Source organism: Romboutsia timonensis (genome assembly GCF_900106845.1).
GTDB lineage: Bacteria > Bacillota > Clostridia > Peptostreptococcales > Peptostreptococcaceae > Romboutsia > Romboutsia timonensis.
The window spans coordinates 466,153-523,823 of the sequence record NZ_LT629850.1; the positions used below are offsets into that span (position 1 = coordinate 466,153).

The following is a 57,671-nucleotide window of genomic DNA, read 5'->3' on the forward strand; positions in this document are numbered from 1 at the left end:
GGCATATTATAGGAAATGGAAAAGTTTTAAATAAAATTATAGAAAATAAATCTATTCCTAATATGATATTATATGGACCACCAGGTACAGGTAAGACTACTTTAGCAAATATAATAGCAAATACTACAGGAAAAAAATATGTAAAATTAAATGCTGTTAATTGTGGAGTAAAAGAGATAAAGGAAATAATAGATGAAAATAAAAGAGATTTATTTTCGTATAATGGTATAGTTCTTATGCTTGACGAGATTCAAGCTTTAAATAAAAAACAACAGCAATCTTTACTTGAAGTTATAGAGGATGGTTCTGTGACGCTAATAGCAAGTACAGCAGATAATCCATATTTTGTAATATATAAAGCTATATTAAGTCGAAGTTCTATATTTGAATTTAAGCAAATAAATAAAGAAGATATACTTATTGGACTTAAAAGAGCTATTGATAAACTTAGAGAAGAGAATAGATATGAGAATATTAATGTTGAAGAGGAAGCTTTAGAATTTATAGCAGAGACTTGTAATGGGGATATGAGAAGTGCACTAAATAAATTGGAGTTAGCTTTTAATACCGGTATAGATATAGGTTCAAATTCTGTTAATATAACTATAGATACTATTGTAGAGTGCTCTAGCTCGAAAGTGTTAAGTTATGATAGAAGTGGAGATGATGGATATTCAATATTATCTGCATTTCACAAATCATTAAGAGGGTCTGATGCCGACGCATCTATACACTATCTTGCAAGGCTTATTAAAGCTGGAGATATTCAAAATATAACTAGAAGACTGTTATGTGTTGCAAGTGAAGATGTAGGGCTTGCTGTTCCTCAAGCAATAACTATTACAGAAGCCTGTGTTCAATCAGCATTTCAATTAGGGTTACCAGAAGCTAGGATACCACTTGCACAAGCAACTATATACTTAGCCCAGTGCCCAAAATCAGATTCTGTTATAAATGCAATAGATAAGGCATTATATGACTTAGATAATATAAATGTAGGAGATATTCCTATTCATTTAAAGGATGCTCATTATGCTGGAGCTAAAAATTTAGGAAGAGGAGTAGATTATAAGTATCCACATGATTATCAAAACAATTATATTAAACAGCAATACTTACCAGACGAAATAAAGCATAAAAAATATTATATACCAGGTAAGAATAAAAATGAAATAGCATTTGATAATTATTGGGAAAATATAAAAAAAAATAAATAATAAGAAATTTAATATAGGCTACTAAGTATTTGGAAAATACATTATAGCCTATTTTTAATCTAAGAATAGATGTTAGTTAATATTATTATAATAAAATTTTATGTGTTATTTTTTTTAGCAGTAGCATCTATTATAATATATAGAGATTAAATACTAAAAGTAAATTACATTAAATAATTTGCTTTGATAAAAAATTAAAAATATAAGCATCTAAAAGATTAAATCATGCTAAAATTATTATAGCAAAATATATGTGGATGAGATAATGTCAAAACGGTATATACATAGTAAAAAATTAAATAAATAGAAAATATCAGGGGGAGTCTATGATTATAAAGGTGGATGATACCTATCATAGCAAGGTTATTAATTACTTAAAAAGAGAGCCTGACTTTAACTTGTTTATAATAGGGGATATAGAGCGATATGGATATGATAATTATTTTTTAGATATATGGGCAGGTATAGATAAAAAAGGACATATAGAAGGTGTATTGTTGAGATACTTTGAATACCTTATATTTTATTCGCAAGGAAATTTTAATATAGATGAATTTGCTAATCTTATAAATAACCTAAATTATATAGAGATAAGTGGTAAACTAGATGTTTTACAGAAATTAGAGAGAAAAATATGTGTAAATCGCAAACGAATAGTCAAGTTTTGTGTTCTTGATGATTCAAGTAAATTAAATGATATAGAAATAGGATTAAGACCTAAGAAAATAAGATTTGGAAATATAAATAAGGTAGCGAAATTATACGAAGAGATTGATGAATTTGAAAATACTACTGTAGAAAATATAAAAAATGGACTTAGAACAGGTAGAGGATATTGCATAGAAGTAAATAAAAAAGTGGTGGCTATGGCAAAAAGTACATTAGAAACTAGAACTCATGCAATGATAGTAGGAGTTGGAACGCATCCAAATTTTAGAAATAAAGGCTTAGCTACAAAGTGTATAGTAAAGATATGTAGTGAAATTATAAATGAAAATAAAATTCCATGCTTATTTTATGATAATATAGAAGCAGGAAAGATATATAATAAACTAGGTTTTAAAGAAAAGGGATATTGGGGCATATACTATAGATAAAACCATAGCAATATTATATAATATATACAGATATAATACTTTGGGAGGGAAATATGTATAAAATAGGAATTGATGTAGGTGGAATGAGTATAAAAGCTGGCCTTGTAGTTAATGGGGAAATTATTCAAAGGTCAGTTAAAGAGACTAATCAATCTGGTGGTTTAGAAAATATTATAGAAGATATAACTGAATTAGTTAATGATTTATTAGATAAAAGTGAATTAGAAATAAATAATATAGATTCAATAGGAATAGGATTTCCAGGAGTTGTTACAAGTGAAGGTAGAGTAACTTGTGTGAATATAGGTCTTGAAAATGCTTTAATAATACCTAAGTTAGAAGAACGCCTAAAAGGAACTATTGTACGTGCAGGTAATGATGCGAATGTAGCAGCACTTGCTGAGTATTTTTACGGTAGTATGAAAGGCTATAATAGTGGAGTTATGATAACACTAGGAACTGGAATAGGTGGAGGTATAGTTATAGATGATAAGTTAATAACTGGCTCAAATGGAGTAGGTGCTGAAATTGGTCATACTATGGTTGCTACTAATTACTATGACTGCAATTGTGGAAACAATGGATGTTTTGAAACTTTCTGCTCAGCTACGGCTATAATAAAATATACACAGAAATTATTAAAAGAAGGTAGAGAAACTATAATAAGAGATATGTGTAACAATAACTTAGAAAATATAACTGCTAAGATGGTATTTGATGCATATAAAGAAGGAGATCAAGTAGCAGTTGAAATTATAAATAGATTTAAAAAATATTTAGCTATGGGAATAGGAAATATAGTTAATTTTATAGATCCAGCAGTTATATCAATAGGTGGAGGAGTTTCTAATGCTAGTGATATACTTTTAGATGGTTTATCAGAACAAGTAAAAAAACACCTTCCTTTTAAAAAGGCAAAAATTGGGGATATTGTTATAGCTAAATTTAAAAATGATGCAGGAATAATAGGTGCGTCGGCTCTGTAAAGGACTAAAATATTATAATAGAGAAATTTACATATTAATAAATTTATAAAAATAACTCATTGTATTAGTTAAATATTATTATTAAAAATACTAAAGTCTAAAAATATACATTTTGGAATTAAAAAAACTTTATATGTAAATTCAATATGTTTAGTAAAATAACTAATACAACAGACAAAATAAGTAGTAGTATGTTTTGAAGATACTACTACTTATTTTTTTGCGTATAAGAAAATTATATCATAAATATATTTCTGGATAACCTATGAATATAAGCGATATCAATAACTTTATAAACGTAATAAATTACATTTTGAAATGCTTCGCCCACGCAGTGGCTCAAGCAGCGGATGTATCCGTAGCGGTAACAAGGATATATCATTGGCGACATGAAGTGTTTCGCCGACACGTCGCTCGAGCGAAGCGAATTTTTTATTGAACAATTAAATTTTATTGATAAATTTATTTAGTGATGAAACACATCACTAATAACATTTGTTAGGATAAATATTATTAAATTTATAAAAATAGAAAATTATTGTATTTATTGCTTGGAGAAAGGGAATACTTATACATGTTTAAAAATAGGTTTAGTATAAAATAATAGAAAATATAAAAATTAAGATTAAAAAGAATCTATAGTGGTATATATATAATATATTTAATTCCTAGTAAAGTGGTATGAATTTAATCTTGACAAAATTACTAGGGTATAATAAAATTATATTGAAGGTAATACCTAGTAAAATAGTATGGATTACAATTCGTTGTAAAGGGTGATAAATATGAAATTATCCACTAAGGGTAGATATGGACTTAAAGCAATGTTTCAATTATCATTAAATCAGAGCAATGGTCCTATTCCCTTAAAAAATATAGCTAGTAAGCAAAATATATCAGAACAATATTTAGAGCAAATATTTTCATCTCTAAAAAAATCTGGATTAGTTCAAAGTGTTAGAGGAGCTCAAGGCGGATATTTATTATCAAAAGAACCTAAAGATATAACTGTAGGTGATATACTAGTGGTACTAGAGGGGCCTGTTTCACTATCAGATTGTGTAATGGATGAAGATATATGTGAAAATTCTGGTAAATGTGTAACGAAAATTGTATGGGAAAAAATGAAAAAGGGTATAGAAGATGTAATAAATTCTATAACTCTTCAAGATATGATAGATGATCATAATAAAAACATATTAGATAATGATATAACAAACTTAATTATAAAATAGATAGGGAGACGAAGAAAATGGAAAAAAGAAGATTATATATGGATTATTCTGCGACAACTCCTGTAAAAAAAGAAGTTCTAGATGAAATGATGCCATATTTTACAGAAAACTTTGGAAACGCATCTAGTTTTCATACATTCGGAAGAGAAGCAAAAACTGCTTTAGATAAAGCTAGAGGGCAAGTTGCTAATCTTATAAATGCAAAGCCTAATGAAATATACTTTACAGCTGGTGGAACGGAAAGTGACAACTGGGCGATAGAAGGTGTTGCTTTTGCTCATAGAAGTAAAGGAAATCATATAATAACATCTAAAATAGAACACCATGGAATACTTCACATATGTGAATATTTAGAAAAGCATCATGGATTTGAAGTAACTTATTTAGATGTTGATGCTGAAGGTAGAGTTAAATTAGATGAACTTGAAAAAGCAATAAAAGATACTACTATATTAATAAGTATAATGTTTGCAAATAATGAAATAGGAACAATACAACCAATAAAAGAAATTGGTGAAATAGCTAAAAAGCACAATGTATTATTCCATACAGATGCTGTTCAAGCAGCTGGTAATGTACCAATAGATGTTAAAGAATTAAATGTAGATTTAATGAGTATGTCTTCACATAAGATATATGGTCCTAAAGGAATAGGCGCTTTATATATAAAAACTGGTACAAAACTTCACTCTTTCGTTCATGGTGGTGCACAAGAAAGAAGAAGAAGAGCTGGTACTGAGAATATGCCATCTATAGTTGGATATGGAAAAGCAGCAGAACTTGCTAAAACTAATATAGACGAGCATATAGAAAGACTTACATCTTTAAGAACAAAATTAATAGATGGAATACTTGAAAAAATACCTTACACAAGAGTAAATGGTAGTTTAGAAAATAGATTACCAGGTAATGTTAACTTCTCGTTTGAATTTATAGAAGGAGAAGGAATATTATTAATGTTAGACATGTTAGGTATAGCTGCATCAAGTGGATCAGCTTGTACATCAGGATCACTTGATCCATCACATGTTTTAATGGCTATAGGATTACCACATGAGATAGCACATGGATCATTAAGACTTTCAATAGGTGATTTTACAACAGAAGAAGATATAGATTATATAATAGAAAAATTACCAGCAGTTATAGAGAGATTAAGAATGATGTCTCCTTTATATGATGCTGTAACAAAACAAAAATAATAGCACGGAGCTAATAATATAATTAAGACTTAAGGAGGATAAGAATATGCAATACAGTGATAAAGTAATGGAACATTTCATGAATCCAAAAAATGTTGGAGAAATAGAAAATGCAAGTGGTATAGGTGAAGTTGGAAATGCTAAGTGTGGAGATATAATGAGAATATATCTTGATATAGACCCAGAAACTCAAGTTATAAATGACGTTAAATTTAAAACTTTTGGATGTGGATCTGCTATAGCAAGCTCATCAATGGCTACTGAAATGGTAAAAGGAAAAACTATACATGAAGCATTAGCTGTAACTAATAAAGCAGTTGCAGAAGCTTTAGATGGTTTACCACCAGTAAAAATGCACTGTTCAGTTTTAGCAGAACAAGCAATAAAAGCTGCTTTAATAGATTATTCTAAAAAGCATAATATACACATACCAGAGTTAGATGGTGTTGTTATAGATGATGATCATGACCATCATCATGATATAGAAGAAGAGGAAATGTAATTTTAAATATAAAATTCAATAATTAGTATATAAATATCCCTTTTAGGTAATTACTTAAAAGGGATATTGTGATTTAAAAGATATGATAAAATTTAAATTAGTAGATAGATATTAGATATAAATAAGTTTAGTCTTTAAAAAGTAAGATAAAATATATATAATAAAAAGATATAAGCAAATTCGTAAAAGAAGGTGACAAAATGAAAAAAAGAGTAATGATCGGTATGAGTGGTGGAGTTGATAGTTCTGTTGCAGCATATCTTTTAAAAGAACAAGGATATGATGTTATAGGAGTTACTATGAAGCTATGGCAAGATGATGATGATGAACTTATAGAAAATGAAGGTGGATGTTGTTCATTAGCAGCTGTTGAAGATGCTAGAAGAGTTGCAGATAGAATAGGTATACCTTTTTATGTATTAAATTTTAGTGATGTATTTAAACAAAAGGTAATAGAGCCTTTTATAGATGAATATTTAAATGGTAGAACTCCAAATCCTTGTATAGCTTGTAATAAGCATATAAAATTTGATGATTTCTTTAATAAAGCACGTCAAATAGGATGTGATTATGTAGCTACAGGGCATTATGCTAAAATAGAAAAAGATGAAAAAACAGGAAGATATCTACTTAAAAAGTCTGTTACAGATAAAAAAGATCAAACTTATGCACTATATAATTTAACTCAAGAACAGTTAGAACACACATTACTTCCTATAGGTGATTATGAAAAAGAAAGAGTTAGAGAAATTGCAAAAGAAATAGGAATAGATGTTCATAATAAGCCAGATAGCCAAGAAATATGCTTTGTAAAAGATAATGACTATGCTGGATATGTAAAAAAACATTCTAAAAAAAGAATTGAAGAAGGTTATTTTGTAGATACTAAAGGTAATGTCTTAGGAAAGCATAAAGGTATAGTAAACTATACTATAGGTCAAAGAAAAGGATTAGGCATAGCTTTTGGAAAACCTATGTTTGTTATTGATATAAATGCTAAGAAAAACACTGTAGTGTTAGGTGATAATGAAGATTTATTTAATAAAGTTGTCATAGCAAAAGATGTTAATCTTATAGCATTTGATGAAATAACAGAACCAGTTAGAGTAGAAGCTAAGATAAGATATTCTGCTAAGCCATCTCCAGCTACAGTATACAAAATAGATAATAATAAAATAAAAATAGTATTTGATGAACCTCAAAGGGCTATAACTAAAGGGCAATCTGTTGTAATGTACAATGGTGATGTTGTAGTTGGTGGAGGAATAATCTGCTAATAAAACTAAAATCAATATAATTTATAGTATTGATTAATTACACAAAATTTAGTAATATAACATATATAAGTAGTTAGAATAAAGTTTAACATATGAATTCTAACTATAAAATTAAATTTATTAGATACAGAGATAAGAAATAGTAAATTATTTGATGCCTTACAGAGAGAGGGAATTGGTGGAAGCCCTTAGGATAGAATAGTTGAAGCAGTCTTTGAGTATCAGTCCTGAAATAATAGTATGGATTGACGGTAGTTCCGTTATAACTAAGGTTTTCCGAAGATGTCATGATTTATTATGATAATTAGGGTGGTACCGCGAATGTAATCCTCGCCCCTATAAGTTTTTATAGGCGCGGGGTTTTTTAATTATAAGGAATTTATTTATAAGTTCCAAGCATTAAATTTGAATAATAAGCCTTAGATATTTGGTGATATAAGTAGTTTTGTTTGCTAAATAGTTAAAGTAAAATCAAATTTAGAATTTAAAAATAAAAGATATATAAAATAGGAGGAAATTTAAGATGCAACAAATGGGATTAAATGAAATTAGAAGTAAATTTTTAAAGTTCTTTGAATCTAAAGATCACTACTTAAAGGAAAGTGCTTCTTTAGTGCCACAAAATGATAAAAGTTTATTACTTATAAACTCAGGTATGGCTCCGCTTAAAAATTATTTTGCCGGTGTAGAAGTTCCACCAAGTGTTAGAATGACTACTTGCCAAAAGTGTATAAGAACAGGAGATATAGAAAATGTAGGAAAGACTGCTAGACATGGTACTTTCTTTGAAATGTTAGGGAACTTCTCATTTGGAGATTACTTTAAAGAGCAATCTATATCTTGGGGATGGGAGTTTGTTACACAACATTTAAATATACCTGAAGAGAAAGTATGGGTAACTGTATATGAAGAAGATGATGAAGCTTTTGGTATATGGGAAAATCAAATAAAAATACCTAAAGAAAGAATAGTTAGGCTTGGTAAAGATGATAACTTCTGGGAAATAGGTATAGGACCTTGTGGACCATGTTCAGAATTATACTTCGATAGAGGTGAAGAATATGGATGTGATAATCCGGATTGTAAACCAGGATGTGATTGTGATAGATATTTAGAATTCTGGAACCATGTTTTCACTCAATTCAATAGAGATGAAGAAGGTAACTATGGACAATTAGAACATAAAAATATAGATACTGGAATGGGTCTAGAAAGAATGGCTTGTATAATGCAAGGTGTAGATACTATATTTGATGTAGATACTATAAAGCATATATTAAATACAGTAGAAAAAATGGCTAATGTTGAATACGGAAAAGGTGGAAAAACTGACGTATCAATAAGAATAATAACTGACCATATAAGAGCGGTAAGTTTCTTAGTTGCAGATGGTGTATTACCATCTAATGAAGGTAGAGGATATGTTCTTAGAAGATTGTTAAGAAGAGCAGCACGTCATGGTAAGTTATTAGTAATAAAAGAAAACTTCTTATATAAATTAGTGGATGAAGTTATAAAAGTAAGTGGAGAAGCTTACCCAGAATTAGTAGAAAAAGAAAGCTACATCAAAAAAGTTATAAGAATTGAAGAAGAAAAATTCAATGAAACTATAGAACAAGGTATGGAAATACTAGCTTCTTATATAGCAGATTTAAAGAAAAATGGAGAAACTACTTTAAGTGGAGAAAATGCATTTAAATTATATGACACTTATGGATTCCCAATAGATTTAACTCAAGAAATATTAGAAGAAGAACATTTATCTATAGATGAAGAAGCATTCAATGAGGAAATGAACAAGCAAAGAGAAAGAGCTAGAAGTGCTAGAGGAAATATGGATGGAGAAAGTTGGAAGGAAGATCCATTATCAAAATTAGATTCTTCAGTAGCTAGTACTTTTGAAGGATATTTTGAATTAGAAAATTCAGGAATAATAAAAGCTATAGTTAAAGATAATGAATTAGTAGATTCAGCTGTAGCAGGAGACAAAGTTATTGTTGTACTTGATAAAACTACATTCTACCCAGAAGGTGGGGGACAAGCTGGGGATGCTGGACTTTTAGTAAATAAAAATGAAGACATAGTAGTTGAAGTAATAGATACTAAAAAAGGTGCTAACAACACTATAAAGCATATAGGTATAGTAAAAAGCGGTATGATAAATACTGGAGAAAAATTATCTACAATAGTAGATAAAGAAATAAGAATGGCATCTGCTAGAAATCACAGTGCTACTCACTTACTTCATAAAGCATTAAAAGAAGTTTTAGGAGAACACGTTAACCAAGCAGGATCGCTTGTTACTTCAGAAAGATTAAGATTTGACGTAACTCATTTTGAAGCTATAACTAAGGAAGAATTAAAAGTTATAGAAGAAAAAGTAAATGATGTAATACTTGAATCTTTAAATATAACTTGTGAAAATATGAGTATAAATGATGCAAAAAATAAAGGAGCTATGGCTTTATTTGGTGAAAAATATGGTGATGAAGTAAGAGTTGTTTCTATGGGAGATTATTCAATAGAACTTTGTGGTGGTACTCACTTAACTAATACTTCTCAAATAGGTATGTTTAAAATATTATCTGAAGGTGGAGTAGCTGCAGGTGTTAGAAGAATAGAAGCTATAACAGGTAGAGCAGTTTACAACTACTTAAAAGAAAAAGAAGAAATAATATCTAATGTATGCTCAAACTTAAAAACTAAAGAAGATAGTTTATCTCAAAAAGTAACTTATTTAATAGAAGAAAATAAATCATTATCAAAAGAATTACATGATATGAAAACTAAGATGAGCTTACAAGCGGTAGACTCAGTACTTGACTCTAAATTAGATGTAAATGGAGTTAATTTAGTAACTACTAAATTTGAAGGTATGGATATGAATACTTTAAAAGAAGTTGCAGATAATTTAAGAGATAAATTAGTAAGTGGAGTTGTAGTACTTGCTAATACAACAGATGATAAATTAAATCTTGTAGCTACAGCAACTAAAGATGCAGTGGATAAAGGTGTTCACTGTGGAAATATAGTTAAATCTATTGCACAAATTGCTGGTGGAAAAGGTGGAGGAAGACCTAATATGGCTCAAGCTGGTGCACCAGATGTTTCTAAAGTTGATGAAGCCTTAAATCATGCAAGTGAAGTTTTAAAATCACAAGTTAAGTAATCCTATTTTAAGGGGGCTTTAAAAATGAATAAAGATTTAGATTATACTATGAAGTTTGAAGGGATATCAGACGATAAAATGAGTGTTTCACAAGCTCTAGATTTTGTAAATGAAGCACTATTAGAAAAAGGATACAATCCTATAAATCAAATTATAGGATACCTTCTTTCAGGAGATTCTAGTTATATAACTGGATATAAAAATGCAAGATCTATAATCAAAAAATTTGAAAGAGATGAGATACTTGAAGAAGTAATACAATATTACTTAAATAGAAAGTAGGTTAAAACTTATGAAAAAGAAACTTGTATCAGTACTGTTTGCAGTGATGGTACTTATAGTTTCTATTCCTAAATATAGCTTTGCTGCTGAAAGTGGCAAAGTTATATTTATAAATATGAATAGAACTACTATAAAATCAATGCAAGACATACCTAGTTTAAAGGCTGAACTAGAAAAACGAGGATATATGGGTCTAATGAATATAAGAGGTGACAAAGGCACTGATGATAAAAGATCCCTTGCAAGTATGGGTGCTGGAGGACGAGCAAACTTAGCATCTGACTCATATATAAACTTTAAAGAAGCAACTAAGGAAAATGCAACTATTTATAAGTCATCAACAGGAAAAACTCCTAAAAAAATAAATGATTTATCAATAAATCAATCATTAAATGAAAATGAAGCAAATGGTCAATATGGATCTACATTAGGTTCACTTGGACAAACTTTATCAGATAATAATTTTAAGGTTGCTGTTTTAGGAAATAGCGATACAGTAGAAAATGGCGAATTAAAAGAAAATAGAAATATATGCTTAATAGCTATGGATAACTATGGTAGAGTAGCGGATGGAAATATCGAAGATATTAATATCGAAGACGATACCATGCCATTTGGAATAAGAGCTGATTATGATAAATTAACTAAAGAAACTAAATCATTATATGAAAATAATGATGCTTTATTTGTAGATTTAGGAGATACATATAGATTAGATCAATATAAAGGTTTTTTAAATGAGCATACTTATTCTAAAATGAAAAAAACTATACATAATAACATAAGTAAATATTTAGAATCAGTATTTAATATGGTAGGAGATAATGATGTTGTTTATATAGCTAGCTCTTTCCCAAGTAAATTAGCTTATAAAAATAAAGAAAGATTATCTCCAATTATAAAGTTTAAAGGTAATGAAAAAGGTTTATTATCTTCATCTACAACAAGAAGAGATGGTATTGTAGCCAATATAGATGTAGGAGTAGATATACTTAATGAATTTGGATTAGAAAATAAGTCTATGGTAGGTAGAGCTTATAGTTTAATACAAAAAGATGATAATGTAGATTTCTTATCATATGAACTTGAAAAAATGGCAACTATATCTAATATAAGATCAACAGTTGTAAATACTTTTGTAGGAGTTGTATCTGTATCTTGGGTTATAGGTATGGTAGCTATATTATTTAGAAATCGTATACCTAACAAAGATAAAGTATTTAATGTAATAAAAGAGTTTATAAAGTTAGGAATAATAATGCCATTAGTATTTTTATTAGCTCCTATATTTAACTTTAAAATACCTGTATCTATGACTATTGGTATAATTATAACAACACTTGCTTTATACTTATTAGGTAGAGTTTTATTTAAAGATGATTTAAAACAGATGGGATTCTTTGCATTAATAACTATTTTAGTAATTGTAATAGATTGTATATTTGGAACGTACCTTATGAAAAATAATATAATGAGTTATGATGCAATTATTGGAGCTCGATATTATGGTGTAGGTAATGAGTATGAGGGTGTATCTATAGCAAGTCCTATATTTGCATTTGCAATACTATTAAATTATAATAAAAAGCTTCCAAAATGGTCGATAATAATAGCTTCAATAGTAATATTAATAACTAGTGCATATCCTACTATGGGTGCTAATGTTGGTGGAGCTATATCTCAAACTGCTGCATATTTATTATTTATAATGCTTATATTTGATGTTAAATTAGATTTAAAGAAAGTAATATTAATAGGAATTTCAGTAGTTGCAGTGGTTGGAGCATTTGCATTTTTCGATATAGTATCAGGAAGCGAATCTCATTTAGGTTTATTTGTACAACAAATATTCTTAAATGGACCAAGCGCTATAATACAAACTTTTGCTAGAAAAATAGGTATGAATGTTAAGTTAGCTCAAACTAGTGTATGGGTAAATATATTACTAGCAGGTATATTTATAATAGGAATATTTATAATTAAGCCACCTAGACAATTTAGAATGATAGCTAAAAGATATCCTATGATATTTAAAGGATTTATAGCTTCTATGGTGGGATGTATAGTAACCCTTTTAGTAAATGATTCAGGAATAGTTGCAGCATCTACAGCATCTATTTATATATTAATACCTCTTATAATAATAAGTATTAATATGTTAGTACCTGAAAATAAAGAGAATGATTAAGGAAATTAGTCAGGTTAAATATCCTGACTAATTTTTACGCTTAAGAAGATTATATTATATTGATAATCTTGGATAACTTAGTAAACATATTTATATAAATATATTATTTTTTAGCGTAAAAATATTTTGAGCAACGGACAAAGTCGTTGGCGACATGAAATACTTCGCCGACACGTCGCTCAAGCGAAGCGAATTTTTTATTTATAGTATATAATGATATAGATAACAAATGTATTAATAAATACTTTATGGACAAATTAAATAAGAAAATAGTTTTATATTAAATTTATAAAATTGAATAAGGAGAAATAGTATGTTAGACGGAAGAATAATGGGACTTGATGTAGGAGATAAAACTATTGGAGTTGCTGTAAGTGATTTAATGGGACTTACAGCTCAAGGCGTTAAGACTATAAAAAGAGTAGGAAAGAAAAAAGATATCGAAGCATTGAAAGAAATAATAAAAGAAAGACAAGTTAATAAAATAGTTTCAGGACTTCCTAAAAATATGAATGGAACATTAGGACCTCAAGGTGAAAAGGTTATAAAATTTTGTGAACTATTAGAGGAAGAAACAGGTATAAAGATAGAATATTGGGATGAAAGATTATCTACAGTGGCTGCTGAAAGAACCCTTATACAAGGTAATGTAAGGAGAGAAAATAGAAAAGGTGTAATAGATATGGTTGCAGCAGTAATAATATTACAAGGTTACTTAGATAGACAAAGAAATTTTTAAAAAATATATAAAATTATAGTTTTATGATATATAATATAATTAATAAATAAAACAGAGGTGAAAAGGCATGCAAGAAAACATAATAAACTTAATAGATGAAAATGGTGTAGAAAGTCAATTTGAAATAATATTAACACTAGAAGCTGAAGGTAAAGAATATGCTATATTAATGCCAGTTGAGGAAGAAGAAGCTGAAGAAGCATTAGTATTTAGAATAGACCAAGATGAACAAGGTGAGATATTAGTTCCACTAGAAGATGATAAAGAATATGAAATAGTTGTAGATGTATACAATACATTAATGGAAGAAGAAGGATTAAACTTTGATGAAGAATAATTAGTAAAAAAGACTTTTCAAATTAAATTTTGGGAAGTCTTTTTTTGTGTGTAAATTTATTATAATCAGGGAAAAATATTTAAAAATTGATTAGGAAGGAGTTAAAAAAGTGAAAAAAAAGGGATTAATTTTATTATTATTGCTATTAATTAGTTTTGTATCTACTTTTAATGTATATAGCTTTAGTGAAAGAGATATTAAAGAATATAAAATGATAGAAAATATTCTTTTAATAGGGTTAGATGGAACTAATGATAAATTTCCTAAAAGATCTGATACGATGATAATATTAACTATAGATAAGTTAAATAAATCTTTAAAACTTACATCTTTAGCAAGAGATACTTTAGTTAAAATTCCAGGAAGAGGAGAAGAAAAATTAACTCATGCCTATGCATATGGACAAGAGGAACTATTGATGCAAACTATAAATGAGAACTTTGATTTAGATATAAAAGACTATGCAGTAGTAAACTTTAAATCATTTATTGATATAGTAGATATAATAGGTGGAGTTGATATTAATGTAAATGAAAAAGAAATACATCACTTAAATGAAGTAATAAAAGAGTGCTATGGGGTAAATCATGAGGATACTAAAAATATAGAGTATATAACAAGTAGTGGAAATCATAATTTAAATGGATACCAAGCTCTTGCTTATGCTAGAATAAGAAAATTAGATACAATATATAAAAGAGACGAAAGACAAAGGTTAATACTAACTAATATAGCGCACAAATTATCTGATGTTTCTATAAGCAAATATCCGCAAATTGCAAAAAGTATATTAAGACATATAAAAGTTAATATAGCATTTAATAAGATAATAGATTTAGCATTTATAGCTCATGAGCTAGCAAGTTATGATATAAGTCAATTAGAATTTCCTATATCAGAGTATAGAGAAGAAGGTATAATTGGTGAAAAAGGAACTTATGTAGTTAAGTGGGATAAAAATAAAAATATAGAGTTATTACATCAGTTTATATATGGCAATTAGTGGGTATAATCAAAATATTGTAATTGACAATAAGTTCATTATCAATTACAATATTTAATAAAGATTATCAGTTGAAAATAAGGGTGATTAGTATGAATACTATGGATATATTAAAAGAAAAATTAAGAGAAACGGGATTTAAAATAACTCCTCAAAGAAGAGCTGTAATAGACATTTTATTAAAACATAACAGTGAGCATTTAAGTAGTGAACAGATATATGATTTAGTTAGAGTTGATTGTCCTGAAATAGGACTAGCTACAGTTTACAGAACTATGCAATTATTAGATGAAATCGGAGTAATATCAAAACTTAATTTAGATGACGGATGTATAAGATATGAAATTAGTTTAAATAAAAATGAATGTCATAATCATCATCATTTAATATGTAAAAATTGCTCAAAAATAATAGAAGTTCAAGAAGATTTATTAGAGAGCATAGAAAGTAAAATCCAAGAAAGATATAAATTTGATATAGTAGATCATGATGTAAAATTCTATGGATTATGTGAAGATTGTAAAAAATAATAATAAAAATATAAGTCTCATTTGAGACTTATATTTTTATTGTAGAAAAAATAATAGATCCTACTAATATAACTACTATTAAAATTTCTAAAGCATTATTAAAAAAACTTCCAACTCTAAAATAGCCTAAAGAATATTTCTTATTACTAATAGGATAAAACAAAGGAATACCGGATTTTGTAAATAAATCACCTAAAAATAAATGACTTGCATATCCTATAGTTCCAAAAAATGATAAATTAGATATATTATATATTATCTCTATTTGCTTAAGTAAAAAATAGATTACAATAATTGCAAATATACTATGTGAAAAGCTTCTATGTTTAAGCCATGGAAATGAAGCTAGCATTAAGAAGAAAATAACAAAATATATTTTAACCTTTATAAAAAATAAGCATAGAGATAAAAGTATAAGTGTTAAAGATAAAAGTATTTTTCTAAGTAGTATGTGATTAATCTTAGATTCTAATACCATTATTGCTATAAATGTTACAATAGAGCTTAAGAAAAAATTATTATTATTTATCTTAAGAGATATAAAAAATATAGCAAAATTAATTATATATATAACTATTTTTAATATTAGTTTTGAAGCATCTTGTTTTAAAAATACATTAGAAATTGTAGAGTTAGATTCATCTAAGTCAGGAAGTATTGAAAATATAGCAGCCAATACAAGATTAAATATTGAAATAGGAATCTTAAATAAAATACAAGCTTGGATAGTACTCAAAATACCTATTGTACAATGGGTTTTACCGCGCATATATCCTCCTAAAATTATAATATAGTTTGAGAATATCAAAATAAATTTAATTTGTCAAAATAATACATTAAATGTATTTTAAATATTACTTAAATTATATATGAAATTATGGTACAATTATAATAACTGGTAAAGAGTGCGTGATTTGATATTATTTAAAAACTGTAGAACGTGTTTGAAAACTAAATAGACAGAAGGAGATGATGCGATTGTTTAGAAAGAATACGAATAAAATAAAAGTCATGGCATTAGGTGGGCTTAACGAGATAGGTAAAAACATGACTGTTATTGAGTATAAAGACGAAATAATTGTAATAGATGCAGGGATGAGTTTCCCAGATGATGAAATGCTAGGTGTAGATGTAGTCATCCCTGATATAAGCTACCTAATAAAAAATAAAGATAAAATAAAAGGTATATTCATTACACATGGTCATGAAGACCACATAGGAGCGCTTCCATATATATTAAAAAAGATAAATATTCCTATATATGGAGCTAAACTTAGTATAGGTCTTATACAAGTTAAATTAAAAGAACATAAAATAAATAATGCTAAACTAAATGTAGTATCTCCAAGAGATATTATAAAACTTTCACATATGGAAGTTGAATTTATAAAAAATAATCATAGTATACCAGATGCTTGTTCTATAGCTGTTCATACAGACCAAGGAATAATATATCATACAGGAGACTTTAAGATAGATTTAACGCCTATTGACGGTGAAGTTATGGACATACACAGAATATGTGAATTAAGTAAAAAGGGAGTTCTTTTATTATTAGCAGAGAGTACTAATGCTGAACAACCAGGTTCTACAATGTCAGAAAAGACAGTAGGAGCTGGATTAGATGATTTATTTAGAAAAGCATCAAATAGTAGAATAATAGTTGCAACATTTGCATCTAATATACACAGATTACAACAAATAATAAACACAGCGGAGAAATTTAACAGAAAAGTTGCTGTATCTGGAAGATCGATGGTAAATGTAGTTGCTGTAGCTACTGAATTAGGATATTTAAATATACCTGATAATATGCTAATAGATTTAAATGATATATCTAAATATGAAGATAATGAAGTAGTACTAATAACTACAGGTTCGCAAGGTGAACCAATGTCAGCTTTAGCTAGGATGGCAAGTGCTGAACATAAGAAGGTAGAAATTAAAAGAGGCGATTTAATAATAATATCAGCTCATCCAATACCAGGGAATGAGAAACTAATATCAAAAGTTATAAATAGTTTATTTGAAAAAGGTGCTGAAGTAGTGTATGATGAATCTGATATACACGTATCAGGACATGCAAAGCAAGAAGAATTAAAACTTATGCATAGATTAGTAAGACCTAAGTTCTTTATGCCAGCTCATGGTGAATATAGAATGCTTAAAATACATGCAGAATTAGCAGAAGAATTAGGAATGCCAAGTCAAAATATATTTGTAAATAAAACAGGAGATGTTTTAGAAATAGATAGGAATTCTGCTAAAGTTACAGGCACTATACCAACAGGTAATGTATTAGTTGATGGATTAGGTGTTGGAGATGTAGGGAATATAGTATTAAGAGATAGAAAACATTTATCAGAAGATGGTCTTATGATAGTTGTTGTTACCATATCTAAAGAAGATGGAAGAGTTCTAGCAGGTCCAGATATAATATCAAGAGGATTTGTATATGTAAGGGAATCAGAAGATTTAATGGATGGAGCTAAAAATGTAATAAAGGATGTATTAAGAGACTGCGAAGATAGAAATATAAAAGAATGGGCTTACTTAAAGAATAATATAAAAGAAAGTTTAAAAGAATATCTGTATCAAAAGACAAAGAGAAATCCTATGATACTTCCTATAATAATGGAGGTATAATTATAAAAGATTGAATATAATTTATTATATTCAATCTTTTTTTATGGGAGGAAGTTATGGCAATATATGAAACAGCTACTAAGTTAGCTAATGAAATTAAAAGTAGTAAAGAGTATACACAGTTTAAAAAATACATGCAAGAAGTAAAAAAAGACCCAGAAAGTGAAAAACTATTAACTGAATATAAGATGACTCAAGTTAAGGTTCAAAACTTTACGGTAAATGATCAAAAAGATCAGAAAAGAAATTTAGCTAAATTTGAATCATTAAAAAAGAAAGTATTTAACAATAAAAAACTTTCTAGATATTTAAATAGTGAACAACAATTTACATCTATGATGGCTCATATAAATCAAATATTATCGCAGGCAGTAGAAAATGATTATAAATAGTTAAGGTTTATAATAGGCATAATATAATTAATATAAAATAATAGACAAAAGAGGTATATATTATGAGAGTTATAGTAATGAAAGTCAGCCTTAAAGATGATTGGGCACATTCTCTTAAGGAAAAGAGGATGGTAGTTAAAAGTATAATTGCTAAACTTCAAAATAAGTTCAATATATCTGTAGGTGAAATAGAAAATCAAGATATACATAACTTGATAACTATAGGTATTGCAGGTATAGCTTTAGATGCTAAGGTTTGTGATTCTACAATTGAGAATATAATTAACTATATCGAAGAAATTACAGATGCAGAAATTATAAATATAGAACAAGAAGTGAATATATATTAATAAAAACTGAGTTAAGCTTAAAATTTTAAGCTTAACTCAGTTTTTTAGTTATAACAGTCTACTATCTCGCCATAATATAAGAAGTGATAGTCATCTATTGGGTAGTTTTTCTTTAATTCATCTGGAAATTTATCTTTTTTTATTCTATCAACATAAGTAATTTTACATTCATAGTACATATTACAATTATCTACTATAGGTGATGATACAGTTTTAGAATTTAAAAACTTTATATTAGCTTCCTTTGCCTTATCAATATCTTTACCAGATTTAGTGCCACATATAGTAAGAGCTTTTTTCATACCATCACTATAAGGAATACTTATAGTATAATCTTTAGCAGTCTTTAGAAATTCATATGTGTATCTTTGAGGTCTGATCATAGCTACAAAGTAAGGTTTATTCCAACTAAAGCCAATATATCCCCATGATATCGTCATAGTATTTACCCCTTGATTGTTCTTAACAGTTAAAAATGCACCTCTAGTAGTTAAATTTTTCATAGCATCTTCTAAATTCTCATAAAAATTCATACAACACCTCTTAATTATAATATTAAATATACTAACAATTATATTATATATTGACTAGATTATTCTTAGTAATGGATATAAAATATTAAGTTATATTAAAAAGGAATTATATTTAATTAATATATTATAGATTTAAATATTAATTTAAGAAATAAATATACAGAAAATAACAATTATAATTATACGATGTTGGTAAAATATATATTTATAATATGAAAATAGAGGAGGATTAAAATGGATAGCAACGCAAAAAAAGCTTTAAAACAAGTTAAAATGGAAATTGCTGCAGAATATGAAATGTATCCTGAAGATGTCTTCGATTTAATAGAACTTGGTTATAATAAAGAAAATTCTAAATTAAGAGTAAAAAGAAGTAAAGAAAGAACTAGTTTTTCTAAGACTGGTCATTTAGAATAAAAACAATAAATAGTGAGAAAATAAATTTAAATAAATATTAAGAGGTGACATTAATGAAAAAACTAGCTAGTTTTATAATGGCTATACTAATTGCAATCATGCCTATGAATTTATCTTTTGCAAATGAAGGTAATGCTCCACTTAGTGTATCTTCTAAATCAGCTATATTAATGGATGTAGGAAGTGGACAAATACTTTACGAAAAAAATGCCCATGACAAATTACCTCCTGCAAGTGTAACTAAAGTAATGACAATGTTACTTATATGTGAGGCACTAGATTCTGGAAAAATAACATTAGATGATAGTGTACAAATAAGTGAGAATGCAGCAAGTATGGGAGGAAGTCAAATATTTCTAGAAGCAGGAGAAGTTCAAAAAGTAGATACTTTATTAAAGGGTATAGCAGTAGCATCTGCTAATGATGGTTGTGTTGCTATGGCAGAGTATATAGGTGGAAGTGTAGAGAGTTTCGTAGATATGATGAACGCTAAAGCTAAAGAGTTAAACATGAAGGATACTAATTTTGTAAATACTAATGGACTTCCTGTAGATAATCATTATACATCAGCTCATGATATAGCTATAATGTCTAGAGAGCTATTAAAACATGATGTTATAAGTAAATACTTAACAACTTGGATGGATCAAGTTGTAGTTGGTAAGAAGCAAATTACAGTAGGACTTGCTAATACAAATAAATTAATAAAGCATTATCAAGGAGCTACAGGAGTTAAAACAGGATTTACTCAACAAGCTAAATACTGTTTATCAGCTTCAGCTAAAAGAGGAGACACTCATTTAGTTGCAGTAACTTTAGGCGCAGAGACATCACCTGAAAGATTTAAAGATGCAACTAGTCTTTTAAACTTTGGATTTGCAAATTATGAAAGTGTAAAATTATGCTCTAAAAATGACAATATAGCTACACTTACATTAGATAAGGCAGATGAGCAAAAGATAAATTTAGTAGCAAAAGAAGACTTAAGCGTACTTATTAAAAAAGGTGGAAATAAAGATTTTACTAGAAAGATAAAAGTAAATGAAAATCCAACAATACCTATTAAAAAAGGTACAAATTTAGGATATGTAGAAATTTATCAAGGAAAAACTTTAGTAGGTAAAGTTGATTTAGTAAATACAAAAGATATACAAAAGGCAAGTTATTTAAAAATGTTACAACGAGTTATAGATGAAATGTTATAAAAAGAAGCTTTTTTAGCTTCTTTTTTTGATAATAATTTACAAAATAAATAATTAATCATAATTTATACATTTTTATGTTAACAATAAGTATAGATTAATCATATAATTTATTAATCAGTATGTGAGGGGAGAATACTATGGTTGATGATACTTATCCTCAAATGCCAATAATAGAGACTAAAAATTATTTGCTTAGACCAGCTAGATTAAATGATGCAGAGGACATGTTTGAGTACTACAAACAATCAAAAGTAGTAGAATATTTACCTATGAGTTCTCATAAGACGGTATCAGATACAAGAAGATTTATAAAATCATTTTTTATAGACAATTACAACCAAGGAAAAATAGGTCATTTTGCAGTTGTAGATAAGTCTAATAATAAAGTGATTGGGAATATAGGTTTAAATAACGTATATAAAAGTGATACTGAAGGGGAAATAGGTATATGTATAAACCCTATTTATTGGGGACATGATATAGCTACAAAGCTTGGAAAAGAAGTAATTAAATTTGCATTTACTAGTACAAATATAAAAAGAATAGTAGCTAATACTTATGAAAATAACAAAAGAACTAGAAAGTCATTAAAACACTTAAATCTTAAATATTATAAAACATATAATAAAAAAATAGTAAAGGGAATGAAGATAACTTATGTTAAGTGTGACTCATATAGGATTTTAAAATCTGAATATATTAAAATAAATAGAAAGTAATAGGTTATCCTATTACTTTCTCAGATTGTAGACAAAATAGCCATTTTTAACTTATATAAAATGGCTATTTTCTTTTTTATAAAGATTTTTAGTGATAATATACTAAAAATAGGCGTGAGCCTTAGATTATTGGATGTATCTTTCCACATCCAATTAGCTAATTTTTTTAGATTCATGCATGAGAAAATAAGACTCACCTCCATCTCAATTTTCGACAAGCCTCTTAATTTTGTATATCTCATACCATGTTTCTCTTTTGCATCTGCAAAAACTCGTTCAATTGTTTCTTTACGTTTACTGTAAACTTTTTTTACATATGGCTTATGTCTAAGATGATCAGCTTCTTCTAAATAATTTTGCCATATATGCCTTGTAACTAACTTTTGTTTATTTTTACTATTAGTGCAAATATTTAAGTGTTCACAAGATTTGCAATCACTTGGATTAGATTTATACTCTCTATACCCATCTCTATTGGTAGTTGAATATTTTAAAATTTTATTATTAGGACAAATATAACAGTCATAATACTCATCATATACATATTCATATTTCTTAAAAAATCCTTTTTTAGTCATAGGTCTTTTATATGGAATAGCAGGAATTATACCATCATCTAAAATAGTTTTACAAATATAAGGAGTTATATATCCAGCATCTATAGCTATCGCTGTTGTATGTTGTTTACTATTATTTTTTATCTTTTGATATAAATCGGAAAAAGCTACGCTATCATGTATGTTACCAGATGTAATATGAAAATCTAATATGAAATTATTGTTATCACAAGCTGTATGCGCTAGATATGCGAAGCATTTTTCTTTTTCATTTTTGAAGAACATGCCACTATCCTTATCTGTATTACTCTCTATTTTTTCCTTTTTTTTTACCTCTTCATTTTTCACTTCACATAATGGACTTTTTCCATGTTTTAATCTATCTTCATTTATCTCTTTTTCTAGTTTTTCTTGATAATGCTTAGCTTGAATATCTACCTCTACTTTAGTATATTTTTTCTTATTAGCACTAGCTTTTATATGTGTTGAATCTATATAGATATTAGAAGAATCTACAAATCCACATTTTGTAGCTCTCGCTAAAATTTCTTTAAATATTGATTCAAATAAATCTGTATTTTTAAATCGTCTTTCATAGTTTTTATTAAAAGTTGAGAAATGAGGAATTTTTTCAGTTAATGAGTAACCTAAAAACCATCTATACGCTACATTTACTTCTATTTCTCTAATTGTTTGCCTCATTGAAGGTATGCCAAATAAATATTGAATTAAAACTATTTTTATTAAAACAACAGGATCTATACTTGGAGCTCCTAACGGAGAGTATAAATCTTTTACTTTATCATAAATAAAACTAAAATCTATTGCATTTTCTATTTTTCTTACTAAATGGTTTTCAGGAACCAATCCATCTAATATAACATTTATTTCATCATCTCTAAAATTTTCTTTTCTTATAGTTAACATATTTATCACCTCATAAAGAGTATTGACAAAAATAAAAGAGCGTAGACTTTGTCTACGCTCTGAGAAAGTAATAGGTTATCCTATTACTTTCTATATTTACAAAAGTTTTGATTATAAATTAGAAAATTGATATAATAATATTAAAATATAAGTTTAGGAGAGATAATTAATGTATAATTTAAGTACTATATTAGCAAGTATGGTTGCGATAGCAGTAGCTATATCTGTCCATGAGTTTGGTCATGCATACTCGGCGCATTTATTAGGTGATGATACAGCTAAAATGTATGGAAGAATGACTTTAAATCCAGCAAAACATTTAGATATTATGGGTTTAATTGCAATGCTTATTGTTCATATAGGATGGGCAAAACCTGTACCTGTAAATCCAAATAATTTTAAAAACTATAAAGTAGGAAATGTAATAGTATCATTAGCAGGTGTTACTGCGAATATAATAACAGCTATAATATGCGTACTTATAAATAAATATGTAAATATGTTTGCAATAAATTTAATAGCGCAATATGTTATAGTCTACAATGTAGGATTTGCTGCATTTAATTTATTACCAATTCCACCACTTGATGGATGGGGTGTAATATCTTCATTTATACCATATAAGTATAATGAAATAGCATATAAATATGAAAGTATGAGTAGTATGATATTCTTAATCTTTATACTTACAGGAGCATATAGTATATTTGTATCTCCAATAAGTAATATAATTTGGAAAATAGTATACTTATTCGCATAATTTAAGAGGTAATTTAGATGAAATATAATGTACAGCTTAAGGTTTATGAAGGACCACTAGATTTACTATATGACATGATATCTAAACAAAAAATAGATATCAAAGATATATCTATTATAGATATAACTAAACAATATATAAATTATATAACTGCATTAGAGAAAATGGATTTAGAAGTAGCTAGTGAGTTTATAACTATGGCCTCAAAACTATTAGAAATAAAATCTAGATATTTATTATATAAACAAAAAGACAATAATGAGGTAGAAGACCCACGCTTAGAGCTTATGGAAAAGCTAGAAGAATATAAAAAGTTTAAGCTAGCTTCACAAGACTTAAAAGATAATATAACTTATGTAGACGATTTATATTATAGAAAAAAAGAAGAAATAATAATAGATGACACTATGGATTTAGATGATATATCTATAGATGCTATAAAAAATATACTTCCATACATATTAAAAGTTAAAAGTGAAGATAATAAACCTCAGAAAGATGAAAAATTAGAAAAAATAGTAAGAGGAAGAATAGTACCTGTTGAAGAAAAAATAGCATATATAAGAGAAATCATAAGTAGAGATAATGAGGTAAGCTTTATAAAAGTTATAGAAAATGTTGATAAAGATGAAGTAATTGCAACATTTTTATCAGTATTAGAACTTATAAAATCAAGAGAAATAGTAGTTTACCAAGATTTATTCTTTGATGATATATTAATAAAGAAAAATCTGGAGAGTTAGATATGAGACGTGAAGATATAAAGCATATTATAGAGGCTGTTATGTTTGCATATGCAGAACCGATTAGTATAAAAGAATTAAATGATATAATAAATGAGGAATTAGCAAGTAAAGAAATAGAGTATATGCTAAATAATCTTATAAATGAATATAAGGAAAATAACAGAGGTATACAAATAATAAAGTTACAAGATAAATACCAAATGTGTACGAATAAAGATTATTCAAGTTTCATAAAAAAAGTTCTTGAGCCTAAGAAAAAGAAAAGTTTAACTCAAACAACTTTAGAAACTTTAACTATAATAGCATATAAACAGCCAATAACAAAAGTTGAAATAGAAGATATAAGAGGTGTTAAAAGTGATAAGGCAATACAAACACTTTTAGAAAACAATCTTATAAAAGAAGCTGGAAGACTTGAAAAAATAGGTAAGCCTATAATATATAAAACAACTGATGAATTTTTAAAGCTATTAAATATAGAAAAGTTAGAGGATTTACCTCCTATAGAAAATTATGAAAATGATAATGAATAAAAAGGTGTGCTAAGTAAAATGGACCCTTTGTCAAGGACACTAGAAAAAAAGGGTTATTAAGAAGTTGCTAAAAGCTGATTTCTGTATTGTACAGGAGTCAGCTTTTTTAAATTCCACTGACAGCGGTCATTATTATAATAATCCATATAATCATCTATCAATATTTTAAGTTCTTCTATTGTTCTACAACTTTTGTAATCAATTTCATCTTTCATATGTCCAAAGAACGATTCTTGTGGGGCATTATCCCAACAATTGCCTCTACGAGACATAGATTGACCTAATTTATTTTTCTTAAGTAATTTTTGAAAAATTGGGCTTGTGTAATGAGAACCTTGGTCAGAGTGAATAAATGCATCTTTATGTAGTTTAAATGATTTTAATTTAACTAATTTATTTATAGTTTCAGTTACAATATCTATAGCTAAGCTATTAGAAAGATTATATGCTAATATTTCATTTGTTGAAGAATCTTTTATCGTAGATAAGTATGCTATTTTATTATTGCCGTACGGCATATATGTAATATCAGTTAACATTACCTTACCAGGTGTATTTTGTTTAAATTCTCTATTTAGCCTATTAGGAACTACTCTGTGTTCCTTTGTAGCTTTAGCGATACGTTTATATGGATTAGCTTTACGTATAGGACAAGTAATGTTATATTTTCGCATAATTCTTTGGATTTTCTTCCTATTCATTATGATATGAAATTTATTTTCTAATATCATTTTTATAGACCTAGAACCTTTCTTGTATCCACGATAGTTAAATGCTTTTAAAATAATTTCTTTAGATTTAAGATCTTTATGCTCCTTTATTCTTCGAGCTCTAAAATTACTTAGAAATTTATAGTAACCAGAAGCAGAGACATTAGCAATTTTGCATAAATGTCTCGTCATATTCTTAAGATTGAAATTTTTAATCAAATTTTGTATTAAATTAAATATTATAGATGACGGTATTTTTTTACTTATCACCTGCCTTTCTTGCAGCTCGAGCTTTTTTATTAATTCAAGCTCCGCTTTAAGATACGCTATTTCAGCATCTTTCTTAGCAAGAATTTCTTCAACAGTTAAATCTCTATTAAGTGTTCTTCCTGAATTTAATGTTCTAGTATCTTCTAAACCTAAAACCCCTTTATCTTTATATGCTGCTCTCCATCTTAAACTAGCAGACTCTATGCGTTTAATTCCAATTACATCAACATCAAATCCCGCATCTTCAAAAATTTTTCTTGAAGTTTTTCCGTTCTCATATTCAGCAATAAACTGTAACTTAAATTCATTAGTATAAGTTATACCTTTCGAGGTTACATTTTTTACATATTTATTTTTAGATAAATCTAGCATTTCTAGATCTGTAAATGTCTTTTTACTCATATTATAATCACTCCTTGTTTAATATTTTATACAAAAAAATCCTATATAGATAGACACTCTTTTTCTAGTGTCCACTATATAGGATCCATTTTAAAGTTTAGCACACTTTTTTTATAATGGATACATTTTTATTAATATAAAAATATTTTGTTAAATCAATGTATAAAGTATATATTAACTATTTTGATTACTAGGAAATTTAGTTTAAGTTTAACTTTATTACAAATAATTGGTATATATATGCCTTGTTTAGAAAATAATAGTGTTATGAATTATAGTGATATATTTAATTTTTTTATGATAATACTAGTTATAGTATCAATATTGACTATATTTATAAAGATGCCATTTCATATAATACTTACATCAAAAGTAGTCAATCAAGATATAAAAATAGATTTAAATTTAAGATATATGTTTAATATTATAAATATAAATATACCTATTTATCTAAGGAAAGTTGAATCTAAGAAAAAGGAGTTAAAAAAATCTAAAAGAAAAAGAAAACTTATAAAAAAATTAAAGTCAAGAAAAATACTTGCAAGAGACGTTTTTGCGATTTGTAGGCAATTGAAAAAAATAGATATAGAAGAATTTTATTCTGATGTTCATATAGGAAATACTAATATATCTATTACTAATTTTATATATTTATTTGTTAACTTAATTTATGGAAACTTAATAAATATAATAGATCCTAATAAATTTTATATGAATATAAAACCTAACTTTATAGAAAATAAACTATATATAGATTTTAAAATACACGTAAAGCCTAGTATAAAAAATATAATAGATATATTAAAGGCTATACTCATAGCAAATAAAAATAGCAAAAAAATAAAAAAGGAGTATAAAAAATATGAGAGCAACAGGATCAATACAAAACATCATGGAAACAACGCTTGAAACGATAAAAGGTTCTATAGACGCAAATACTATAATAGGAGATCCTATAAAAACTGATACTACAGTAGTAGTTCCTATATCAAAGGTTACTATAGGTTTTGGAATTGGTGGAGGAGAATATTCTAAGGGATATAAGGAAGAAGTGAATACAGATAAAAATGACACTAATTTTGCTGGTGGTAGTGCAGGTGCTGTTAGTATACAACCAGTAGCTTTTGTGGTTGTAGAAGATGGAGAAACTAGACTTATGAGCTTAGATAATAATATAAATATGATAGATAATATATTAACTATTACTCCTAAAGTAATTGAAAAACTTCAAAAACTATCTCAAAATAATAAACAAAGTTAAATTAAAAACTGATACTTTTGGGTATCAGTTTTTATTGTTTTTAAAATGAAATGATTTTAATAGTAAATAATATGTGCATATAGTATAATAAAAATTAACAAAGTAGTATAAAAATATTATCTGCATTATTGAGGTGACATTATGAACAATAAAGAAATATCTATTTCAATATTAAATAACATAGATAGTTTTTATAATTTGATAAAAATAGTAAATAAAGATAGATATAAAATAGATAAAAGTCTTACAGAGAAGCAGTTTTTTGCATTATCAGAATTAAAAAGACATAATAAAATGGAACTTAAAAAATTAAGTACTCAATTACATGTTTCAACTTCAAGTCTTTGTATATTACTTAATAAGCTTGTAGAAAAGAAGTATGTATATAGAGAAGAAGATAAAAGAGATAGGAGAAATACATTCTATGGAATTACAAAAGAGGGATTAGAAGTATTTGATGAACAAGTAATGAAATTTGTTGATGTTATTGATGAAAAAATAGATAAATTAAGTATGGAAGATAAACATAAATTACTTATATGTATGAATGATATAGGAGAAATCATAGGTAAAATGATATAATTATAGGAAAATATAGAAAATAAAGAATTTAAGTATTGACTAAGTTATGCTATAATTTAATTAGCCTAAGATTTTTATTTTCTTCTTACATTAAATTTGAAAATAAAAAGTTATTTGCTCGCTATAAATAGCGAGCTTTTTTATTATAAATAAAATTATTTTTTCTTACTTCTAAAATTAAAGGTAAGTTCTCTATTAAAAAATAAGATTGGTATATAGATTATAGTTGTAATTAAAGTAAATAAAATTGCACTTAGTAAACTATAGCTTGAAAAGCTGTAAGGGTAATTTGCATTTGTAAAAGTATTTAAAAAATAAATGAAAGAGAAATAAAGTATGCAGAAATTGAAATTATCCCTTAATGCATATTTATTTATACTAAACTTTCTAACCTCAGTTAGATAAACTGTAGTATAGACTAATATACAATTTGAAAAGAAGAATAAGTAATATAATATATTTGGATATCTATATCCTATGTTTGGGAAGAAGATCATACCTCCTATAGAGCATACTAAACTCCAAGAGAAAAATATATTAAATAATTGATAATTTTTAAAAAATAATATAGCTATACAAATATAAGATGCAAATCTATATATTCTAATAGGTAAACAAGTGTATACATCATAACTCCCCATTGAGATATAAGAAAACTGCTCGAAAGTAATTTCTAATATAATTAAAATACAAATTACTTTTTCAACTATATAGCTGTATGGCAATAGATGCTTTGTTAGTTTAGGGCATAAGTACAAAAATACGGAAAAAATTAATAACATAATTAAATGATCATTTGAAAAAAGAAAGGTATTTTCCATATAAATCTCCTTTATATAAAATTTAATTTAACTATTTTAACTAATTAAATTCTTATCTTGAAGTAATACTTAATACTTTTATATAAGATATATTAAATAGGACAATAAGACAGTTTTAATTTAAATAATAAACATTACATTAAAACAACCTGTTATTAATAAATTATATTTTTGAAGTTTATAAAATAGAAGTATTAAAAAATACTTTTGTAACAAAAAAATGGTATAAATAATAACTTATATAGTATAGATATTAAGACAATTGAAAATCTCGTTTTAAGGAAGTGAGAAAAATGAAAACTTTATCATGTGCAGATTCTGGAAGTAAATATTGTCCATGTCATCTTGCATATTCTAATGATTGTATAAGATGTAATATGTTAAATAAAAATAAAACATGTGATTGTATGTGGCAAGGTGTGTGTATTTACAACGAGGTTAAGCACAATAAAAATTCTCCAGTAGTACAGAGAAGTGAATATTTGTGTGACATAGAATCTATGAAGGTTGTTGAAGACAATACTTATTTGATTAGAATAAAAATACCAAAAGAATTATCAAAAGATTTACGAAGTCCAGGAGCATATGTTTTAATTAAAAGAAAAGATAAAGAAAGTGATATATTTAGTGCTCCTATTTCTGTAATGGATGTTGACTTAGATAAAAATATATTAGAAGTAATTGTAAGACCTATAGGAATAAAAACAAAAGGTATAATAAATTTTAATCAAGTTTATATTAAGGGACCCTATTTTAATGGATTATTTGGTATAAAAGATATAAAAAGCACATCAAAATCAAATTGTTTAATTATCTTAAATGGCTTATCACAAGTAAATTCAATAAATGTAATACGAAGATTAATAGAAAATGGCAATAAAGTAGATGTATTTATAAATCATAATGGAGTAATTTTAGATAATGTTGTTCAAAAAATATATGATTTAGGAGCTAATATATATCATATTGATATAGCACAGGATAAGGAATTTATAAGTGACTATATCAAATCTAACTATATAAAATTAGTATATAGTGGAGGAAGTAATCATTTTAATAAATCAGTTATGGATATAGTTGATTATGTAGATGAAAATATAAAGCTAGCGGTTTCTAACAATAATTTAATTTGTTGTGGAGAGGGAATATGTGGTGCTTGTAGCATAGACTTGAATGGAGTTAAGGTTAAAACATGTAAAACACAAGTTAATAGTAGAGAATATTTAAAAAGTATTTAATTAAGTTTTAGGGGGAAGTATTATGGCAAAAGTAGTTGTTATTGGAGGCGGATGGGCAGGATGTGCAGCTGCAATAGCTGCTAAAAAAGCAGGTGCAGATGTTTTAATATTAGAAAAAACAGACTTGCTTCTAGGGCTTGGCAACGTTGGTGGAATAATGAGAAATAATGGTAGATATAGTGCTACAGAAGAGGCAATAGCACTTGGAGCAAGGGAGTTATTTGAGATAACTGATAAATATGCAACTCATAGTAATATAGATTTTCCAGGACATAGCCATGCAACTATTTATAATGTAACTAAGATAGAGAAACCTGTAAGAGATAAAGTTAGAGAGATGGGTATAGATATTAGATTTTTTAGTAGAGTTGTAGATGTTAAACTTAATGATGATAAATTAGTTGCAGTTATACTAGAAGATGGCGAAGTTATATACGGAGATGCATTTGTTGAAACTACAGGTTCAACAGGACCTATGGGAAACTGCACAGCTTATGGTAATGGATGTGCAATGTGTGTACTAAGATGTCCATCTTTTGGAGGTAGAGTAAGTATAACTAGCAAATGTGGATTAGAGGATATGGTAGGTAAGAGAAAAAACGGAGATTATGGTGCATTTAGTGGTTCTATGAAACTTTTAAAAGAGTCTTTAAGTGAAGAAATACAAAAAGATTTAGATGAAAAAGGATGTGCAGTAGTTCCATTGCCTAAAGAACTTGTAAATGAGGGCATATTAGATATAAAGGTATGTCAACAATATGCGTTACCAGCTTTTGCACATAATATAGTGTTAATTGATACAGGTCATGCGAAACTTATGGAACCTTTTTATAATTTAGAAGTTTTACGAATGGTACCAGGATTTGAAAATGCGCTTATAGTAGATCCTTACTCTGGAGGTAAGGGAAACTCTATTAGATATATGTCTGTTGCAAAAAGAGATAATTATATGAGAGCCAAGGGAATGGCTAATTTATTTGTCGGTGGAGAAAAAGCAGGATTTTATGTAGGCCATACAGAGGCAATATGTACAGGTAGCTTGGCAGGGCATAATGCTGCTAGATATTGTGCAGATAGATATTTAATTCAACTACCAACGAATCTATTAATAGGTGATTTTATTGCATATTCTAATAATGAAATTAGTAAACCAGATGGTGAAAAATTAAGATTTACTTTTGCAGGAAGTATTTACTTTGATAGAATGAAGGAATTAGGTTTTTATAGTACGGATAGTAATGTTGCATTAGAAAGAGTTAGAAATGCTAGTCTAGAAGGATTATATGATAAAAAAGTAATAGGGTAGTATAAAAGGTGTAGCTCTTGCTGCACCTTTTATATATAAAAGCTTTCTATTAAATCAGGTAAATAATATTCTTTTAATTTTAAATATTCATCTTTTGTTAATTCAAACCTATGACATGTATCTCCAGAAGGTTTAATCTTAAAAGTATTAATATATTTAAATCCTAAATTTTCAAGCGATTTAGGTGTATACTTATTTTTTGTATAAGTTAAAGCAATAAGCTTATCTAAATTTAAAAGCTCAAAACCAGTTATAAGCGTAATCACAGTTAATTCAGTAGCGAAATTATGACCCCAGTACTTAGGATTAATACAAATACCTATTTCGGAACTTTTTGAATTAGGGTCAATGTTGTTTAAACCTATATTTCCTATAACTTTATTATCGTGCTTATAGTAGATAGCATAGTTACCTATATTTCCTTTTTTATAATTATTAATAAAAAAAGATTTTATAAAAATTTTAGTCTGAAGAATGTTTTTGTGAGTGCTAAACGATAAATATCTAAGTACTTTTTCTTGGCTAAAGTACTCAAAAAAATCAGGGGCACCCTTAAGTGTAGCAGGTCTAAGTATAAACTTGGGAGTTTCGATGATTTTCATCTGAGGATATTTTGAATCTGAAATCTTATATCCAAATAAATAGTCCATATCTTTAAACTCTTCATTTATATTTTCTATTTTATATATATGAAATATTTATAAAAAGGTTAATTAAACTAAATACACTAAATAATTACATAAAAATTATGCATTAGTGTATATAGTAGAGAAGGTTAAAGTATATAGAAATGATAGAGCAGGAATATTGAAAGTAGTAAAAGATAAGATTTGAATAATATATTGTAACAAATATTATAAATGAGAATAGTATATATTATAAATAAATTTATTTATAAATAAAAGAGTATATACTCATTATCTATCTTTTTGTAGTATCGCAAATAGGCAACTAAACTGTAAAATACAGCTAGAAAGAAAGTTGAGAACCAAACTACACTAATTATATATGTATATATATCTTACTAAAACTACTACCTGTAGTAAAAAATGAAAAATAAGCTATTTAATGAGTAGCTACAAAAAGATAGTGAAAAAGCTAGGATTGTTTCCTAGCTTTTTATTGTAACAACAACTATCTCAAAATAGAAATTAACATCGTTTTAATATAAATAGTTTTTCATCAGTATTTAAATATGACGTATTGAATTTTTTATACCATATCTTTCAATTTTTGAACCTAAAACAACTCTACATAGATTCATTCCTAGATTTACAATTTTTTGTATAACTATTTATTTTAATTATTGGATATAAATTAATTTAGCAACTAAAGAAATTAGAATAAATGACGTATATTATTAAATAAAACTTTGAGATAAGTAACTTTACTAATTAAAAGGTATATCATATAATAAAAAATATATGTAATAATTTGGAAAGGAGATATGGGTATGAAAGGTAAAATAGCATTAGCAACATTGGCAATGATACCTATGACAGCTAATAATGCATATGCATCGAATATAGGTACAGTGACAGCATCTTCTTTAAATGTAAGAAGTGGACCTAGTACAAGTTATACAGTAGTAACAACTGTAAAGAAAAATGATAAAGTTAATATATTACAATCATCTAATGGATGGTATAAAATAGAGACTTCATCAGGTAAGCAAGGATGGGTGTCATCTTCATATATATCAGCATCAAATAGCAATACAAATAATAGTACTAATAATAATACACAATCAAATATAGCTATAGTAAACACGGATGGACTAAACTTTAGAAATGGTGCAGGGACAAGTTATAGTATAATAAAGGTTTTAAATAAAGGCGAAAAAGTAGAGGTAATATCAGAAAGTAACGGATGGTCAAAAGTAAAGCATGATTCAAGATTAGGTTATGTTGCAAGTCAATATATAGATAAAGCTACTACAAATTATACAATAAAGGAAGTAAATACAGATGGATTAAATGTAAGAACGGGTCCATCAACAAGTTATGCAACCATAGGAAAGTTAAACAAAGGGACTAGAGTAGAAGTAATATCAGAAAGTGCTGGATGGTCAAAAATTAACTATAATAATAAAACTGCATATGTATCGAGTGGATATCTAAAGGCAGTATCAACAAGCACACCAGATACAAAACCAGAAGATACAACACAACAATACAAGGAAATAAAAGTAGTAAATACAGATGGATTAAATGTAAGAAAAGGACCATCAACAAGTTATGAATCAATAGGAAAAATAGATAAAGGAACGAGTGTAGAAGTAATATCAGAAAGTGATGGATGGTCAAAAATAAATTATAAAAACACAACAGCGTATGTGGCAACAAGGTATCTAGATAAAAAGAGTACAAATACAGAAGATACAACACAACAATACAAGGAAATAAAAGTAGTAAATACAGATGGATTAAATGTAAGAAAAGGACCATCAACAAGTTATGAGTCAATAGGAAAGATAGATAAAGGAACGAGCGTAGAAGTAATATCAGAAAGTGATGGATGGTCAAAAATAAATTACAAAAATACAACTGCATATGTTGCAACAAGGTATTTAGACAAAATAAGTAGTAATGAGCAAGTACCACCTGTAGTAGGTGGAGAGAGTACGGAAAATGTAAGTGGAGCAACTATATACTACAAAGCGCTAAATTATACACTTCAAAACCATGTAGATGCTCAGTATAAAAAAGCATTAGAGGGTGGTAATGTTATATCATCAAGTATATCAAGAATGAGTGAAGAATTGACTACTTCTATGCCACAGAGTAGAGCCTTTGTAACTCCTAGTAAAGCTGATTTAGAATACTACCTAAATCCAAAAAACTTTACAAATAGTGATAAAGGTATGATGCAATTTTTAAGACTTGATACATATAAAGGTGGAATAACGGAGAGTGAATTAAACTCGTATTTAAATTCATTACCAAAAGTAAATGGTAAAAATACAGTATTTTATAATCAAGGTAAAGCATTTATAAATGCAGCTCAAAAATATGATATAGATTTAGTATACTTAGTTTCTCATGCTATGTGGGAAACAGGATATGGAAAATCAGTACTTGCTCAAGGACAAACCATAACGAGCTATAAGGGTAAACCTCTAGATAAACCAGTTACTGTATATAATTTCTTTGGAATCGGTGCAATAGATAAGAGTGCAAATGTTTCAGGTGCAGAAGCATCATATTCTAATGGATGGACTAGTATTGAAAAAACTATAGAGGGGTCAGCTAAATGGATAAGTGCTAACTATATAAAAAGTTCAAAGTACAACCAAAATACTATATATAAAATGAAGTTTAACTATGATTACATTTGGCATCAATATGCAACAGATGTAAACTGGTCAAATGGAATATCAGGGATAATGAACAACATAATAAGTATGTATGATACTGCAAGTAATTTAGAATTCGAAGTACCTGATTATAAGTAATTGTTATTTATTTTAAATAATTTACATTGCATATATTATAATAATTTTAAATAAATTTACACAAAAGGAGCTAGTTAATAAAGATTAATAACTTTATTAACTAGCTTTTTATATATTAAAAATATTAGTTTATAAAGTATTTTCTATACTTTAATATATTTTCTATATTATGTTCTTTTATAATATTTTTTAAGTTTCCGAAATTATAAGTGGCAAGTGCATATTCTCTAATTCGTTCAAATAGGTATCTATCTTCGTCATTATTGAATATAACAATGTTTTTTGCTATATCCCAAGCCTTAGATTCTCTATATATTAGATTTTTTTTTAATAATACTACACATTCCTCTAAGTCAGAAGGAAGATTTTTTTTATAAAAGTCAGCTTTTTCAATATCTATATCATACTCAATTAGCTTTTCAACAATGTTAGTTAATATATTTGCATACTCTTCTTTTGATGCATAAACATCTGGATCTAGAATATGACCTACTTCATGAGATAAAACGAATTTAGCAATTGATGCTATATTTGCTTTAGAAATGGGTATAGGATACCTATAACAACTCATAAAGTGAAAAAAGTTACAACAGAATGATAAAAATCCACTTCTAGAAGATAAAACAAGTCTAAATTTAGGTAGGGCACATATAGGTACATGGCTATTTCTTGCGTAAAATAGAAAAACTTTTTTATTTATATTAAGTCCGGATAAAGATTTTTTTAGTAATTTTTTTTCACCTAGGTCATGATAACAATATATTATTTTATTAAAATCTACTTCTGGGACACAGGACATATTAACACCGCCTCACATTTTTGTCTTTATAATATAATATTAAAATATTTAGAATTTGTAGCTAATCCAATTAAAAAATTAAGTTATTTATAGTACATGTGATATATATTAATTAAAATATATTAGGAAATTAAATTGTGATTATTGAGTTATAATTATCCATACAATACATATTTTATAATTTCTTAATAAATAAAAAATTTAATAACAGTAATTAACCTGTGATATAATATTTACTTTAAGAATAGTAAAAGGAAGTGATACTTTGGAGAGTGTAAAAGATTATTTAGATAGACTAGAAATAAATAATAATATATTAAATAAACAATTAAAGGATGTATATGTATCTAAAGTAGTTTATTTTAGAGAAGATAAAATAGTATACTTTCATTTAACTTCAAAATCTATAATATCATATGACATTTTAGATACCTTAAAAGAAGAGTTAAAATTAAAGCTTTCGTATTTTAAAGATATAAAAATTAAGATTTCGTATATTGGACTTGATAGAAAAGAAAATAAAGACATAATAAAAATGTATTGGATGAATATTGTTTATATATTTAAGGCACTATGTCCATCTATTGCAGGATGGTATAAACAAATAGAGTATTTATGTATAGAAGATAATTTAAAGATAAAGCTTCCAAAAGGACTTTTTTATGATAGATTAATGAAGCTAAATATAGCTTATGTACTTAAGTCTAGGTTAAATGAAGAACTTGGAATAGACCTTAATATAACTATGGAAAAAGCAATAGATGAAGAAATTGATGTTAAACGTATAATTAGAAAAAGTGAAAGAGTGGTAGAAGAAAAAATTAGGGAATTAGAAATCAATGCTAAGGAAGAAAAATCAGATGATGAAGAAGCTGCTTATGTTATAAAACCAGAATATGATGAAAAATTAATATATGGTGAAAATGTAAATGCCATGGTTGAAAAAATATGTGATTTAAATAATAGCTCTGGAACTGTAAGTATAGTAGGTGAAATATTTGATATAGACACTAAAGAGCTTAGAAATGGTAAGATACTTTTAATAGTAGCTATAACTGACTTTACAAGTTCTATAAGTTGCAAATTATTTTTAAATGATACTAATAAAGATAGCGTACTGGGTAAGATATCTAAAGGAGCTTATGTGAAAATAAAGGGAGATACAATGTATGATATCTACCAAAGAGAGCTTACAATGACTATAAGTGGTATAAGAATAGAAGAAAAGCCAGAGAGGATAGATAAAAGTGAAGTAAAAAGAGTAGAACTTCATGCACATACTCAAATGTCATCTATGGATGCCGTAACTTCAACAAAAAAGTTAATACAACAAGCTGCTAAATGGGGACATAAGGCAATTGCAATAACTGATCATGGTGTGGTTCAAGCATTTCCAGAGGCAATGGGTGCTGCTAAAGGTAAAGATATAAAAATACTTTATGGTGTAGAGGGATATTTAGTTGAAGATTCAGAAGATATAATACAAGATGCTAATGACAAAGAACTTTCACAAACATTTGTAGTATTTGATATAGAGACAACTGGTTTTTCAAATACAAATGATAAAATAACTGAAATAGGTGCTGTAAAAATTGAAAATTTTAAAGTTGTAGATAAGTTTAGTGAGTTAATAAATCCACAAAAGGATATATCATACAAAATACAAGAGTTAACTGGTATAACTAATGATATGGTTAAAGATAAACCTACTATAGATGAGGTTTTACCTAAGTTTATAGAATTTATTGGAGATAGTGTACTAGTTGCTCATAATGCAGAATTTGATATGAGTTTTATATCTGAAAAGTGTAGACAACAAAACATAGAGTTTAAAAATAGAAGTATAGATACACTAACATTGGCTAGAGTGTTACTTCCAGAATTAAAAAGGCATAGATTAAATGTAGTAGCAAAAGCATTAGGTGTACCTCTTTTAAACCACCACAGGGCTGTTGATGATGCGCAAGCTACAGCACTTATATTTATAAAGTTCTTAGAAATGTTAGATAATAAGGGAGCTAAAACACTACAACAAGTAAATGAAGTTTTAGGTAAGGTTGATTACACAAAACTTGGAACCAGCCATATAACTTTAATAGCTAAAAATTATACTGGTCTTAAAAATTTATATAAAATAGTATCAGATGCTCATGTTAATCATTTTTATAGGGCACCTAGAATATTAAAAAGTGTTCTAGAAAAATATAAAGAAGGTATTATAATTGGTTCAGCATGTGAAGCAGGACAAGTATTTAAGGCTGTTAAGAAAAATGTAAGTGATGAAGAAATGTCTAAAATAATAGATTTATATGATTATATAGAAGTAATGCCAATTGATAACAATAGATTTATGATTGATAAAGGCGAAGTTCAAGATGAAGAAGAATTAAGGGACTTAAATAGAAAACTTATTGAAACTGCAATTAAGTTTGGAAAAATACCTGTAGCAACAGGAGATGTTCATTTTTTAGAAAAACATGAAGCCGTGTTAAGAAAAATTCTAAAATACTCTCAAGGATTTAAAGTTGATGAAGAAGAAACTTATCTTCATTTTAGAACAACAGATGAAATGCTAGAAGAGTTTAAATACTTAGGTGAAGAACTTGCATATGAAGTTGTTGTAACAAATAGTAATAAAATAGCTGATATGGTTGAAGTTATAAAACCAATACCAGATGATACTTATCCTCCAGTAATAGAAGGTTCAGATGTTGAGCTAAGAGAAATGTGCTATGAAAAAGCAAAGCGTATATATGGAAATCCTGTTCCTGAAGTTGTACAAGCTAGACTTGATAGAGAGTTAAACTCTATCATAGGTAATGGATATGCCGTTATGTATATAATAGCTCAGAAACTGGTTACAAAATCATTAAGTGATGGATACTTAGTTGGATCAAGAGGTTCAGTTGGTTCATCATTTGCAGCTACAATGAGTGATATAACAGAAGTTAATCCATTACCGGCACATTATATATGTGATGATCCAGAATGTAAGTACTCATATTTCTTTGAAATAGGAGAATATGGTTCGGGAGTAGACTTACCGAATAAAGATTGTCCTAAATGTGGAAAACCACTTAGAAAAGAAGGACATGATATACCATTTGAGACTTTCCTTGGTTTTGAAGGTGATAAAGAACCAGATATAGACCTTAATTTCTCTGGAGATTATCAACCAGTAATACACAAATATACAGAAGAATTATTCGGCGAGGGTTATGTTTATAGAGCGGGTACAATAGGTACAGTAGCAGAAAAAACAGCTTTTGGATATGCTAAAAAATACGTAGAAGAAAATAACATACACGTTCCAAATGCTGAAGTTTTAAGATTATCTAATGGATGTACTGGAGTAAAGAGAACATCAGGACAGCATCCAGGTGGAGTAATGGTTATTCCTCATTATAAAGATGTTTATGATTTTACACCAATACAATATCCTGCAAATGATACAAGTTGTGGGGTTATAACAACACACTTTGACTATCACTCTATAAGTGGACGTATATTAAAACTTGATATACTTGGACACGATGCGCCGACCATGATAAGAATGTTAGAAGATATAACTGGAATAGTTGCAACAGAGATTCCACTAGATGACCCAGAAACAATGTCTTTATTTACATCAACAGATGCACTAGGTGTAACACCTGAAGAAATAAATTGTCCTATAGGATCTCTTGCAATACCAGAATTTGGGACAAAGTTCGTTAGACAAATGTTGCTTGACACAAAGCCAACAACTTTTGATGCACTAGTTCGTATATCGGGACTTTCTCATGGTACTGATGTTTGGCTAAATAATGCTCAAGATTTAGTTAGAGATGATATAGTTAGTATAGATGAAGTTATATCAACTCGTGATGATATAATGAACTACCTTATATTTAAAGGTTTAAAGCCTAAAAATGCCTTTACAATCATGGAAAATGTAAGAAAAGGGAAAGGTTTAAAACCTGAACACATAGAAGAAATGCACGAAAATAATGTTCCAGAGTGGTATATAGATTCATGTCAAAAGATAAAGTACATGTTCCCTAAAGCCCATGCAGTAGCTTATGTCATGATGTCATTTAGACTTGCTTATTGCAAAGTACATTATCCAGAAGCTTTCTATGCAACATACTTTACAACAAAGGCAGAAGATTTTGATGCAGACTTAATAGTTAAAGGTCTTCCAGCTATTAAGGCTAGAATACAAGAGATAGAGAGTTTAGGAAATGATGCAACAGCCAAAGAAAAGAATATGCTAACGGTTCTTGAAGTTGCACTTGAAATGTATGCAAGAGGTATAAAAATACTTCCAGTTGACATATATAAATCAGATGCAAGTAAATTTAAGGTTGCAGGAGAAAAGTTGTTGCTTCCTCCTATGATAGCTCTTCAAGGGGTTGGAGAAAATGCTGCCATAAATATTCAAAAAGAAAGAGAAAATGGAGAGTTTATATCTAAAGAAGAACTTAGAAAGAGAACTAAAATTTCAAAAACGGTTATAGAAACACTTACTAATCATGGCTCGCTAGATAACATGAGTGATGAGAATCAATTATCATTATTTTAATAAAAGATTAAAAAAAAATATAGTAAGATATAAAAAACACCTAGTTTAGATACTGGGTGTTTTTTTATTAAATATATATTAATTTACTATTAAGAATTTTTTTTAGAGCACTGTAAATACTATTTACAAAGTTTAATAAAGGCAATAATCTAAATAATCAATATATTAAAGACACCTTATGTAGGAGGGAATATGAGAAAGTTTATCATTACCTCGATAATATTTATTATTACTTTATTATCAGCATGTGGAACAAAAGAAAATCCAATAGAAATACTAAAACCAACTGAGATAGAGCAAAAAACATCTGGAAGTTATGAAATTGAAACGATAGATTTTAATATTGGAGAAAGAAATATTGCTGATATTAATTATAGCTTGAAAGGAATAATCTCAATACCAAAAGAACCAAAACAGAAAAAATTAAAAGTAGCTATAATAGTGCCAGGTTATTATAAAGATATAAAGAGTCAAGATAAAGGATTTAGATATCTTACAGAATATATTGCTAAAAATGGTTATTTAGGAATATCCATAGATACTGATCCTGCATATTATTTAAAACATACAGTAGATAAAGAATATGAAAATATTCCTAAAATAGTTGATGAACATATAAAGATGCTTAAAGAATCAAATGAAGGCAATAATATATATGATATAGATTTAAAGAATAAAATAGATTTTAAACATATAGCTTTAATTAGTGACTCTATAAGTAAAGAAGCAATATTTAAGTTAACTAAAGAACAAAGTGAGAAAGGCATAAATATATTAACTTTATTATTAGTGAATCCAACTAATAATAAATACAATGACTTTAATATAGATAATGTAAAAAATATATCTATATTGGTATCAGAACTAGATGGGGAGGTAGTTGGCTTAGATGGATTTAGCATTTATAATATGTTAAAAGAATATAAAAATCAAAATATACTATCTTTAACCTTATTAAAAAATGCTAATCATAATTATTTTAATTCTAAGGCTAAATCAAATGACGCCCAAAATTTAGATATAGATTTGAGTAAACAAATTAGTAGATTAGAACAAGAAAAATTTTTAAAAAAATTTACCATAACTTATTTAAAAGCTTGCTTTAGAAATAAGTATGACAATACTATTTATGATACTAAAGTACCTACAGTAACAAAAATAGATAGTTTAGATGTGATTAATTATTTACAAACGTCTAAAAATGAAAAGCTAGAAGATATAAGAAAAATAAATGAGTTTAAAGGTAAGAATATAAAATTTAGTATAATTAAAAAATCTAGTACAATATATAAAGATGAATTGCCAGAAATAAATTTGCCAAAATCTGATAAGAATATATTAGAACTATTGAATATAAAGTGGGAATATAAAGGTGGAAAGTTATCATTTAAGCCTGATATAAGTGATTTTAGTGAATTTAATAATATAACTATAAATACCATGATATGTCCTGCTAATGAATCAAATGTAAAAGGAAGAGCTCAAAGTATATGTATAGAATTAGTAGATAACAAAGGAAAATCTGAAAAGGTAGAAATTTCAAAAGAAAGTAATTTAATTAATTATCCAAAAGGTAAATTAGAAAACTTAGATTTTGAAAATGGAAAAGAAATAAAATTTTGGAATCAAGTTACACCAATATCAAACATAAGGATACCAATGGTTTTATATAATGATATAGATTTAAAAAATATAAAAAAATGCAACATAATATTTGATAGAACAAATAGTGGAGATTTGTTATTTGAATCAATAATGGTGGACTAAAAGTTACAATTTTGAGATTTAGTACTTTTTTTGTAAAATTTTTAATCTTTAATTCATATACTGAAGTAAGAAGTTATTTTAAGATAATTGGGGGCTATAAAATGAAAGTCAAAATGATAACTGACTACCACGAAAATATAGAAGAGCAGATTAATAAATTTTTACAAGAAAATAAAGATAATATAGATGTAGTAGATATAAAATGGAAAGTATATGCAATGGCACATTTGGTAATGATTATCTACAAAGAAAAAGAAATTTAGATACAAAAAATAGATAATTAATTTAAAGTCAATTAAAATTTGCAACAAAAACTAATATATGGTATTATAGTATATAAAATGGTATATATTGCAGAAACTAAGAGTGGGACAACAGTGCTCACTCTTTTGTTTTAAAAAATTTACAACTGAATAGGAGGGAAACACAAATGAGAAAAAGTATAGAAGCTACAATAGAAGAGATAGTTCAACCAATAGTTGATGCTAAAAACTTTGAAATCGTAGACATAGAATATGTTAAAGAAGCTGGAGAATATTACTTAAGAGTTTACCTAGATAAAGAAGGTGGAATATCTTTAAGTGACTGTGAAGTAGTTAGTAGAGAATTAAGTGAAATACTAGATAAAAAAGATCCTATAAAGGATAATTACTTCTTAGAAGTATCTTCACCAGGACTTGATAGACCACTTAAAAAAGACAAGGATTTCGAAAGATATAAAGGTAGAGATGTTGAAATAAAATTATACAAGCCAATGAATGGTTCTAAACAATTTGAAGGAGAACTAGTTGGATTAACTGAAGATAATAATATAAAAGTTATAATAGATGGTGAAGAAGTAGATTTTACAAGAAAAGAAGTTGCACTTATAAGACTTGCAATAAAGTTTTAGTTAAAGATAATTATGGAGGACAAATAGCAATGAATCATGAATTTATGGAAGCATTAGACGAATTAGAAAAAGACAGAGGGATAGATAAAGAGATACTTATAGATACTATAGAACAAGCTCTTTTAACAGCATATAAGAAAAACTTCGGTTCAGCACAAAATGTTAGAGTTGAAATAGACAGAGAAAGAGGAGATGTTAGAGTATTTTCTCAAAGAGTAGTAGTTGATGAATCTGACTTATATGATACTTTCCTTGAAATTGAACTAAACGATGCAAGAGAAATAAGCCCAAATTATGAGTTAGGAGATATAATAGAAAACGAAGTAACTCCTAAAGATTTCGGAAGAATAGCAGCTCAAACTGCAAAGCAAGTTGTTGTTCAAAGAATAAGAGAAGCTGAAAGAGAAATAGTATATAATGAGTTTATGGATAAAGAAAATGAAATAGTTACAGGAGAAGTAGCTAGAGTAAATAAAAATATAGTATATGTAAACCTAGGTAGAATAGAAGCTATAATGACTCAAGCTGAGCAAATACCAGGAGAGCATTATCAAGCTGGACAAAAAATAAAGGTATATATATTAGAAGTAAAGAAAACTAATAAAGGACCTCAAATAGTAGTATCAAGAAGCCATCCAGGATTAGTTAAGAGATTATTTGAATTTGAAGTACCTGAAATATTTGAAGGTATAGTTCAAATAAAATCTGTATCAAGAGAAGCTGGTTCAAGAACTAAGATGGCAGTTAAATCAATAGATGAAAAGATAGATCCAATAGGAGCTTGTGTTGGTCCTAAAGGTTCAAGAGTTAAAAATATAGTTGATGAACTTGGTGATGAAAAAATAGATATAATAAAATACAGCGATGATCCAGCTGAATATATATCTGCATCACTTAGCCCATCGAAGGTTGAAAAAGTAGAAGTTAATGAAGAAGAAAAGTCTGCTTTAGTAGTAGTTCCTGATTATCAATTATCACTTGCAATAGGTAAAGAAGGACAAAATGCAAGACTTGCAGCTAAACTTACTAACTGGAAGATAGATATAAAAAGCGAATCACAAGCAAAACAAGATCAAGAATAAGGAGGGATGACCTTTGCAAAAAACTAAAAAGGTACCTCAAAGAAAGTGTATAGCTTGTCAAGAAAGAGACTCTAAAAAAGGGTTAATAAGAATAGTAAAAAATAAAGAAGGTCAAATATTTTTAGACCCAATAGGAAAAGCGAACGGTAGAGGTGCATATATATGTAAAGATGCAGAATGCTTAAAAAAGGCAATAAAGTCTAAAGCATTAAACAGAGCATTCAAAATAGAAGTACCTAACGAGGTATATGAAAATCTACTTGAGGAGCTACAAAAATATGAAGACTAATGAAGATAAAATATACTCATTTTTAGGCCTTGCAACTCGTGCAGGTAAAATAGTGTCAGGAGATGATTCAACACTACTTGAACTAAAAAGAGGTAATGTTAAGCTAGTTATAGTTGCAGAGGATGCATCAGATAACACTAAGAAGTTATTTAAAGATAAATCTAGCTATAGAAATGTACCATATGTATATTTCTCAAGTAAATTGCAACTAGGATATGCAATAGGAAAAGCTCCAAGAGCTGCTCTAGGAGTTAAAGATGTGAATTTTGCCAATAAGATATTGGAATTAATGGAAACACAAAAAATATAATAGGAGGTGATCTTGTGTCAAAAACAAGAGTATACCAAATTGCGAACGAATTAAAAATGTCTAATGAAGATGTATTAGCTAAATTAAAAGAATTAGAAATAAATGCAGTAGATAAGGATTCTGAACTAGAAGAAGATGAAGTTGAATTAGTACTTGAAATATTAAAAGATGAAATAGCTGCAGCTAATGGAAATACTATAGCTATAGATGGAAAATTAACAGTTCAAGAGTTAGCTACTAAATTAGATAAATCTGCATCTGAGATAATAATGAAGCTTATGAAGATGGGAACAATGGCAACAATAAACCAAGAAATAAGTTTTGAAATAGGTTCATTAGTTGCAAGTGAATATGGATTTGAATTAGTTGAAGGTTCAGCTAATGATGAAGAAGAATTAGAAGCAATAGATGCTTTAATAGATATAGAAGAAGATAAAGAAGAAGACTTAGTAAAAAGACCACCTGTTGTTACTGTAATGGGACATGTTGACCATGGTAAAACTTCTTTACTTGATGCTATAAGAAAAACTAACGTAACTTCAAGTGAAGCAGGAGGAATAACTCAACATATAGGTGCTTCAGAAGTTATGGTAAATGGAGAAAAAGTAGTATTCTTAGATACTCCAGGGCACGAAGCTTTCACATCTATGAGAGCTAGAGGAGCACAAGTTACAGATATGGCAATATTAGTTGTTGCTGCAGATGATGGTATAATGCCTCAAACAGTTGAAGCTATAAACCATGCTAAAGCTGCAAATGTACCTTTAATAGTTGCTATAAATAAAATAGATAAGCCAGGAGCAAATCCTGATAGAGTTAAGCAAGAATTAGCTGACCAAGGATTATTAGTTGAAGACTGGGGTGGTGACGTTATATGCGTTCCAGTATCAGCTTTAAAAAGAGAAGGTATAGATACTTTACTTGAAATGGTACTTTTAGTTGCAGAAATGGAAGAATTAAAAGCTAACCCTAACAAAAGAGCAGTAGGTACAGTTATAGAAGCTCAACTTGATAAAGGTAGAGGACCAGTTGCAACAGTACTTGTTCAAGGTGGTACTTTAAGAGTTGGAGATCCTATAGTTGCAGGTGTTGCTAGTGGTAAAGTAAGAGCGATGATAAACTCTAAAGGAAAGAGAGTTAAAGTTGCTGGACCTTCTACAGCAGTAGAAATATTAGGGTTATCAGAAGTTCCACAAGGTGGAGACCAAGTTGTTGCAGTACCAAATGATAAAGCTGCAAGATTAGTAGCTGAAAAGAGACAACAAATGGCTAGAGAGGAAATGTTAAAATCTAACCAAAGAATGAGTCTTGATGACTTCTTCGCTCAAATGGGAGATGCTGAAGTTAAAGAATTACCTATAATAGTAAAAGCAGACGTTCAAGGTTCTGTTCAAGCAGTTAAGCAATCACTTGAAAAATTATCTAATGAAGAAGTTGCTGTTAGAGTAATACATGGTGGTGTTGGAGCAGTAACTGAATCAGATGTTACACTTGCAACTGCATCTAATGCAATAATAATAGGATTTAACGTAAGACCAGTTCCAAGTGCAGAAGTACTTGCTAAAAAAGAAGGTGTAGATGTAAGAACATATACTATAATATACAAAGCTATAGAAGATGTTCAAGCAGCTATGACTGGTATGTTAGACCCAGAATATGTTGATGAAGATACAGGAAAAGCTGAAGTTAGAGAAACATTTAAGTTATCAGGTGTTGGAACTATAGCTGGATGTTATGTAACTAGTGGTAAGGTATTTAGAGGATCTAAAGTAAGAATAGTAAGAGATGGATTCATAATACATGAAGGACAATTAGCTGCTCTTAGAAGATTTAAAGATGACGTTAAAGAAGTTAACCAAGGATATGAATGTGGTATGAGTTTTGTTAACTACAATGACGTTAAAGAAGGCGATATAATAGAAGCTTATATAACTAAAGAAGTAGAAAGAAAATTAAAATAGATATAAAAGAGGTCGATATTAATGGCATCATATAACAGAACAAAGAGAATAGCAGAAGAAATAAAAAAAGTTATAAGCTCAATGCTTATAAGTGGAATAAAAGACCCTAGAATAACATCTATGGTAAGTGTAACTGATGTTGAAGTTACAAATGACTTAAGCTATGCATATGTTTATGTAAGTATATTAGGTGGAGATGAGGAATCTACACTGTTAGGACTAAAAAGTGCAGTAAACTATATAAGAAGAGAAGTAAGTAGAAGTGTTAAGCTTAGACATACTCCACAAATAATATTTAAAGTTGATGATTCTATCAAAAATGGTATGTATATGGACCATTTAATAAGAAAAGTTAATGAAGGAGCAACAGCATCTTCATTTGACGAGGAAGAATTTGATGAAGAATAATATAGAGAGTATAATAAAATACTTAAAAGGAAGTAACGATGATTTCATCGTTACTTCTCATATTAGTCCAGATGGAGATAATATAGGGTCAACTTTATCGATGTATTATGCTTTAAATAAATTAGGGAAAAACGTTTACTATGTATTAGACGATAATCCTCCTCAAAATTTAAAGTTTTTAGTTGAAAATATGAATATATTAAAATCAGAAGAAGTCAACTTAGATAGTTATAATATAGTAGCACTTGATTGTGGAGATAAAAATAGAATTTGCATAAGCCAAAATTTAATAGATAATGCTAAGAAAATAATATGTATAGATCATCATGCAAGTAATGATTATTATGGTGATTTTAATTACATAGATACTGAAGCATCATCAACTTGTGAGCTAGTTTATAATTTACTAGTAGAATGTGAAAAAAATGAAAATATAAATATAATAGATGAAGATGTAGCTACATGTTTATATACAGGTTTAGTAACTGATACTGGTAATTTTGTATATTCAAATACTCATCCAAGTAGTTTTGAAATGGCAAAGGAGCTTTTATTAAAAGGAGCTAAAAAAGATACTATAATTCAAAAAGTATTCCAAAGTAATCCATATAATTATTATAAATTATTAGGTGAAGCTTTAAATACTTTAGATATAGTAGATGGAAAAATTGCTAGTATAACGATAACTAAAGAAATGTTAAAAAGAAATGTGATAAGTTTTAATGATGTAGATGGAATAACTTCATACACTAGAGATATAGAAGGTGTTGAAGTTGGAATACTTCTAAAGGAAAAAAAAGAAAATGAAGTAAAAGTAAGCCTAAGATCTAAAAACTATGTAGATGTAAGTAAACTAGCTCAAAGTTTTAATGGTGGTGGGCATATAAGAGCCGCAGGCTGTACGATTTACTCTAGTATAGAAGATGCAAAGAAAAAGATAGTCGAGGCTGTAGTAAAAGCAGTACAAGGTGAGAAATATGAATAAAATAGTAAATATTATAAAGCCTACAGGTATGACATCTCATGATGTAGTAAGTGCTGTAAGAAAGATTTTAAACACAAAAAAAGTTGGACATACAGGTACCCTTGATCCAGATGCATCAGGGGTATTACCTATATGCATAGGAAAAGCGACTAAAGTTAGCGAACTTATATTAAATAAAGATAAGTCATATATTTGTGAGTTAACATTAGGTATAACTACAGATACATATGATTCATCAGGTGAAATTTTAGAAAGAGTAGATAATTTTAGTTTTACCAAAGAAGAAATAGAAAAAGCTTTTGACACTCAAAGAGGTCATATAGATCAACTACCGCCAATGTATTCTGCATTAAAAGTAAATGGTAAAAGAATGTGTGATTTAGTTAGAAGTGGAAGGGCTGATGAAATAAATTTAAAAACTAGGCCTGTTTATATCAAAGAACTTAATATACTTAGCATAAGAGACAATAAAATAATGTTTTATGTAAAATGTTCTAAAGGAACTTATGTAAGAAGTATATGTTATGATGTAGGGAAGGTTTTAGGCTGTGGAGGGCATATGTCTTTCTTACTTAGAACTTCATCAGGTAAATTTAACTTAGAAAATGGTATAACACTTGAAGAGTTAAAAGAATACAATGATAATAATACATTAGATAAATATTTATATGATATAGACTATGTACTAACTAATTTTAATAAAATAAAGATACATGAAAATGCTGAAAAATATTATATAAATGGTGGTATCATAGACGAGAGAAGATTTATAGAAAAAGACTTTAATGAAAATGATGAATTTGTAAGAGTTTATAGTTCAAAAGAATTTATCGGAATAGGTAAGATAATAAGAAAAAATAACACCATAAGTGTAAAAAGTGATAAACTATTTATAGTATAAATCTCAATTAAGTGGGGAATGCAAAATGGATACTATAACATCGATAGAAAAAATAGATACAATAAAAGAAAGTGTAGTAACTATCGGGAATTTTGATGGGTTACACAGGGGACATCAGGTGTTGATAAAAAAGGCTACAGAATATGCTAAGGCGAATAATATAAGTAGTGTTGTTTTTACTTTTAAAAATCACCCAGTTAATTACTTTAGACCAGGTTCTATACAAAATATAATAACTAATGAAGAAAAAATAAAAATATTAAAGTCTATGGGTGTAGATTATGTAATCAATATACCATTTGATGAATATATGACTAAAATATCTGGATATGATTTTGTAAAAGATATATTATTAGATAAACTAAATGTTAAGAATGTAATAGTTGGACATGATTTTACTTTTGCAAGAAATAAAGAAGGCAATGTAAAATTATTACAAGAATTGTCTAAGCAATATGGTTTTTCATTAGAAATAGTAAATTCTATAAAATTAGGTGATGTAAGAATTAGTAGTACTTATATTAGAAAGTTAATATTAGATGGTAGTGTAGAAGATATATATAAATATCTTGGTAGGAATTATAAGTTATCAGGAGAAGTTATACACTCAAAGAAACTTGGAAGAACAATAGGATTTCCTACTGCAAATATAAGCATAAATAAAAATATGATTATACCTAAAGTAGGAATATATGCAACGAAAGTATATGTTAATGGAAAAATATACTACGGCGCTACAAATATAGGTTACAACCCTACCGTAAATGGAGATAATTTATCTATTGAAACTAATATACTAAACTTCGATGAAGACATATATGGAAAAGTTATAACTATAGAGTTTCTAGAAAGAATTAGAGATGAAAAAAAGTTTAATGGAATTGAAGAACTAAAAAGTCAACTTCAAAAAGATACCAACTATGTATGTAAAAAGTATATTTGCAAAAGAGAAAAAGTTATGATACAATAAACAAGTAAATTAACCATTACTCGGCATACGATTACTCCAAATCTATGCTTAGTTATTGGCGATTATAAAATTAAATTGGAGGTAACTCAAGATGAACAAAACTGAAATAATAAAAGAATTCGGAAGATTTGAAGGAGATACTGGTTCTCCAGAAGTACAAATAGCTTTATTAACAGCTAGAATAAACGAATTAAACGACCACTTAAAAATGCACAAGAAAGACCACCACTCAAGAAGAGGTCTATTAAAGATGGTTGGTAGAAGAAGAAACTTATTAGCTTACTTAAAAGACAGAGATCTTGAAGGATACAGAGCATTAATAGCTAAATTAGGATTAAGAAAGTAATTTTTTACTTTTGTATTGAAAGCAGGTATAATAATACCTGCTTTTTATAATTTTAATATTATATAAAAAGGTATTGATAGCTATTATATAGAAAAGTTTATATAGAGGTGATGACTTTGAAAATAAAATTAATATGCGATAGTCTATGTGATATTCCAAAAGAAATTCAAGATAAAGAATATTTAGATGTGGTACCACTTACTATAATCTTTAATGATAAAGAATACAAAGATGGAGTAGATATAAGTAAGGAAGAATACTATGAAATACTAAAAAATAGTAAGGAGATACCAAAAACGTCTCAGGCTACATATATCCAGTTCAGTGAGATATTTAATAAATATATAGATGAAGGTTACAAAATAATATGTATAAATGGTTCATCTAAATCGTCGGGTACATATCAAAGTGCAATGCTTGCAAGAACTGATATGGGTGATAAGGCAAATGATATTCACATGTTTGATACGATGAGTCTATCATTAGGAAGTGGTCAATTCGTTATAAAGGCATGTGAGTTAATAGAAGATGGGTTAAGCCCAGATGAAATAGTAAAAGAATTAGATTCTATTAGAGAAAGTGTAATGTTATTTTTTGCACCTAAAACTTTGGATTATTTAAAAAAGAGTGGTAGAGTATCTGTAGCTACAGCTATAATAGGAAATATTCTTAACTTAGTACCGGTATTTTCATTTCCTGATGGAGAAGCACATTTAGAAGAAAAGGTTAGAGGAAGTAAGAACCTAGCAAGTAAGCTTGTCGATATGATACTAGAGAAAAATAATGGGGATTTAAAAGATAAAATTGTTACTATAGGATATGGGGATAATTTTAAAGATTTTGAAAAGCTTGAGAAAGAATTACAAAAAAGAATAAAAGCTAAAAAAGTACTAATAACTAGAGGTGGAGCTTGTATATGTTCTCATACAGGTCCAGATATACTTGCTATAAGTTGCTCTAATTAGAATATGACTAATTTTAAAACAAAGTGTAAATAATAGATATAATGATTAAGATAAGTAACTAAGCTACTTTTGTATTGTTAAAATATAGTATTTTTGATAAGATAATACATAGGATAGTAAACGCGTTTTTTAGCAAAAGAGGAGGTACAAGCTTTAATGTTTGAACATAAAATATTTACAATGGATTTAGCAGGAAGAGAGCTTTCGGTTGAAATAGGAAAGATAGCAGAACTTGCTAGCGGAAGCGCCATAATTAGATACGGGGAAACTATGGTTATGGTAAATGTTTCAAAATCAGCAAAACCAAGAGATGGAATAGACTTCTTCCCTCTAAGTGTTGATTATGAAGAAAGACTATATTCAGTAGGGAAAATACCTGGAGGATTTTTAAAGAGAGAAGGTAAGCCTTCAGAAAAAGCGATATTAACATCAAGACTTATAGATAGACCTATAAGACCATTATTCCCAAAAGGATTTAGAAATGATGTACAAGTTGTTGCTACAGTTTTATCAGTAGACCAAGATTGTACACCAGATATAGTTGCTATGATAGGGTCATCTATAGCTTTATCTATATCTGATATACCTTTTAATGGTCCTACAGGGTCGGTTTTAATAGGGTTAGTTGATGGAGCATTTGTTGTTAACCCAACAGCAGAACAAAGAGAAAAGAGTTCTCTTCACCTAGTAGTATCAGGAACTAAAGATGCTATAATGATGGTTGAAGCTGGTGGAGAAGAAATACCGGATGCATTAATGCTTGAAGCTATACTATTTGCTCATGAAGAAATCAAAAAAGTTGTAGCATTTATAGAAGAAATAACTGCTGAAGTTGGAAAAGAAAAAATGGAAGTAGTTTTATTTAAACCTGATGAAGAGGTTGAAAAAGCGGTTCGTGAATTTGCTACAGATAAAATGAAAGAAGCAGTAAAAACTATAGAAAAACTTGAAAGAATGGAAAAAATGGATGCTGTTAAAGCTGAAACATTTGAGAAATTCGAAGAGTTATTAGAAGATTATGGAGTAGATATAGAAGAAACACTTCAAGCTATAATAAAAGAAGAAGTAAGAAAGTTAATAGTACATGAAAATGTAAGACCAGATAATAGAGGTTTAGAAGAAATAAGACCTATATGGTGTGATAACGGATTTATACCTAGAGCTCATGGTTCAGGATTATTTACAAGAGGTCAAACTCAAGTAATGTCTATAGCAACACTTGGAGCATTAGGAGATGTTCAAATATTAGATGGATTAGATGAAGAAGAAAGTAAGAGATATATGCATCACTACAACTTCCCAGCATACAGTGTTGGTGAAGCTAGACCATCAAGAGGTCCAGGAAGAAGAGAAATAGGACATGGAGCACTTGCTGAAAGAGCACTAATACCTGTTCTTCCATCAAAAGAAGAATTCCCATATGCAATAAGAGTAGTATCAGAGGTATTAAGTTCTAATGGTTCTACATCTCAAGGTAGTGTATGTGGTTCAACATTATCTTTACTTGATGCTGGTGTACCTTTAAAAGATATGGTAGCAGGTATTGCTATGGGTCTTATAAAGCATGATGATAAAGTAGCAGTACTTTCTGATATACAAGGTATGGAAGACCACTTAGGAGATATGGACTTTAAAGTAGCAGGAACTGAAAAAGGTATAACTGCTATACAAATGGATATAAAGATAGCTGGTATAGATAAAGAAATATTAGCTAAAGCATTAACTCAAGCTAAAGCTGGTAGAATACATATATTAAACGAAATGAGAAAAACAATATCAGCTCCAAAGCCAGAGTTATCTAAGTATGCTCCTAAAATAATAACAATGAACATAAATCCAGATAAGATAAGAGACGTTATAGGACCTGGTGGAAAAGTTATAACTAAGATAATAGAAGAAACTGGAGTTAAGATAGATATAGAGCAAACTGGAGAAGTATTTATAGCAGGAATAGATGCTGATATGATAAAACTTGCACAAAAGAAAATACATGATATAGTAGCTGAAGCTGAAGTAGGACAAACTTACACAGGTAAAGTTACAAGAATAATGAACTTTGGTGCATTTGTTGAAATACTTCCAGGTAAAGAAGGATTACTTCATATATCTCATATAGCTCACGAAAGAGTATCTAAAGTTGAAGATGTATTAAATATAGGTGATGAAGTAGAAGTTAAAGTTACTGAAATAGATGAAAAAGGAAGAGTAAATCTATCTAGAAAGGTATTATTACCTAAGCCTGAAAAAGTAGAGAAGAAAGAAGAAAAATAATAGATTTTAAAGAAGCCTAATCAGGCTTCTTTTTGTTTAAGAAAAAATATTACTAATATATGTATAGGCTCCTATGGAACGTGAAATTATAGGTAATATAGGAGGATTATATATGTGTGGATATGTTTCAATATATTATAAGAATAATAATAGAAAATTTGATATAAAAAAATTAGCTGAAAAAATTAATCATAGAGGTCCTAATAATACAGGTATACATAAAGAAGACAATATTGAATTTGCATTTAAGAGATTAAGTATAATGGATTTAGAAAATGGGAGCCAACCATTAAAGAAAGATGATAAAACCATAGTTTTCAATGGTGAAATATATAATCATGAGCAACTTAGAAATGATCTAATAAAAAATGGATATAAATTTAATACAAAATGTGATACAGAAGTTTTACTATCATCATACACAGAATATAAAGAAGAATGTTTAAATAAGTTAAGAGGTATGTTTTCTTTTATAGTATATGATAAAAGTGAGAGTAAATTATTTGGAGCAAGGGATCATTTTGGTATAAAGCCATTTTATTACATAGATGAAAAAGATTTTATAGTATTTTCTTCAGAATATAAGGCAATTATTGAACTTTTAAATGAGGTAAATTTAAATAAATCAAGCCTGCAAAAATATATGTATTTTCAATATATACCTCTTGAAGAGACTATGATAAGTAATATAAAAGTAGTTCCACCAGGCTACTTTTTTACAGTGGAAAATGGAAAACTAGATATGAAAAAATATTATAATATACATTTAAAAAGAAGTAGAAAAATAACATCTAAAGATATAAAAGATGTAGTTACAAGTTCTGTAAAACACCATATGGTAGCAAATGTAGAAGTAGGAACATTTTTATCAGGTGGAATAGACTCTACAATAGTAGCTTCTCTTGCATCTAAAATAAATCCAAATATAAAGTCATTTTCAGTTGGATTTGGAGTTAATGGGTATGATGAATTAGAAGTAGCAAAAAAAACAGCAGATAAATTAGGTATTGAAAATATATCTATAAATGTTAGCCAAGATGAATATATAAAAGCTTTACCTAAGGTAATATATCATTTAGATGATCCTGTTGCAGACCCATCACAGGTTGGTATTTATTTCTTATCTAAAGAAGCAAAAAAACATGTAACTGTAGTTTTATCAGGTGAAGGTGCAGATGAACTATTTGGTGGATACAATATATATAAAGAATATAAAAGTATAAAACCAATTTTTAATATGCCAAATAGTATGAAGTCTATTTTAAATACAGCTTCTACTCTCATGCCTAATATAAAAGGAAAAAATTATTTATATAGGGCCACAACTCCATTAGAAAAAAGATATATTGGAAATGCTAAGATTTTTGATGATAATGAAATAAAAAAAGTTCTAAAATTCTATAATAAAGTAGATAATCATGAAAATTTATTAGCTAATATATATAGTGATGCAAAAAATAATAATTATGACTATGTTACAACAATGCAACATATTGATATCAACACATGGTTAGAAGGAGATATATTACAAAAGGCAGATAAAATGTCTATGGCTCAATCCATAGAACTTAGAGTTCCATTTTTGGATAAAGAAGTATTAGAAGTAGCTAAAAATTTAAATTTAAATCAAAAAGTTAATTTTAAAAATACTAAGATACTTCTAAGAGAAGCTTTTAAAGATGAAATACCACAACATATGGTTAAAAAGAAAAAATTAGGATTTCCTACACCTATAAGAGTTTGGCTAAAGGAAGATTTAGGAGATGTTGTTAGACAAAGTATAAATGAAGCTCAAGTTGATGATTTGATAAATAAAGATTATGTAATTAAATTATTAGATAATCATATACAAGGATATGATGATAATTCAAGAAAAATATGGTCTATATATGTATTTTGTTTATGGCATCAAATATTCATAGAAAATAGAGATATAGTATATTAATATATAGTATAACATGAAAAGAAAATTGATTTATGATAAAACCTTAAATAATAAAAAAATTTATTATAAGAACTATATAATGTACATTAGGTTAATCTAGGATGTAATTTAAGTATATTACATTAAGGAGATTTAAGTATGTATATTATAATAAATATATTTGAAATTATTGTTGATTTAATATTATCTTTATGTGCAGGCGATGATTTTATAAAGATGAGGAAATAGATGGAAAATAGCAAATAAATTTATTTAAAAAGTAGTGAGTAATCACTACTTTTTTTGCATATTTGTCCTAAATTGATAATAGTATTTATAAACAAGTAATAATACATATAGGAGGAAACCTTAATGATAATGATGGTACTTAACAAAAGTAAATTAAAAAAAATCATTATGTGGGTATTAGTATTAGTTGCATTATTATCAAGTGCAATATTTTTTATGAAAAATAAAGGTACTAAGCCTACGTTTGAGCTATTTGATCAAGCAAATCTTCCATATACTCAAGGTACAAAAAAAAATAGCGGATACGTTGCATTAACTTGCAACGTAGACCTAGGTTGGGAAACTGAGTATGTACAAGGAATATTAGATGTATTGAAAAAAGAAGATGTTAAAATTACATTCAATGTAACAGGAAGATGGGCAGAAAAGAACCAAGAAATGTTATTAAAAATTAAAAGTGAAGGGCATGAAATAGGAAACCATGGTCATAGACATTTAGATTATGCAAAGCTTTCATATGAAGAAAATTTAGAGCAGATAAAAACTTCTAAAAAAATAATAGAGGACATAATAAATGAGGAAACTAAATTCTTTCAAGCGCCAGCAGGTTCGTTTGGAGAGGGGACTATGAAGGCTGCAAATGAACTTGGATATACAAGTATAAAATGGGATGTTGATACAATAGATTGGAATAATAGAAAAGAACCAGAGGTTATAATAGAAAGAGTAAAGAAAAAAGATATAAAAGATGGTAGTATAGTGCTAATGCATCCAACATATGCAACTACTCAATGTTTAGATGATATTATACAGATAATAAGAGATAAAGGTTTAAAGCCTGGAATGCTTAGTAATATATTTTAAATAAAGTTGATTAAGTTAATATACTAAATTATAATTTAATACATGTAATAAAAAGATAATTTGATTTAATGAACTTAATATATATAATAAATGCAATGAACTTGGAGGAGAAGTTATGTATAAAAAACATGTATTAGAAAATGGACTAACTATAATAGGTGAAGAAATACCATATGTAAAGTCTATATCTTTAGGGGCATGGATTAATGCAGGTTCTAGAATAGAAGATGAAGAAATAAGTGGAGTATCACATTTTATAGAGCATATGCTATTTAAAGGAACAAGAAATAGAACATCTAAGCAAATAGCTAGTGAAATAGATAACTTAGGTGGTCAAATAAATGCTTTTACGAGTAAGGAGTGTACATGTTACTATGTAAAACTATTAGATTCTCATATAGATATAGGAATAGATGTACTTAGTGATATGATATTAAATTCTAAGTTTAATGAAGATGATTTAGATAAGGAAAGATCAGTAATAATTGAAGAGCTAAAAATGTATGAAGATTCACCAGAAGATTTAGCTTA

General features: G+C 27.8%; 54 protein-coding genes and 1 other annotated feature (2 of these 55 only partly in view). Of the genes, 47 read left to right on the forward strand and 7 right to left on the reverse strand.

The annotated features are described in order from the left end of the window. The 14 genes from BN7997_RS04855 to BN7997_RS04920 form a co-directional block, all read left to right on the forward strand. Positions 1-1,217 carry the 3' portion of a replication-associated recombination protein A gene (locus BN7997_RS04855; RefSeq protein WP_071119738.1) on the forward strand. The gene continues 55 nt to the left of window position 1, outside the view, so the window shows 1,217 of its 1,272 coding nt (coding positions 56-1,272); its start codon lies off the left edge, out of view; the stop codon is at positions 1,215-1,217. A 326-nt stretch (positions 1,218-1,543) separates the two neighbouring features. Further along, positions 1,544-2,314, forward strand: coding sequence for a GNAT family N-acetyltransferase (locus BN7997_RS04860; RefSeq protein ID WP_071119739.1), 771 nt, complete (start codon positions 1,544-1,546; stop codon positions 2,312-2,314). A gap of 53 nt (positions 2,315-2,367) precedes the next feature. Next, the gene (locus BN7997_RS04865) at positions 2,368-3,300 is read left to right on the forward strand and encodes an ROK family protein (protein ID WP_071119740.1); all 933 of its coding nucleotides are present in this window, start codon (positions 2,368-2,370) and stop codon (positions 3,298-3,300) included. A gap of 785 nt (positions 3,301-4,085) precedes the next feature. After that, positions 4,086-4,535, forward strand: a complete 450-nt coding sequence (locus tag BN7997_RS04870; protein WP_071119741.1) for an RrF2 family transcriptional regulator — start codon at positions 4,086-4,088, stop codon at positions 4,533-4,535. A gap of 17 nt (positions 4,536-4,552) precedes the next feature. Next, complete coding sequence (gene nifS, locus BN7997_RS04875; protein ID WP_071119742.1) at positions 4,553-5,737, forward strand: cysteine desulfurase NifS; 1,185 nt, start codon at positions 4,553-4,555, stop codon at positions 5,735-5,737. Between the two features lie 46 nt (positions 5,738-5,783). Next, a complete protein-coding gene (gene nifU, locus BN7997_RS04880; RefSeq protein ID WP_071119743.1) occupies positions 5,784-6,239 on the forward strand; it encodes a Fe-S cluster assembly scaffold protein NifU in 456 nt (151 codons plus the stop codon). Between the two features lie 200 nt (positions 6,240-6,439). Continuing rightward, complete coding sequence (gene mnmA / locus BN7997_RS04885; RefSeq protein WP_071119744.1) at positions 6,440-7,516, forward strand: tRNA 2-thiouridine(34) synthase MnmA; 1,077 nt, start codon at positions 6,440-6,442, stop codon at positions 7,514-7,516. 120 nt (positions 7,517-7,636) lie between these two features. Beyond that, positions 7,637-7,857, forward strand: a binding site (T-box leader). 182 nt (positions 7,858-8,039) lie between these two features. Beyond that, complete coding sequence (gene alaS / locus BN7997_RS04890) at positions 8,040-10,685, forward strand: alanine--tRNA ligase (protein WP_071119745.1); 2,646 nt, start codon at positions 8,040-8,042, stop codon at positions 10,683-10,685. 24 nt (positions 10,686-10,709) lie between these two features. Further along, positions 10,710-10,967, forward strand: a complete 258-nt coding sequence (locus BN7997_RS04895; RefSeq protein WP_071119746.1) for an IreB family regulatory phosphoprotein — start codon at positions 10,710-10,712, stop codon at positions 10,965-10,967. Between the two features lie 10 nt (positions 10,968-10,977). Beyond that, positions 10,978-13,155 (forward strand): hypothetical protein, encoded by a 2,178-nt coding sequence (locus tag BN7997_RS04900; protein WP_071119747.1) that lies wholly within the window; start codon positions 10,978-10,980, stop codon positions 13,153-13,155. A 313-nt stretch (positions 13,156-13,468) separates the two neighbouring features. Continuing rightward, on the forward strand, positions 13,469-13,894 hold the full coding sequence (gene ruvX, locus BN7997_RS04905; RefSeq protein ID WP_071119748.1) for a Holliday junction resolvase RuvX: 426 nt from the start codon (positions 13,469-13,471) through the stop codon (positions 13,892-13,894). Positions 13,895-13,961: 67 nt separating this feature from the next. Beyond that, the gene (locus tag BN7997_RS04910) at positions 13,962-14,231 is read left to right on the forward strand and encodes a DUF1292 domain-containing protein (protein WP_071119749.1); all 270 of its coding nucleotides are present in this window, start codon (positions 13,962-13,964) and stop codon (positions 14,229-14,231) included. A gap of 109 nt (positions 14,232-14,340) precedes the next feature. Continuing rightward, entirely contained in the window at positions 14,341-15,234 is an 894-nt protein-coding gene (locus BN7997_RS04915; RefSeq protein ID WP_071119750.1) for an LCP family protein, read from the forward strand. 92 nt (positions 15,235-15,326) lie between these two features. Further along, positions 15,327-15,764 carry a Fur family transcriptional regulator gene (locus BN7997_RS04920; protein ID WP_071119751.1) on the forward strand — a complete coding sequence of 146 codons (438 nt, stop codon included), beginning with the start codon at positions 15,327-15,329 and terminating at the stop codon, positions 15,762-15,764. A 28-nt stretch (positions 15,765-15,792) separates the two neighbouring features. Here BN7997_RS04920 and BN7997_RS04925 read toward each other — a convergent pair whose 3' ends face one another. Further along, positions 15,793-16,533 carry a metal-dependent hydrolase gene (locus BN7997_RS04925; protein WP_071119752.1) on the reverse strand — a complete coding sequence of 247 codons (741 nt, stop codon included), beginning with the start codon at positions 16,531-16,533 and terminating at the stop codon, positions 15,793-15,795. Positions 16,534-16,736: 203 nt separating this feature from the next. On the opposite strand from BN7997_RS04925, the gene BN7997_RS04930 reads away from it, so the two are divergent. The 3 genes from BN7997_RS04930 (at position 16,737) to BN7997_RS04940 (ending at position 19,152) form a co-directional block, all read left to right on the forward strand. Further along, on the forward strand, positions 16,737-18,410 hold the full coding sequence (locus tag BN7997_RS04930) for a ribonuclease J (protein ID WP_143023165.1): 1,674 nt from the start codon (positions 16,737-16,739) through the stop codon (positions 18,408-18,410). Between the two features lie 56 nt (positions 18,411-18,466). After that, positions 18,467-18,802, forward strand: coding sequence for a YlbF/YmcA family competence regulator (locus tag BN7997_RS04935; RefSeq protein WP_071119754.1), 336 nt, complete (start codon positions 18,467-18,469; stop codon positions 18,800-18,802). Between the two features lie 62 nt (positions 18,803-18,864). Beyond that, positions 18,865-19,152 carry a DUF503 domain-containing protein gene (locus tag BN7997_RS04940; protein WP_071119755.1) on the forward strand — a complete coding sequence of 96 codons (288 nt, stop codon included), beginning with the start codon at positions 18,865-18,867 and terminating at the stop codon, positions 19,150-19,152. 44 nt (positions 19,153-19,196) lie between these two features. Here BN7997_RS04940 and BN7997_RS04945 read toward each other — a convergent pair whose 3' ends face one another. Continuing rightward, positions 19,197-19,685: a flavin reductase family protein gene (locus tag BN7997_RS04945; RefSeq protein ID WP_071119756.1), complete on the reverse strand. Its 489-nt coding sequence runs from the start codon at positions 19,683-19,685 to the stop codon at positions 19,197-19,199. 234 nt (positions 19,686-19,919) lie between these two features. Here BN7997_RS04945 and BN7997_RS04950 point away from each other — a divergent pair, with 234 nt between their 5' ends. The 3 genes from BN7997_RS04950 to BN7997_RS04960 all read left to right on the forward strand — a co-directional run bounded on the left by BN7997_RS04950 (position 19,920) and on the right by BN7997_RS04960 (position 22,026). Next, entirely contained in the window at positions 19,920-20,102 is a 183-nt protein-coding gene (locus tag BN7997_RS04950) for a CD1290 family small acid-soluble spore protein (protein ID WP_071119757.1), read from the forward strand. Between the two features lie 53 nt (positions 20,103-20,155). Continuing rightward, entirely contained in the window at positions 20,156-21,307 is a 1,152-nt protein-coding gene (locus BN7997_RS04955; protein WP_071119758.1) for a D-alanyl-D-alanine carboxypeptidase family protein, read from the forward strand. A 137-nt stretch (positions 21,308-21,444) separates the two neighbouring features. Continuing rightward, positions 21,445-22,026 carry a GNAT family N-acetyltransferase gene (locus BN7997_RS04960; protein WP_071119759.1) on the forward strand — a complete coding sequence of 194 codons (582 nt, stop codon included), beginning with the start codon at positions 21,445-21,447 and terminating at the stop codon, positions 22,024-22,026. 20 nt (positions 22,027-22,046) lie between these two features. Here BN7997_RS04960 and BN7997_RS04965 read toward each other — a convergent pair whose 3' ends face one another. Beyond that, a complete protein-coding gene (locus BN7997_RS04965; RefSeq protein ID WP_071119372.1) occupies positions 22,047-23,510 on the reverse strand; it encodes an IS1182 family transposase in 1,464 nt (487 codons plus the stop codon). A 169-nt stretch (positions 23,511-23,679) separates the two neighbouring features. Between BN7997_RS04965 and BN7997_RS04970 the strand changes: the two genes are divergently transcribed. From BN7997_RS04970 to scpB, 3 genes are read left to right on the forward strand one after another with little or no spacing between them, the layout of a single operon-like run. Further along, positions 23,680-24,270, forward strand: a complete 591-nt coding sequence (locus BN7997_RS04970) for a site-2 protease family protein (RefSeq protein ID WP_071119760.1) — start codon at positions 23,680-23,682, stop codon at positions 24,268-24,270. 17 nt (positions 24,271-24,287) lie between these two features. Next, positions 24,288-25,013, forward strand: a complete 726-nt coding sequence (locus BN7997_RS04975; protein WP_071119761.1) for a segregation and condensation protein A — start codon at positions 24,288-24,290, stop codon at positions 25,011-25,013. A gap of 2 nt (positions 25,014-25,015) precedes the next feature. Next, positions 25,016-25,549 (forward strand): SMC-Scp complex subunit ScpB, encoded by a 534-nt coding sequence (gene scpB / locus BN7997_RS04980; RefSeq protein ID WP_071119762.1) that lies wholly within the window; start codon positions 25,016-25,018, stop codon positions 25,547-25,549. Positions 25,550-25,605: 56 nt separating this feature from the next. On the opposite strand, the gene BN7997_RS04985 is transcribed toward scpB, so the two are convergent. Continuing rightward, entirely contained in the window at positions 25,606-26,931 is a 1,326-nt protein-coding gene (locus BN7997_RS04985) for an IS3 family transposase (protein ID WP_071119763.1), read from the reverse strand. Between the two features lie 297 nt (positions 26,932-27,228). Here BN7997_RS04985 and BN7997_RS04990 point away from each other — a divergent pair, with 297 nt between their 5' ends. The 3 genes from BN7997_RS04990 to BN7997_RS05000 all read left to right on the forward strand — a co-directional run bounded on the left by BN7997_RS04990 (position 27,229) and on the right by BN7997_RS05000 (position 28,774). Then, on the forward strand, positions 27,229-27,840 hold the full coding sequence (locus BN7997_RS04990; protein ID WP_195906797.1) for a hypothetical protein: 612 nt from the start codon (positions 27,229-27,231) through the stop codon (positions 27,838-27,840). After that, a complete protein-coding gene (gene ytfJ, locus BN7997_RS04995; protein ID WP_071119765.1) occupies positions 27,794-28,192 on the forward strand; it encodes a GerW family sporulation protein in 399 nt (132 codons plus the stop codon). The genes BN7997_RS04990 and ytfJ overlap by 47 nt, the downstream gene beginning before the upstream one ends. A gap of 141 nt (positions 28,193-28,333) precedes the next feature. Continuing rightward, on the forward strand, positions 28,334-28,774 hold the full coding sequence (locus tag BN7997_RS05000) for a MarR family winged helix-turn-helix transcriptional regulator (RefSeq protein WP_071119766.1): 441 nt from the start codon (positions 28,334-28,336) through the stop codon (positions 28,772-28,774). A 155-nt stretch (positions 28,775-28,929) separates the two neighbouring features. Here BN7997_RS05000 and BN7997_RS16425 read toward each other — a convergent pair whose 3' ends face one another. Next, positions 28,930-29,595: a TMEM164 family acyltransferase gene (locus BN7997_RS16425; protein WP_071119767.1), complete on the reverse strand. Its 666-nt coding sequence runs from the start codon at positions 29,593-29,595 to the stop codon at positions 28,930-28,932. Positions 29,596-29,888: 293 nt separating this feature from the next. Between BN7997_RS16425 and BN7997_RS05010 the strand changes: the two genes are divergently transcribed. Then, positions 29,889-30,833, forward strand: a complete 945-nt coding sequence (locus tag BN7997_RS05010; protein ID WP_071119768.1) for a 2Fe-2S iron-sulfur cluster-binding protein — start codon at positions 29,889-29,891, stop codon at positions 30,831-30,833. A gap of 22 nt (positions 30,834-30,855) precedes the next feature. After that, positions 30,856-32,139 carry an FAD-dependent oxidoreductase gene (locus BN7997_RS05015; protein ID WP_071119769.1) on the forward strand — a complete coding sequence of 428 codons (1,284 nt, stop codon included), beginning with the start codon at positions 30,856-30,858 and terminating at the stop codon, positions 32,137-32,139. 29 nt (positions 32,140-32,168) lie between these two features. On the opposite strand, the gene BN7997_RS05020 is transcribed toward BN7997_RS05015, so the two are convergent. Then, on the reverse strand, positions 32,169-32,789 hold the full coding sequence (locus BN7997_RS05020; protein ID WP_071119770.1) for a GNAT family N-acetyltransferase: 621 nt from the start codon (positions 32,787-32,789) through the stop codon (positions 32,169-32,171). An 803-nt stretch (positions 32,790-33,592) separates the two neighbouring features. On the opposite strand from BN7997_RS05020, the gene BN7997_RS05025 reads away from it, so the two are divergent. After that, positions 33,593-35,593, forward strand: coding sequence for an SH3 domain-containing protein (locus BN7997_RS05025; RefSeq protein WP_071119771.1), 2,001 nt, complete (start codon positions 33,593-33,595; stop codon positions 35,591-35,593). Positions 35,594-35,717: 124 nt separating this feature from the next. On the opposite strand, the gene BN7997_RS05030 is transcribed toward BN7997_RS05025, so the two are convergent. Continuing rightward, on the reverse strand, positions 35,718-36,392 hold the full coding sequence (locus tag BN7997_RS05030) for a hypothetical protein (protein ID WP_071119772.1): 675 nt from the start codon (positions 36,390-36,392) through the stop codon (positions 35,718-35,720). A gap of 265 nt (positions 36,393-36,657) precedes the next feature. On the opposite strand from BN7997_RS05030, the gene BN7997_RS05035 reads away from it, so the two are divergent. The 18 genes from BN7997_RS05035 to BN7997_RS05115 all read left to right on the forward strand — a co-directional run. Beyond that, positions 36,658-40,956 carry a PolC-type DNA polymerase III gene (locus BN7997_RS05035; protein ID WP_071119773.1) on the forward strand — a complete coding sequence of 1,433 codons (4,299 nt, stop codon included), beginning with the start codon at positions 36,658-36,660 and terminating at the stop codon, positions 40,954-40,956. A gap of 192 nt (positions 40,957-41,148) precedes the next feature. Continuing rightward, positions 41,149-42,723: a hypothetical protein gene (locus tag BN7997_RS05040; protein ID WP_071119774.1), complete on the forward strand. Its 1,575-nt coding sequence runs from the start codon at positions 41,149-41,151 to the stop codon at positions 42,721-42,723. Positions 42,724-42,824: 101 nt separating this feature from the next. Beyond that, positions 42,825-42,986, forward strand: a complete 162-nt coding sequence (locus BN7997_RS15535) for a hypothetical protein (RefSeq protein WP_154665234.1) — start codon at positions 42,825-42,827, stop codon at positions 42,984-42,986. A gap of 167 nt (positions 42,987-43,153) precedes the next feature. Continuing rightward, positions 43,154-43,615 (forward strand): ribosome maturation factor RimP, encoded by a 462-nt coding sequence (rimP, locus tag BN7997_RS05045; RefSeq protein WP_071119775.1) that lies wholly within the window; start codon positions 43,154-43,156, stop codon positions 43,613-43,615. A 29-nt stretch (positions 43,616-43,644) separates the two neighbouring features. After that, the gene (nusA, locus tag BN7997_RS05050; RefSeq protein ID WP_071119776.1) at positions 43,645-44,697 is read left to right on the forward strand and encodes a transcription termination factor NusA; all 1,053 of its coding nucleotides are present in this window, start codon (positions 43,645-43,647) and stop codon (positions 44,695-44,697) included. Between the two features lie 13 nt (positions 44,698-44,710). Next, complete coding sequence (gene rnpM, locus BN7997_RS05055; protein ID WP_071119777.1) at positions 44,711-44,986, forward strand: RNase P modulator RnpM; 276 nt, start codon at positions 44,711-44,713, stop codon at positions 44,984-44,986. Then, complete coding sequence (locus BN7997_RS05060; protein ID WP_071119778.1) at positions 44,976-45,296, forward strand: L7Ae/L30e/S12e/Gadd45 family ribosomal protein; 321 nt, start codon at positions 44,976-44,978, stop codon at positions 45,294-45,296. Before rnpM ends, BN7997_RS05060 begins: the two co-directional genes overlap by 11 nt. Before the next feature lie 14 nt (positions 45,297-45,310). Then, positions 45,311-47,257 carry a translation initiation factor IF-2 gene (infB, locus tag BN7997_RS05065; RefSeq protein WP_071119779.1) on the forward strand — a complete coding sequence of 649 codons (1,947 nt, stop codon included), beginning with the start codon at positions 45,311-45,313 and terminating at the stop codon, positions 47,255-47,257. A gap of 21 nt (positions 47,258-47,278) precedes the next feature. After that, positions 47,279-47,665 (forward strand): 30S ribosome-binding factor RbfA, encoded by a 387-nt coding sequence (rbfA, locus tag BN7997_RS05070; protein ID WP_071119780.1) that lies wholly within the window; start codon positions 47,279-47,281, stop codon positions 47,663-47,665. Continuing rightward, positions 47,655-48,650, forward strand: coding sequence for a DHH family phosphoesterase (locus BN7997_RS05075; protein ID WP_242873387.1), 996 nt, complete (start codon positions 47,655-47,657; stop codon positions 48,648-48,650). Before rbfA ends, BN7997_RS05075 begins: the two co-directional genes overlap by 11 nt. Further along, on the forward strand, positions 48,643-49,551 hold the full coding sequence (gene truB / locus BN7997_RS05080) for a tRNA pseudouridine(55) synthase TruB (RefSeq protein WP_071119782.1): 909 nt from the start codon (positions 48,643-48,645) through the stop codon (positions 49,549-49,551). Before BN7997_RS05075 ends, truB begins: the two co-directional genes overlap by 8 nt. Positions 49,552-49,576: 25 nt before the next feature. Continuing rightward, the gene (locus BN7997_RS05085) at positions 49,577-50,521 is read left to right on the forward strand and encodes a bifunctional riboflavin kinase/FAD synthetase (RefSeq protein WP_071119783.1); all 945 of its coding nucleotides are present in this window, start codon (positions 49,577-49,579) and stop codon (positions 50,519-50,521) included. A 91-nt stretch (positions 50,522-50,612) separates the two neighbouring features. Further along, positions 50,613-50,867: a 30S ribosomal protein S15 gene (gene rpsO / locus BN7997_RS05090; RefSeq protein WP_071119784.1), complete on the forward strand. Its 255-nt coding sequence runs from the start codon at positions 50,613-50,615 to the stop codon at positions 50,865-50,867. Positions 50,868-50,983: 116 nt separating this feature from the next. Then, positions 50,984-51,832: a DegV family protein gene (locus BN7997_RS05095; RefSeq protein WP_071119785.1), complete on the forward strand. Its 849-nt coding sequence runs from the start codon at positions 50,984-50,986 to the stop codon at positions 51,830-51,832. A 156-nt stretch (positions 51,833-51,988) separates the two neighbouring features. Beyond that, positions 51,989-54,103, forward strand: coding sequence for a polyribonucleotide nucleotidyltransferase (locus tag BN7997_RS05100; RefSeq protein ID WP_071119786.1), 2,115 nt, complete (start codon positions 51,989-51,991; stop codon positions 54,101-54,103). A 112-nt stretch (positions 54,104-54,215) separates the two neighbouring features. Next, the gene (gene asnB, locus BN7997_RS05105) at positions 54,216-56,048 is read left to right on the forward strand and encodes an asparagine synthase (glutamine-hydrolyzing) (protein ID WP_071119787.1); all 1,833 of its coding nucleotides are present in this window, start codon (positions 54,216-54,218) and stop codon (positions 56,046-56,048) included. A 351-nt stretch (positions 56,049-56,399) separates the two neighbouring features. Continuing rightward, complete coding sequence (locus tag BN7997_RS05110; protein WP_071119788.1) at positions 56,400-57,140, forward strand: polysaccharide deacetylase family protein; 741 nt, start codon at positions 56,400-56,402, stop codon at positions 57,138-57,140. Between the two features lie 115 nt (positions 57,141-57,255). Further along, positions 57,256-57,671, forward strand: the 5' end (the start) of a protein-coding gene (locus BN7997_RS05115) for a M16 family metallopeptidase (RefSeq protein ID WP_071119789.1). 826 nt of this gene lie beyond the right edge of the window; only the first 416 of its 1,242 coding nucleotides appear in the window; the start codon lies at positions 57,256-57,258; its stop codon lies beyond the right edge, outside the window.

Bases quoted from the DNA above. Each gene is read 5' to 3' on its own strand.
- BN7997_RS04860 (WP_071119739.1), top strand. From the start codon at position 1,544: ATGATTATAAAGGTGGATGATACCTATCATAGCAAGGTTATTAATTAC.
- BN7997_RS04865 (WP_071119740.1), top strand. From the start codon at position 2,368: ATGTATAAAATAGGAATTGATGTAGGTGGAATGAGTATAAAAGCTGGC.
- BN7997_RS04870 (WP_071119741.1), top strand. From the start codon at position 4,086: ATGAAATTATCCACTAAGGGTAGATATGGACTTAAAGCAATGTTTCAA.
- nifS (WP_071119742.1), top strand. From the start codon at position 4,553: ATGGAAAAAAGAAGATTATATATGGATTATTCTGCGACAACTCCTGTA.
- nifU (WP_071119743.1), top strand. From the start codon at position 5,784: ATGCAATACAGTGATAAAGTAATGGAACATTTCATGAATCCAAAAAAT.
- mnmA (WP_071119744.1), top strand. From the start codon at position 6,440: ATGAAAAAAAGAGTAATGATCGGTATGAGTGGTGGAGTTGATAGTTCT.
- alaS (WP_071119745.1), top strand. From the start codon at position 8,040: ATGCAACAAATGGGATTAAATGAAATTAGAAGTAAATTTTTAAAGTTC.
- BN7997_RS04895 (WP_071119746.1), top strand. From the start codon at position 10,710: ATGAATAAAGATTTAGATTATACTATGAAGTTTGAAGGGATATCAGAC.
- BN7997_RS04900 (WP_071119747.1), top strand. From the start codon at position 10,978: ATGAAAAAGAAACTTGTATCAGTACTGTTTGCAGTGATGGTACTTATA.
- ruvX (WP_071119748.1), top strand. From the start codon at position 13,469: ATGTTAGACGGAAGAATAATGGGACTTGATGTAGGAGATAAAACTATT.
- BN7997_RS04910 (WP_071119749.1), top strand. From the start codon at position 13,962: ATGCAAGAAAACATAATAAACTTAATAGATGAAAATGGTGTAGAAAGT.
- BN7997_RS04920 (WP_071119751.1), top strand. From the start codon at position 15,327: ATGAATACTATGGATATATTAAAAGAAAAATTAAGAGAAACGGGATTT.
- BN7997_RS04925 (WP_071119752.1), bottom strand. From the start codon at position 16,533: ATGCGCGGTAAAACCCATTGTACAATAGGTATTTTGAGTACTATCCAA.
- BN7997_RS04930 (WP_143023165.1), top strand. From the start codon at position 16,737: ATGCGATTGTTTAGAAAGAATACGAATAAAATAAAAGTCATGGCATTA.
- BN7997_RS04935 (WP_071119754.1), top strand. From the start codon at position 18,467: ATGGCAATATATGAAACAGCTACTAAGTTAGCTAATGAAATTAAAAGT.
- BN7997_RS04940 (WP_071119755.1), top strand. From the start codon at position 18,865: ATGAGAGTTATAGTAATGAAAGTCAGCCTTAAAGATGATTGGGCACAT.
- BN7997_RS04945 (WP_071119756.1), bottom strand. From the start codon at position 19,685: ATGAATTTTTATGAGAATTTAGAAGATGCTATGAAAAATTTAACTACT.
- BN7997_RS04950 (WP_071119757.1), top strand. From the start codon at position 19,920: ATGGATAGCAACGCAAAAAAAGCTTTAAAACAAGTTAAAATGGAAATT.
- BN7997_RS04955 (WP_071119758.1), top strand. From the start codon at position 20,156: ATGAAAAAACTAGCTAGTTTTATAATGGCTATACTAATTGCAATCATG.
- BN7997_RS04960 (WP_071119759.1), top strand. From the start codon at position 21,445: ATGGTTGATGATACTTATCCTCAAATGCCAATAATAGAGACTAAAAAT.
- BN7997_RS04965 (WP_071119372.1), bottom strand. From the start codon at position 23,510: ATGTTAACTATAAGAAAAGAAAATTTTAGAGATGATGAAATAAATGTT.
- BN7997_RS04970 (WP_071119760.1), top strand. From the start codon at position 23,680: ATGTATAATTTAAGTACTATATTAGCAAGTATGGTTGCGATAGCAGTA.
- BN7997_RS04975 (WP_071119761.1), top strand. From the start codon at position 24,288: ATGAAATATAATGTACAGCTTAAGGTTTATGAAGGACCACTAGATTTA.
- scpB (WP_071119762.1), top strand. From the start codon at position 25,016: ATGAGACGTGAAGATATAAAGCATATTATAGAGGCTGTTATGTTTGCA.
- BN7997_RS04985 (WP_071119763.1), bottom strand. From the start codon at position 26,931: ATGAGTAAAAAGACATTTACAGATCTAGAAATGCTAGATTTATCTAAA.
- BN7997_RS04990 (WP_195906797.1), top strand. From the start codon at position 27,229: ATGATAATACTAGTTATAGTATCAATATTGACTATATTTATAAAGATG.
- ytfJ (WP_071119765.1), top strand. From the start codon at position 27,794: ATGAGAGCAACAGGATCAATACAAAACATCATGGAAACAACGCTTGAA.
- BN7997_RS05000 (WP_071119766.1), top strand. From the start codon at position 28,334: ATGAACAATAAAGAAATATCTATTTCAATATTAAATAACATAGATAGT.
- BN7997_RS16425 (WP_071119767.1), bottom strand. From the start codon at position 29,595: ATGGAAAATACCTTTCTTTTTTCAAATGATCATTTAATTATGTTATTA.
- BN7997_RS05010 (WP_071119768.1), top strand. From the start codon at position 29,889: ATGAAAACTTTATCATGTGCAGATTCTGGAAGTAAATATTGTCCATGT.
- BN7997_RS05015 (WP_071119769.1), top strand. From the start codon at position 30,856: ATGGCAAAAGTAGTTGTTATTGGAGGCGGATGGGCAGGATGTGCAGCT.
- BN7997_RS05020 (WP_071119770.1), bottom strand. From the start codon at position 32,789: ATGGACTATTTATTTGGATATAAGATTTCAGATTCAAAATATCCTCAG.
- BN7997_RS05025 (WP_071119771.1), top strand. From the start codon at position 33,593: ATGAAAGGTAAAATAGCATTAGCAACATTGGCAATGATACCTATGACA.
- BN7997_RS05030 (WP_071119772.1), bottom strand. From the start codon at position 36,392: ATGTCCTGTGTCCCAGAAGTAGATTTTAATAAAATAATATATTGTTAT.
- BN7997_RS05040 (WP_071119774.1), top strand. From the start codon at position 41,149: ATGAGAAAGTTTATCATTACCTCGATAATATTTATTATTACTTTATTA.
- BN7997_RS15535 (WP_154665234.1), top strand. From the start codon at position 42,825: ATGAAAGTCAAAATGATAACTGACTACCACGAAAATATAGAAGAGCAG.
- rimP (WP_071119775.1), top strand. From the start codon at position 43,154: ATGAGAAAAAGTATAGAAGCTACAATAGAAGAGATAGTTCAACCAATA.
- nusA (WP_071119776.1), top strand. From the start codon at position 43,645: ATGAATCATGAATTTATGGAAGCATTAGACGAATTAGAAAAAGACAGA.
- BN7997_RS05060 (WP_071119778.1), top strand. From the start codon at position 44,976: ATGAAGACTAATGAAGATAAAATATACTCATTTTTAGGCCTTGCAACT.
- rbfA (WP_071119780.1), top strand. From the start codon at position 47,279: ATGGCATCATATAACAGAACAAAGAGAATAGCAGAAGAAATAAAAAAA.
- BN7997_RS05075 (WP_242873387.1), top strand. From the start codon at position 47,655: ATGAAGAATAATATAGAGAGTATAATAAAATACTTAAAAGGAAGTAAC.
- truB (WP_071119782.1), top strand. From the start codon at position 48,643: ATGAATAAAATAGTAAATATTATAAAGCCTACAGGTATGACATCTCAT.
- BN7997_RS05085 (WP_071119783.1), top strand. From the start codon at position 49,577: ATGGATACTATAACATCGATAGAAAAAATAGATACAATAAAAGAAAGT.
- rpsO (WP_071119784.1), top strand. From the start codon at position 50,613: ATGAACAAAACTGAAATAATAAAAGAATTCGGAAGATTTGAAGGAGAT.
- BN7997_RS05100 (WP_071119786.1), top strand. From the start codon at position 51,989: ATGTTTGAACATAAAATATTTACAATGGATTTAGCAGGAAGAGAGCTT.
- asnB (WP_071119787.1), top strand. From the start codon at position 54,216: ATGTGTGGATATGTTTCAATATATTATAAGAATAATAATAGAAAATTT.
- BN7997_RS05110 (WP_071119788.1), top strand. From the start codon at position 56,400: ATGATAATGATGGTACTTAACAAAAGTAAATTAAAAAAAATCATTATG.